This is a genomic window from Enterococcus rotai (assembly GCF_001465345.1).
Taxonomy (GTDB): Bacteria; Bacillota; Bacilli; order Lactobacillales; family Enterococcaceae; genus Enterococcus_L; species Enterococcus_L rotai.
The window spans coordinates 2,795,773-2,853,443 of record NZ_CP013655.1 but is presented as its reverse complement, the minus strand read 5'-3'; the positions used below and the strand labels follow the sequence as shown (position 1 = coordinate 2,853,443).

Here is a 57,671-nt window from a genome sequence, read left to right as displayed (position 1 = left end):
CCTCTTTTTTACTGCAATTAATGCATCAAAATAGTTTCTTAAACAAAAATTAGAGTCTAAAACAATGATGATTTTTTTAACTATTGAATCAAAAATAGACCAATACTCACGAAAATTTAATGACACATTTCGTGAATATTGGTTTAGTCAATTGCTGTTCAAACTATTACTCAAGAAAAAAAGTGAAATGATATCAGATTACTTTTTTCTTGCAACATGTACTTTTAATTGTTTGCCTTTGATTGTTCGGTTTTTCATCGCTTGAATCACAAGTTGACCTTTTCCGTTTAAAATATCGATGTAGGTCACATTCTCTTGAATCGTAATGATTCCAATATCTTCTGAATTAACGCCTTCTATTTTTGAAATAGTTCCAACAAAATCAAGTGCTCGTAATTTCTTTTTCTTTCCGCCATTAAAATAAACTTTGGTGATTTCTTCATTTACCCGTTTAGCTTTTTGATATCTTGGCTTCTGTTTTGTGGTTATTTTCATTTCAAAAACCGCTTTACTTCTTGCAACTAATTTGGCGTTTGGTAATGTGATTCGGTTCATTATCAATTCACCAAAAGATTCTATTTCTTTGATTAACGGTTCATCTTTTGACGTCACAAAGGACAAAGCAAACCCTTCTTTACCGGCACGACCTGTTCGACCGACACGGTGGATATAGCTTTCTTTTTCAAATGGAACATCTAAATTGATGACATGTGTGATATTTTCAATATCTATTCCCCTTGCTGCTACATCTGTTGCGACAAGATAACGAAATTTTGCTTTTCTAAAAGCATCCATCACATCAAAACGATCTTCTTGCATCATTCCCCCATGTAATTTTCCTACTGGATAACCAGCCTTCACCAAGAAGTCATACGTATCATTGACTTTCTCTTGTGTGTTGGCAAAAATAATACATGTATCTGGATTCTCAACGATTGTGACCGCTTCTAACGCAGCTAACTTATTTTCTTCCGTTACAGATAAATATGCGTGTTGAATTTTAGGCGTTGTTTTTTCCGTTGCTGCAATTTTAACAACCGTTGGGTCATGTAAATAAGCACTACTCAATTTTTCGATTGTCTGCGGCATTGTTGCAGAAAACAATAGCGTCTTTTTACTTTCCGGCAATGCTTTGATAATGTCTTTTACCTGATCAATAAACCCCATATTCAACATTTCATCTGCTTCATCAATAACTAAACAATTGATTTTTCCAAGTGGAAGGCTTCCCTTTTTAATATGGTCAAGGACTCGTCCTGGTGTTCCAACTACCATATGACTTTTCTGTTTTAATTCGGACTTTTGCTTCACATAAGAAGCTTTTCCATAAACTGCTGTTGCTTTGATTCGTTTATAACGACCAATGTTGATCAAATCTTCTTGCACTTGCTGGGCTAGTTCTCTCGTTGGCTCTAAAATAAGAACTTGAGGTTTATTTTCAACCCAGTCGACTTTTTCACACAGTGGAATACCAAAGCTAGCTGTCTTCCCACTACCTGTTTGAGATTGAACTAGAACATCTTTTCCTTCCAATACAGCTGGAATAACAGCTTGCTGAACAGGTGTAGGTGTTTCATAGCCTAAATCTGAAATTGCTTGTACGATTACATCACTTAGTAGATAGTTGTTGAAATTTATATTATTCATTGTTTCCCCATTCTTGTAGTTTATTGATTAAAAGATGCTGCCAACTTTAAAACTACTTTAATATGTGCTCTTATCAATACTCTTAGTTATCTAAACGTTTTTAGACCTAACTCCTTATTATCCATGAAATGTCGTCGAACTGCAAGTGGCTAGATGATGATTCTAATTTTTTTGAACCAAACAAAAAGTTCTTAGTATTGCGTTTTGCTTCATTGATTCAATTAGCCTGTTTGATGAAAATTAAATAGTATTCTAAAAAAAATGAAATTCCTTCTTTTATCTTTAAATTTATTTGGACAAAAAAATAGAGTGGACTAGGCCACTCTATTTTAAGGATGATAAAATTGTTTAGATATCTAGTGAAATAAATAGCATTTCTATTAAAGTTTTCGAGCTGAATTTATCGAACAAAGCGCATGTTACTTATTCTTCCGTAATTTTGCAATGAGAACTGTGCTTTAAATTGATCGTTGTCCGCATAATCTATAGTTGATCGAGCAATAGTCGAAGCCGTAGTAGACTGATTTAAAGTCAAGCTAATATTAGAAATAGGTCGCCATAGACTGGATGGTGCGGTAGTATCCATATTCCCTGTATTCTTCCATCCCTCTATAAATCCACTATCCATATTTATATTCATAAAACCGGTACTATAAACATTTCTCATTGAAATTGGTGTAAATCTAGAGTATGAATATTGAGTATTAAAATCAAATCCGCCATTATTAATATCAATAGCCCCATATTCACCTAAATTAATATTCATAACATGTTTATTTTTAGGAGAAGTAACCGTTAATTTCCCATTATATCCCGGCACTCCAGTCCCTTCCACTGAAATATTTTGTATAGCTAAAACACTGTACAAAGTATCAGAACGCATTTTACTTCCATAGGAAATATGTATGTCCTTCTAGCGTAGTCACCTTTTATTCTTCTCCTAATCTCATCGTTTCACTATTTTTCTCTTTCAAATTATCACATAATTTTATAACAATAATTGCTCAATTTTTGTTATAAAATACCAAAAAAATGATATTTTTATAAAATATTAAAGGATTATTCTTATAAAGAATGATTTAAAATGGGATTTAATTGATTTTTCAGTTTGTACTTAAAATGATAATTCGGTGTATAGATTTAAAGACTTCTAATCTTTCAATGTATAAATTTTGCTTTTTATTGAGTGGCTAGTTTGTTATGTATTTGATTTTATAGTAGAATCAGTTGGTGAAAATAAAAAGGGGGGCTATTTATATATTACTTAGATGAACTTTACGATAGTGTTCTTAAAACAAAAATTGATATTATGGATTGTTTGCTTCATTCAACTGAAGGAAGTACTACCATTGAGCTTAGCCAACATCTCGATTTATCTTCTACAACCGTTACAAAATACATTAAAGACATCAACTTTGATTTGATGTCTTCTGCTCAAGAAGTTTCTATTAAAACAAGTGTAAATAATACACTTCATTTAGAATATTCAGATATTTTGTATTACAAACAATTCAAAAGAAATCTTATTTTTGATAATTGGAGTATAAAACTATTCTTGCGATTATTGTTGGGGTATAAGGTAAATAGAATAAAGTTTGTTCAAGATAATTTTATTAGTGAGGCTACTTATAGAAGATCTATTACGACTATAACTAAACAGATTTCGGCATTCAAGTTAATAATAAAGTCGAATAAAGGATTCAATTATCTGATTGGTGATGAAAAAAACATACGATTATATGCGAATAAAGTCTTTTGGCAATTATTTCATGGTGAAGTATGGCCGTTTGATGAGATAGATGAAGACTTAATATCTGACATTATTAAATCAAAAAAAAATGAATCCTATATCAAAAATGTCAATAATATTAATATTAAACAAACTATGTATTCATTATCCATACAAATCATTAGGTATAGAAATGGCTATGAAGTAGATATCCCTTATTACTTAAGAGACGAGGCTGATTACATAAGCGCAAAGTTTCATTTAGATAAACTTAAATCTATGCTTTCAAAAGTAGAAATAGAATTTTTTTTCTTACGTTTATTTAGTTACCCCAGATTTATGAATACTATGCTGGGAAGGCAATTTATTAAACATGCTAAATTGAACAATACTTTTCTTTCCAGAATTTCTACAGAATTTTCCGATTATCTTTCAACTAACTATATTAGCCTTTTTCCCGAAGATCAAAAAAATATTGAATCTAGTATCTATTCCTCGCATGTGAACATCTTGCTATATCCTTCATGGAGCGGAACTGAGAATAATCATTATTTCGAAGAATTTCCAATGTTAAATAAGAATATGAACACTATAGCTTTTCATTTATCAGAAAAATTCGGCTTATCTAACATTGTTAGTAATAATTATGTTTTAAATCAATATATGTTAATTTTCAGTCAGTTAAAAGATTTAAGTTATTTTGAGCCTACTGTAGCTATACTTTTAAACACAGAATTTGGTATTTTCATTGAAAATATCATAAAGAAAACATTAGATGGCGGACTAAGATCTTATTTAAATATTTCTATTCATACCTCACTTGCTGGTTTTGTTGATTCAATTGCTGATCTTAAAATAGTAGTCACCACCAGTAAAACACCTGAATTAATCAGCCAGTTCAAGGCAGAAAATATCCTTTATATCAATGAAATCCCTACAGATGAAGACTATCACACAATCTATACTTCAATAAAACATCTCATAAACAAATTGTCTAGCTAGTTCTTGTCCAATACCGAACAATTTTTGGTGGCGTTAATAAAACGTATAGTATTGTATTAACGCCACCAAATCTTTAGAAGATCCTTCTCCATATCCCTATACTTTTTAGTGTCCAGTACGTTTTTTCTCAGATTCTGGATAACGATCTCCCACAATTCTAATTTTATTTAAAGCCTTCCTAAATATCGCTTTTTCATCTGGGCTAAATAGTATCTCAGTTGCTTTAATGTTCTCTATGATTCGTTCTTTTTTTGTTGTTCCTGGAATTGGAACAATCCACGGTTTCTGATCAAGTATCCAAGCAATTGCAAGTTGGGCAGTTGTGATATTTTTTGCTTCCGCAATTTCCTGCATAAAATCAAGCAATACTTGATTCGCTTCCATTGCTTCTTGGGTAAATCTCGGCAATTCTCCTCGATTATCATTTTCATTAAATCGAGTATTTTTATCCAACTTTCCTGTAAGATACCCTCTTCCTAATGGACTATATGAAACTAAACCGATTCCCAGTTCTTCCAAAACAGGAAAAACTTCTTCTTCAACTTCCCGCCACCAAATAGAATATTCACTTTCAACTGCTGTTAACGGTTCCACCTTGTGAGCTTTTCGAATCGTTTTGGCCCCAGCTTCAGATAACCCCCAATCTAAAATTTTCCCTTCCTGTTTGAGTTTTTGGATCGTTAGCGCGACTTCTTCGATTGGTATATTTGGATCGATTCGGTGGATATAGTACAAATCGATATAATCTGTTTTCAACCGTTTTAACGAGCCTTCTACAGCGGATATAATCGTTTTAGGGCTGCTATCTGGTTGATTTTTTAGTCCATCGATTTTAAATCCACCCTTGGTTGCAATTTGAACTTGATTTCTTTTTCCAGCCAACGCTTCTCCAACCAATTCTTCATTTGTATAAGGTCCATAAACCTCTGCAGTATCAAACATTTGGATTCCTGAATCAATTGCTGTATGAACGACTTCAATCATTTCGTTCTTATCTTTTGCAGGTCCTCGATGATAATTCAGTCCCATACAGCCAAACCCTATCGTAGATGTTTCTAACCCTTTTTTACCTAATGTTCTTTTTTCCATAAACCTTCATCCTTTCGAAATAATTTATGAGTAAAAAAATTCTTCTATAAGAGTTATTCTATCTGTTAGAGTGTACTATAAGTCAAGTAGTATCTTATTTAAATCTATCTATACAAAAAAACAAGGCAGCTTTATGTTTCTTGCCTTGTTTTTAAATAGTAAACAATTATTTCTATGAAAAATTATGTATTCATCCATTCTTTTCCTTATAATCAGTATTAACTTACACCCTGAACAAAAACGAATAAACAATTTTGCTCAGGGTACACCCTCTAAATATAGACAATAGAAGCAAATACACTTTTTTCTAGACTTAGCTCATGTCATAGTTATTCACCAATGATCATCAACTGACATTTCCTATTGCGTTTACGGTTTTGATCAAAATCAATAAAATAAATATAGCCAACAGATCCAATTTGAAGTATCGTTTCATTTACGATAAACGTTTCACTTGCCCCAAATAATGAAGCACGAATATGCGCATCACCATTTAAGATTGTCCCTGGATCGCAAGGATAATTCGGATCATCAAGTCCCATTAGAAATTCAAGATGTTTCGGTCCAGGATAGCGGTAATTTGTTTCTTCCGATAATTCTCTTGGTATGATGTTATCTAAAATCCGATTCAAATCAACCTGTAAAAACTCATCGCCATTAAAATCCAAATCATGAACATACTCTTCAAAAATCACCGAACAAGTCGTATGCGGGGACTGAACTACACATAGTCCATTGGTTATATTGCTTTCTTTCACAGCTTGTCTCACAGATTCTGTGATATTGTGATAGCTGACACGTTGTCCATTAGACGTTAATATTAGATCCTTCGTATAGGTTTTCATCGATCATAACTCCTTTAACTCTGCTCTGACTTTTACCACTTCTTCTACCATCTCTTCCAATGTTTTTAACGGGTCTTGTGCACAGACAATGCCGCTAGTGCCACCCGTTCCATCTGCCCCAGATTCAATTGCTTGGCGAACATCTGCTACTGTGCTAATTCCAGCCGCTTGAAGAACAAATGTACTTGGCGAGACAGATTTTACAGCCTGATTGGTTTGTTTCATATATGAAAGGTCGCTGACAGTACCTGTACCAATCAATTCAGTTGGTTCACAAACCATTACATCGGGTTTAAGCAGTGCGATTGCTTTTGCTTCTGCAATTGAGTCGGCACAAGCAATGACTAAAATGTCCTGTTCTTCAGCTCGTTTCATGATGTTTACCAACTGATTGACACCGACTGGATGTTCTGCATGGTTTAAAAATGTTGCTTGAACGCCAACTTCTACTAGTCCTTCTGGTAAAATATAGCCCATACCTGGACCCACCACTAATCCATCCATATGTTGGACAGTAATAATCAAATGGTTTGTTGCCTGCGCGATTCGATATGCATCAACATATTGGACAGTGAAAAAGATATCTAGATCATATTTGCCGGCAAGTTCATCTGCTTTTTCCGCTAGCTTTAAGGCTTCTTCTCCATACAAATAAGCTTTAGGATTTACACAGAAAAATGGTGCACGGATAGTTCGTTTAGCCAAAGTAATCACCTCTTTTATTTAGTTGCAAAAACAGTATAGTAATGCTCTAGTGTTTCTTCTATAGACTGATTTGTCAATTTTTTCAATTGAAAATAGTCTGTAGGCTTCTCTTGCTCGATAGTCTTCATCGCAGCAGTGATAAAGTCAGTAAAGATATTGATTTTACTGATTCCGTTGGTAGCACAGCGATGCAAGTTATCGTCTCCTGATGAAGAACCACCGTGTAACACGAGAGGTATTTTCACTGCCGCTTGAAGTTCCGTTAAACGATCAAAACTGATCTTAGGAACCCCTTTATAAAAGCCATGTGCTGTGCCAATTGAAACTGCCAAAGAATCGACCTGTGTCTGTTCTACAAAGCGGACTGCATCGTGAACCTCGGTATAAATTGAATCGCTATGATCATGATTTTCATAATTGACACCAGAGCCTACAAAACCAATTTCAGCTTCAACCACTACTCCTCTTGCATGAGCATACTCGGCAATTGCTTTGGAGCGTCGAACATTTTCTTCAAAAGGATCAAGAGAAGCATCGATCATAACTGACGTAAAGCCTAGTTCAATAGCTCGTTTTATGACTTTTTCATCTTGCCCATGATCTAAATGCAATACAACTGGCACTTCTGCTTTTTCCGCTAAATAATTTCCGATAAGCGCTGCTTCTTCAAGTGACATCATATCCATATGAGCTTGCGCAAATGCTAAAATCAAAGGTTTATTCAGTCGTTCAGCTACTGATACATAGGACCGAGCAGAATCTAAGTCAAAAAAATTAGTAGCTGGAATTGCAAATCTTTCTTTTGAGCATTGGAAAACAATTCTTTAGATGTAACTAACAACGAAATCCCCCCTATTCTTTAATTTTGGCTTCAATTTCTTGATACATTTCTTCTGTGCCCATTCCTGTAAGCAGCGGCAGCCCCATAATTATTTTGTCTTTGATTTTATCTGGTACAACTGTGGTGCTGACGATGATATCATAATCATCAATACGGTTCATTTCATCCGCTACTTTTGACTGATAGAGTTTAACCTCGTTTTCATATCCTTTGGTTTTTAACCATTCTTTGACTTTATTGGTTACGATTGTCGATGTTGCAACTCCTGTGCCACACATAATCAACATTTTTTTCATTCTGATTTCTTCCTTTCAGTTTATTTAGTTTGTGCTGCTTGTCTTTTTGGTAAAATTTTATTTACATAGATCATTCCAGTTAAGACCACAACGCCAATAATCGTTAAACCGCCCCAACTTAATATTTTGGTTAGACCAATATACATCCATGTCGTCCATAATCCACCTTCTGCTAGTGCTGTAATACTAGAATTTCCTTGTTTTGCCGCTTTAGCTGACATTGTTACTAGAGGTGCTACCCAAGAGGTGATATATAGGATACTGACCATATAAATCGAACCTGCAATAACTGTTCTTACAATATTTCCTGCAAAAACAGCTGCCATTAAGCACACTAAAAATGGAATCGTTGCAAGGTCTCCAAATGGTAAGGTTGTATTTCCTGGTAGTATCACTGCAAGTAAAATCGTAATTGGAACTAATAGCAAAGAAGATGACAAAACAGCTGGATGTCCTACTGATAAAGCTGCATCCATCCCAATGTATAATTCTCTTCCTGGAAAGCGTTTCTTTACAAACTCATTGGCAGCTTCTGAAATTGGCGTTAAGCCTTCCATCAACAATGCGACCATTTTCGGCATCAAGACCATTACCGCGCCTGTTTTAACAGCTAATTGCCCAACTCCTGCAACATCATATCCTGCAAAAAGACCAATCACTAAACCAATCAAAAAGCCCATCACAGTTGAATCTCCGAAAATACCAAAACGCTTTTGAATCGTTTCTGGATCAGCCTTCCAATGTTTAATACCGGGAATTCGGTCAAACAACCAATTCATCGGAATTGCAAAAATGAATCCAGGGGCAGCTGTTCCGTGCGGGAAGGTAATATTAGGAAAACCGTAAAACTTTTTAACGATTGGCCCTAAAATATCCCCAAACAGTAAGATCATCATCATATAGACAACAGTTGCTGCAATGCCCATTGCAAAATTTCCTGTTAAAGCATAAATTAGAGAGGCAATGAATGCCCCATGCCAAAAGTTCCATATATCCACGTTCAATGTTTTCGTCAACCCTAAAATAATCAGCACGACGTTTAATAAAACCCCAATCGGAATCGCTAAACTTCCTAAAACTGTTCCGTATGAAATTGCGGCAGCGGCTGGCCAACCAACATCGATCGTAGTTAAATTCAAACCAAAACGTTCCACCATGGCTTGAGCTGCCGGACCTAAACTTGTACTCAATAAATCAATCACCAGATTCAATCCAACAAAACCAACACCAACCGTTAAAGCAGATGTGAATGCTTTACTCGGTTTTGTACCAAGAATCATTCCAAAAACAAAAATCAAAATCGGTAAGACAACAATTGCTCCTAAATCAACAAACCACTGTAATGCATCTAACATATCATTTCCCCCATTTCTTTAGGCTAAGCCAACATGATGAATTATCTGAATAAATTCTGCTTTCGTTTGACACTGATATAAGCGCTCCATGATTGCTTGTTCTTGAATCATACTAATTAACTTTTGCAACATTTCTAATTGTTCATGAGGTTCTTTTAAAGCCAACATAAAAATCATATGAACGTCGACTGGCTTGTCATTGGTACCCATTTCAAAAAAAGTAACTGGTTCTTTTAAAGACATAAAGGCAATTTGGGATTTTTTTACATACTCACTATCTGTGTGGGGTATGGCAACACCGATCGTGTGAACAGGAAGACCCGTTGGAAATTTTTCTTCTCTTTCAATAATATGTTCAAGAAAATCATTTGTAATAAACCGTTTAGCCCCTAATTGCTCTGTCAATCGTTGCAAAGCGTCATTTCTATCTTTTACTTCCACCTGAAATTCAGCAATTTCACTATCAAAATACATCTTCAACATTCCCTCCTGCTCAAACAACGCATTAATTCTTCAATCTCTTGACTGTCAATAATTCTTTCCACTCTCTCTTTAGAGTCGATCATGTCATATAAAACGGAAACTAAGTCTTTGGCGATCGTCATATCTTTTTCAGCAATAGCAATCATGACAATCAACCGAACCTGATTGACGCCCCATTCAACAGCTTTGTTCGTCGTCATAAAAGCTAGTCGTGTTTCTTTAACCGTCTCTGGTGCTCCATGAGGAATTGCTACGCCACTGACAATACTAGTATTACCAAGCGCTTCTCTTTGTAAAATAGCTTCTTCAAATCCATCATTTACCAACCCTAAATCTTGGTATTGCTCAATTAAAAAGGTTAAAATATCCTCTTTTTTCTCAAACTCCTGATGTAAGAAGATTAAATTTCGATCAATAAACCGTCCTAAAGAAACTGTTTTTATTTCTTTTGAATACGTAAATGTTTTTTCATTCTCGCTGATTGTAGATAAATAGGTTGCGATCATTGAAACCTCTTCAGCTGTGGGTAACGCCGAAACATGAAGAATCGGGATCCCTGATACCTCGAGCGGAACCGCTGCTATGATCAAATCAACGTCATCGATTGGATTGCCCAATAATTGCTTTTCTGAAGCAATTTCTACAATAACACTTGCAGGTAAGTTCTGTTTGATCCGATTAAAAATCAATTCTGATGTCGCTAAACCATTACCACAAACAATCAATACATGTTTAGTTAACTGAATTTTCTCAAAGGCAATTTGAAAATGAATCGTCAAAAAGGAAACTTCATCTTCGTTTAAGAATAAATTGTCGTATTTTTCAAAGACAGCTGCTGCGTATTGCGTGAGTGTAAACATCGTTGTATACTGCTTTTTAATATTTTCTTTAAGTGGGTTTCGCACATAGATATCATTTTTCAATCTATGAATCATTGGCATGATATGAGCAAGCAACGAATGAAATAACTGTTCATCTTCATCCACTTTTACATCAAGTAAATGGGCCATCTCTTTGATCAACGCACTGGTCACTTGGTGAATTTTTTCATCGACCGGCAGATCGATCATCCCAGGGACAACACCATGTGCTAATAATAATGAGCATAAATATTGAATATCTGGTTTATAAAAAATGCAGTTCATTTCTTGATTCATTTCTTCAGAAAAATTTAGCGCAACCATATAAAGCTGCATTTTCTGTAAGTCTTTAAAAACAAATTCATTCTGCTCTTCTACATGATGTCCCGCTTTAAGCCGAGTCAAAAAGATCACTAAGGATAACTTTAACGAATAAACAAAATAATCATTCAGAGTTTTCCCCGTATGCAGCATTATTTTTTCAATAAAACCGAATACATGTTGCATAATCGTTGGCTCAAAGATTTCTGAGAAAAATGAAAAACGATCATTTTGTCTTCTCTCTGCTTGCGGGTGGTATTTCTTGCTATAACGAACCAAATACTTTTTATAAACTTTTTGAATGTGGGTTTCCTTTTCAAACGTGGGTACATTACGATTTTTTAATTTATTTAGTCCACTGCTATTTAAATAGTCTAGAACCTCGTCCATGTCTTTTTTGATTGATTGTTTACTAACTAAAAATCGTTTTGCATACACATCATAGGTCAATCTTTCATCAAAAAGTAAAATCTCGGATAGCATAATCAATTGTCGATACGCTGGTGAAAATACTTCATCTTCTAAAATAGTGATACTTTCTTGTAACAGATATCCTTTGAGCCGTTCTTTTGCTGCTCTAGATCCTACTAAATATAGCCCTTTTCTTGGAACTCGATCGACCGTTAAGTCATTTTCTGCAAGATACTCTTCAATATTTTGCAAGTCATTATAAATCGTCTTATTCGATACTGATAATTCCTTACTGAAAAAACTTGTTGCTTGATACTCCTGTTGAAACAAGAGTAAGCGAATCAACTCATTTTCTCTTTTTGTCAGTTTGTTCATTTGCCACACCTCCGGAAAGCGCTTTCCATAATTGAAGTATACGAATAATTTGTCCGATAGTAAATCATCTTCTGCTTCCACATTAATGTGGAAGTGAGTATTTAGAAGGTTATTTTTTTATTTAGAACTATATGTTAAAGGAGCTGAAACAAAAGTAAAGATCACTTTTATTTCAGCTCCTAAGTAGGAATATACAGTTATGTCATGTTATTTTAAAATAAGTCGTAAAATAAAGGACAAGCCAAACCAACCAATCAAACTAATCCCGATCGCAATCACCCAACCTAAAATATTATGTTCTAAAGGCAATGGCATATTCATCCCGAAAAAACCAGTGACGATTGTTGGTATCGTTAATAAAATAGAGAGAATCGTCAAAATTTTCATCGTATCATTTAGATTGTTATTCAAAATATTATTATAAGTACCTGATAATTGCTGTAAAACTTGGGAAGTTAACTGAGCCATTTCAACTAACTGTCTCGCTTCAATCTGTGTATCTTCCAATTGTTCCTTTTCAATATCATTTAGGTTTTGAAAAATCACATTCGTTTTTATTTGATCCAATAAAACAGCATTTTGCTTTGTCGCGGACATAAAGTACGCAACCCCTGTTTCAACATCTGATAAAGCCAGTAAATTTGTTTTAGTCGTTTTCTCTTTCAGCATAGTATTGATATGATTTCGCTCTCGATCCATTGCTTCGATTACAGGGAAAAATTTATCTGTAATAATAAATAAGCTAGAAAAAAGGAACTTAAAAATCGATACGTCTGTATTTTTTTCTAGATACTTCTCCATATACTGAATAATATACATATTTTCACTGTTGGTTATGGTCAACATTCGTTTATCTTTGATCAAAAAGGTCATTGGGATCGCTTCGTAATGATTGTTACTCTTCCCTTTTCTCGGAACATTATAAATTAAAATAAAGGTTTCTAATTCGCTATCATATTCAATACGAGCCCGTTCATTTTTATCTAATGCATACGAAATAATTTCAGTGTCAATCTCATATTGTTTATATAAATCAGAATCTGTTGCTACCTGATCTGAATTAATATTGATCCAAATATTTTCACCATTAGCGAATTTTTTCTCTGTTATCATAAAAAAACCTCCATCTTTTAAAGGCTAGATACGATACGTACCCAATGTACTTTGCCCTTTTTACCCAGAATTTCAAGGGAAACTCTGAACAAGCTCCTTTAATTTAATTTATAAAAAATAGTGTTTCATACTAGTCAAAGTTCTGCTTAGCCTTAGACAAGTTGACCTCTAGTTGCTCTTGTTCTTTTTCAGTCAACCCATTTCGAACTTTCTGATCCAACTGTTCAAAAATAAGATTCACTTGCTTCACTAGCTGCTCGCCTTCCGCTGTAAGAAAGATATTTTTCTGTCGCTCATTACTTTTAGGGATTTCACGATAAACCATTTTTCGCTCTTCTAACCCTTTTAAAATATTGGTAACCGTTGCTTGTTTTTTACCAAGATAATCTGCTAATTCCCGTTGGATCGTCCCAGGATGAATAGATATATAGCTAAGGCTACGGGCTTGTAAACTATTTAATTGCAATGCTTTTAATCTTGCAACAACGTATTTTTGTTGTAAAATCCCCAACGTATAAACTTTTTCCGCTAGGCCATCTCGATTTGTACTCATCCTTATCACCTCTACCACAATAGTTTAAACCAAAACACTTAACTTTACAACTGTTTAAAAATAATTAATAAAAAAATAGATGTGAACCAAAAGTCAACATCACTTTTGGCTCACACCCTAAAAACGACTAAACTGTTATCCTAATTTCGTCATCTCTCTATAAAAATATCGTTTTTTATTGCTCATTTTCAGGAAATGAAGAACCATCGATAAAACTAGTGTAGATATGGTCATCCTCTGTTTCTTCTCCTGTAATCAACTGAATGATCTTTTCTGCTGCTAACATGCCCCAACGGTGTTTAGAATAAGATATGGTCGCTAATCTCGGTTGAATAAAAGCGCTGATATCAATGTTATCAAAGCCAATCAAGCGGATCTCCTTACCAATTTCATACGGTGTTTCTTTAAAATATTTATAGACACCAATCGCCATTTCATCATTCAATGCGAAAATATCCAGTGGAAATGTTGGTTCTTTTACCATGATTTCTTTCGCTGCTCGGTAGCCTGAAGGTTCGGTAAAGTCACCTGAAATGATCTCGTGATCTATATTAAACCGTTCTAGTTCTTTGATACTAGCACTCAAACGTTCTTGACCGTCATAGCTCTTTTCTGGACCAGTAATCAAATATAATTTTTCTGTTTGACAAGCAACTGCTTTTTCAATCGCTAAAGTCGCGCCGCCTCGATTGTCAAGTAGCACCTTACGCACATTTTTATGCGTAATCAACCGATCTAAAATCACCAAAAAGTGACCTCGATCCGCATATTGCTCAATTTCCTTATTCTTAAAAGTCCAATCTAAAACGATTGCGCCATCTATCATTCGTTCAGGAATAAATAAATGTGATTTATTCCCGCTACAAACAATCATTTCAAAATTTTGAGCTTCTAAGCCCTTTTTGATACCATCTAACAGTTCGCCATAAAAACTACCGCCGTAATCAGCAAGATACACACCGATTATATTTGTTTGCTGTCTTTTTAACGTACGAGCAGCCATGTTAGGAACATAGTCCAATTCATCTGCAATCGCTTGGATTCTTGCTCGAGTTGCTTCAGTAACTTTTGGACTGCCATTTAATGCATAAGAAACAGTTGAAATCGACACCCCTGCTTTTTTTGCAATTTCTTTAATTCCTACCATGAATGCTCATCTCCTAACAAAAAATATCTATTTGATTTTCTTTCTCATCTAAACAAGCCGCAAGCTCTTCAAGGGACACAATATAACCGCCTTGACGATAAGGATTTTGTTCTCGTTCTATAGTCAGCTCTTGACCATTTGCAACTACTACTGATTTTTGACTAGCTAAATGAAACACAATCTGGACATCCTTATCAGCTATACGATAGACCATTTCTAATCCATCTAATGCTTTTGGTAAAATCGGATCAAAAATTACCTGTTGTTGCTCTTCTCGAATGCCTAATACATTACTCAACAATTGATTTATATAGATTCCCGGACCACTAGAGTAAATACGCCAACCACCTTTGACACCTACACGCCCCGTTTTTAGTTGATCAAAATGGGCTTGAGCATCATATCTCGTTTTAAAATCACCATCTGAGCTACTAAAGTAGACATTCGCTTGGCGAATTTCCGCATTTTCCACATGATCTTTTAGCTGAATGGGGTTAATAATTGTCAATGCTTGCCATGTTTCATCGCCTTTTCCAAGTTTTGCCATGGCTTCGGTAAAGCGAATATGTGCGTGAACATATTGTAACCCGATTTCCCGCCCAAAATTTGCTGATTGTTCAGCCCGTTTGAAGTTAGTGCTCACCCCACCTCGATAAGTAGCTGGTCGGTTCATCAGACGAACACCGTCGGGAAACTGTAAATGTTCTTTAATGATTGCAACATGCTTTTCGGCTTGCTCTGCCGTTAGTATTTCAGCAATCATACTACGAGTCATTGGCAGTAAACGATATTGGATCCCTGTTTTTTTATCCGTTGGATGAATCATCAATTCTACATGATCTGGATCTTCCATATAAACAAAACCTGGAATAGTTTCAGTCGATAACAGATACTTTTCAAAATCCTTTTTTATGTTTACAGCCAGTTCTTCTAAATGTTTTCCATAGGCACTATCGACTTCTATCAACAAATGGGCTAATTTTTTAATTACCTGATATGTTAAAGCTACGGTCCAACTACTTGCCATATATTTTTTTAATTTATTATCATAAGGTTGTAAAGTGTCATCCCAGTCACCATCACTATAGCAAGATAGATACGTTCCTTCTAGAAAGTTGGCTTCAATATAGTGAATTTCCTTTTTCACATGATCAAACAAGGAAACTGTCTCATCCGTTTTTAGGAATGTTTTTCGATCAGTGTATGGTATTTTTTCTTCTAGAATGTCAAAATTTTTGGTTTTAGCTAAATAATCCGCTACGATTTTCATCGGCCAAACAATTACATCACCATGGCTTTCATCGGCTTTTTGTTTTTCATAACGATCAAACATAAACCACTGAGGCCAATTTCCGTCATCATTAAATTGATTGGCATAGACATTTTTTATGATTGAACCCACAATCTCTGGTTTATTGACAGCTAAGAAAAATTCTGTTGGTCCTTGAGAGACATCTCTGGTTCCCCAAGCCGCCCCTCCGTATTGCTCTAAGCCATGAGGAGAAAGATAATGCACTAACATATTATGTGTATACCAACGAGCTAAAATATTCATTGATTCGACCGCTTCAGTGGCATGCGTTAATTTAAAATGATTCAACAAACCATTTATAAACCCTAAGAATTGCTCATTTTCCTTAGCATAAGTAGTCTTTATAACTTGAAATGGAGCTGCTGTCAGATTTGCTTGGATCTGCATCGAAAACGTTGCTTGCGCTTCTATGACAAAGATGGTCAAAACTTTTTCAGAATCCCCTGATAAAAAAAGACGCTCATCAGTCAACTCAAAAGGTTTATCCAGTGAAAAATAATAGGTTAGATCTGGGTATTCTTCGTGGATGACTGAATCTGTTGTTGCAGTCACTTTGAGCCGTTCATCCACTTTTGTTATGTTGACTGTCGGTTCCTCTTCATCCGCATTCATCACCAATTGATTCGTTACAGCAAAGGTATAGTGTAACCCATTTTGGCTAGTTACTTCCGTACGGATTTCTTTTGTATCACATAACGTGAACGTTCTCACAATAAGTATATCATTCTCTAATTTATAATACCACGTAGCAGAATTTAATCCCATCTCAAAAGCGGATGGCATCGTTAATATACGCCACTGTTTCCCTGATTTGAGGTAGATTCTTTGCCCTGATTGCTTCATAATATTTAATGAGTTGCGACTATTGCTCATCAATTTATTCATTGATGTATTCCCTAAAACAATTTGTGAATTGAATAAACCATACATGTAAACCGTTGTGCTTAATTCGGGATGCTCCACATCTAATTCTGTGCCGCTTAATAAAATATGACCATGCGCTCGTTCCATTGCGACTTCCTTTTCTTTTAACACAACGTGATGATAATCTTTCGTAAAGAAAGAGGCAATTTTTCCATCGATTGTTTCAATTTGCTCTTGTTTAAGAAATAGTTCATGCAGTTCTTGTTCCGTTAATGTTGCCCCGATGATTGGTTTCCCTAATGTTTTTACACTATTTTTCCCTTGTCCTGCATTGTTTTGACTATTCAAGGAATCATACTCTTTTTTTATATCAGCTTTCGAAACAAGCGGTTGTTCAATTACTGTCCGTTGATTCTTGATTGGAGCGCCATAAAAAACGATCGACGTTGCCTCACGGTTTATATCATAAGTTTCTGTCTGTAACGCAACATAAGCAAACTCGTATTGATACACTTCATTTGCCAAAAAATCTTGTTTTAAGGCTTTTGCTTGATTCGTCTCTTTATAGTCACGATCAAAAAATTGATACCCATCTGTTGAAAATGCTACTAACGAATTAAGACTTCCTTGTTCAATCACTGGAAAATTACCGTCTTGCGGTTGATTTTGGCGAGAAGAGATCGTAATCGTACCCGCTTCTTTTGAAACATGATGATCCACGTATTGTGACATATACGCTTCATTCGATCGAACAGCCCCTTTTGTGGCGTTCCCAATATCTTGTCCGTAAATAACATCTACTTTTTGACCAGAACCAGTTAAACTCACCTGCCAAAACCAAACACCAGATTTTGCAATTTGAAACTCTACTTGATACGCTACCCCTAAAAACTCTCCTTGCCAAGTAGCTTGTTTTTCATCGATATAAAAGGTACTTGTTGCGTTTGAACCGATCATTGGTGCTGTTTGAATACCATTTTGAGTATACACTCTTAAGTAGAGTTGGTTACAGCTACCATCAAGTCGATTACCATGGAGCTGATTGATCATAATCGTTCCATTTAAAATTTCGTATAAATCCCCTGTTTCTAAAAACGAGAAGGTTGTCCCGCCATTTTCAATCGTTCGTTTTTGATCTGTCATCTCACTCTTCCTATCTATTTCAGTAATTTGAATGTGGTTGTTTGGACATCTCTGCTATTTGCGCCAATCATGATATCAAATGTACCAGCATCACTAGTGAAGGCTTGATCACTATGAACATAGCGTAATAATTCTTCACTGATCGTAAATTGGACAGTCTTTTTCTCATGTGCTTTTATGTTTACTTTTTCAAAGCCTTTTAGTTCTTTTACCGGACGAACAACTTCGCCGACTTGATCACGAATATATAATTGGACGGTTTCTTGCCCAGTTCGTTCGGATTGGTTTTCTATCGTAACCGAAGCTGTGATCGTTTCATGTAGTTTCATTTCATTCTTACTTAGCTTGAGGTCCATGTAAACAAACTGACTATAACTCAATCCAAATCCAAAAGGATATTTAGCAAAATTTGATACATCTAGATATTTTGAGACATATTTTTCATCACCAGGTTTATATGGTCTACCTGTATTATCATAATTATAATAAACAGGGACTTGTCCCACCGTTTCTGGAAATGACATACTTAAACGGGCACTCGGATTGTATTCGCCATACAAAATATCTGCCAGTGCTGCACCACCTTCTGTCCCAGGAAACCAAGCTTCAACAATGGCTTTGGCTGAGTCGATACCTTGTAGATCTAATGGTCGGCCATTATAAAGGGTTACGATGATCTGATCGTTCACGGCTTGAATTGCTTTGAATAAATCGAGCTGAGCTTGCGGTAATCGAATATCGCTACGACTTGAGGCCTCCCCACTCATCCATTCTTCTTCTCCGAGAGCCAAGATAACCTTATCTGCTTCTTTTGCTAAAGCAATCGCTTCATCAATTGCAGCTTGAGTTGGTTTAAAGTAATCAAAAGCCTCCGTTCCGATTACATATTCTGCCGCAAGTTCGCTAACACCTTGCGCTAATGAAACTGCTTCTTCTTTTTTTCCTTGCCAAGACCAAACACCAATAACGTCATGAGAATCAGCTGCTGGTCCTACAATTGCAACTTTTTCTTGTTTTGATAATGGTAACATCGCTTCATTTTTTAATAATACGATCGATTTTTTTGCAACATCTCTGGCAATTTCCCGATGTTCTTTTGATAAAACAACTTCTTTTTCTAAGGCAATATCAGCCCCTCTATGGGGATTCTCAAATAAGCCTAAATCATTTTTCAACGTTAAAATGCGTAAAACTGCTTCGTCAAGAATTGCTTCATCAAGTGTCTTCTCTTCAATTAAGTTTTTTAAATTTTCTGTATAGCACGTTGTCATCATTTCAATGTCAACACCTGCTTTGATAGCTAATTCAGCTGCTTGTTTTTTATCTTGTGCAACACCATGAGGAATTAATTCAATTACGGCTCCCCAATCGGAAATCACTACCCCATCAAAACCAAATTCTTTTCTCAAGACATCCCGAAACAACCACTTATTCCCTGTAGCTGGAACACCATCAACTGTATTAAATGAAGTCATCACTAATTTTGCCCCCGCATCAAGCGCGGCTTTATACCCAGGTAAATAGCTATCTCGTAATTGCCTTTCAGACATATTGACTGTGTTATAGTCACGACCACCGATTGCAGCACCATAAGCTGCAAAATGTTTAACACAAGCTGCTACCCGGAAAAAGTCATTTTTTAAATCCTCCCCTTGATAGCCTTTAACGAATGCCTCAGCAAAGCGACTATTCAAAAAAGAATCTTCCCCAGTTGACTCCATAACACGCCCCCAACGAGGATCACGAACCAAATCAACCATCGGTGAAAACGTCACATGTAAACCAGAGACTGCAGCTTCTTTCGCTGAAACCTCTGCAACTTTTTTAGCTGCTTCAAGATCCCAGGAGCTTCCTAACCCAAGCGGTATTGGAAAAATCGTCCGAAACCCGTGGATAATATCCGCCATTAAAATTGTTGGAATGCCCAGACGATTATTTTCCATATAGGCTTTTTGTACACGGATCGCTTCTTTGGCTCCAGAAATGCCTAGGGTTGTTCCTGCATTATTGATGTCATCCTGTGTTAAACCAAGATCTGTCATCGGACCTGTTTTTTCTTCTGCTTTTTCAGAATAAAATTCAGCTGCCAATTGTAATAATTGACCCACTTTTTCATCTACTGTCATTTGCTTCAGCAACTCAATCAGTTCTTTTTGTTCCATTGTCCATTCACCTTTTTCTTTTTATTTTGGGTAAGTATTCTGTTCGCTTACTTAATTCCAGAAACATTAAATCCTTGTAAAATGTACTTTTGAAAAATTGAAAAAACAATCAAAATTGGAATGACCATAAAGGTCGCTCCTGCCATTTGTAACGCATAATTATTACCATGTTGTCCTTGAAGCAACTGCAACCCAACAGATAACGTGTAATATTTTTCATCATTGGCAATGATCAACGGCCATAAGAATGAGTTCCAACCACCTATAAAGGTTAAAATACCTTGGACAGCTAAGATTGGGCGACTAACAGGTAAAATGATTTTGAAGAAGATATACCATTCGCTAGCACCATCTAATCGAGCAGCTTCCAGCATTTCATTTGAAATAGTATTCATAAATTGTCGAAACAAAAAGATTCCAAACGCACCTGCTAAACCTGGTAAAACGATTCCAATCAACCTATTTGTCAACCCTACAGAGTTCAGTAATAAATACACAGGAATCATCGTTACTTGTCCAGGAATCATCATTGTCGCTAAAACCATGAGAAACAATCCGTTTTTCCCTTTAAAATCAAATTTAGCAAAACCGTAACCAGCCATTGCATTCAGTAACAATCCGACAAACGAACAGGCTGTAATGATCAAGGTGTTTTTTAGGTAGGTCCCAAAATTTAATCTAAAAAACAGCTCTTTGAAGTTGTCGAATGTTGCCTCTTTTGGAAATAAACTAGGAACGATTTGATTGATTTCCGCGTTTGTCTTAAAAGAAGAAAAAATCATCCATAGAAAAGGAAAAAAGGTCATAATTCCCAGAACACCTAAGAGGATACCGATAAAAAGCTTAAAACTCATTTGCGCATTTTTATGTGAATTCATCTCGTTCTCTCCTTTTACCCTTCATTTTCTTTTTGTTTTGTTTGAATTTTCATTTGAATACTCGTCACGATAATGATTGCAATAAATAAGATGACTGATCCTGCTGCTGCATAACCAAACTTATTGTATTGGAATCCTCTTTGGTAAATAAATAGCGCAACAGATAATGTGCTGTCTAAAGGACCTCCTTTGGTCATAACAAATGGTTCATCAAAGAATTGGAACCAGCCGATCAATGTTGTGACCGTCACAAAGAAAATTGAAAACTTTAGTAATGGAATCGTGATTTTTAAAATTTGTTGCCACTTATTGGCTCCGTCCATTTCAGCTGCTTCATAATATTCTTTCGGAATCCCTTGAATTGCCGCTAAGAAAATCAACATGTTTAATCCAATTGCCTTCCAAACTGCAATGATAATCAAAGATAATTTCGATGTACTGGGATCCGTCAGCCACATAATTGGGCCAATATTTAAGTAGGATAATAAATGATTCAATAACCCAATCGTAGGATTGTATAAATACATCCAAACAACAGATACAGCTACTGTATTTGTGATCGACGGGCTATAAAATACTAGACGCATAAACGAGAAAAATTTATTTTCTCCAAAATTGATCATAATGGCTAAAGCTAAAGAAGAAAGAATAACAAGCGGCACGCCAATTATGACGTAGTAAGCCGTATTAAACATTGCCTGACCAAAGACTTTATCATTAAATATGTTTAAATAATTTTCCAAACCAACAAAATTGATTCGAGAAAAATCAGCTAAGCCAGCTAAACTCATATCGGTAAAACTAATCGTTACCGCAATAAAAATCGGTATGATCGAAAAAACAAGTAATAAAGCAACGGCTGGCGCGATAAAAAAATAAGGCGATTTTGATTTTTTCATAATGCTTTCCTCCTTATAACTCAATAAAAGGCCATGTTCTTAGTATTCGACTAAGCGGTGGATACAGACGCAATTCCTTCTGTCCCACCCTTTAGTCGATTCTTTCCCTTTACTCCTTTTGCTCCTTACACTTATTTAATCAAGCTTTCCGTTTGTTCGTTTAGTTCATCCATTGCCTCTTGAAGATTTTTATCACTTACTACGACTTGCTCCCATTGTTTCATGAAGTTTTGCGAAATTTCATCCCATTGTTTTAATAATGGCATAGGTTGTGACTCATTTAATTGTTTTCCAAATACCGAAATCAGCGGATCGTTTTTGAACACATCAGAATTCCACGATTCTTTATTGGTTGGAAGTGAATTTGTACTTTCAAAGAACTTCGTTTGATTTTCAGGTTTTGAAAGATATTCGATCAATTTCATTGCATCTTCTTTTTTCTTAGAACTATTAAAGACTGCTAAATTTGCTCCCCCTGTTACGGACATATTGTTGACAGGTCCCTTCGGTAATTCGGCTACGCCCCATTTTCCATCGATATCAGGAGCTGAATCTTTAATACTGTTGATCATCCACGGACCACTGATAAACATTGGCACAACACCTTCTCCACCAAAACTTTGACCGATCTCTAATCCTAAGTCTGTTTTAGGAGCCGAACCATCCTGCACTAATTTATCTAAAAATTTTAAAGCGTCCACCATTTCTGGTTGATTAAATAGTGGTTTATCGTCTTTATCAAATAGTTTAGAACCGTTTTGGCGAGCAAACATAAAACCGAATGTTGGCTCTTTCAGTTCTACACCAAATCCATATTTATTATCGCCGCGGGCAGCTAATTTTTTGGCTGCATCAGCTAACTCATCCCAAGTTTTAGGGGCTTCTTTATAGCCAACACTTTCCAATAAATCTTTTCTATAGTAGAGTCCACGAGTTTCTGTATACCAAGGCACTGCATAAGTTTTTTCGCTAAATGTTGTTGTCGCCACAGAACCATCAAAGAAATTATCTGATTTCATGACGTCACTTTTTTGAACATCTTCTGTAATATCCATTAACGCTCCAGCATCAACAAATTCACTCATATATGTCGTACCCATTTGAACAACATCAGGACCTTCTTTAGAAGCCACTGCTGTGAGTAATTTATCTCTTGAAGTGGACCATGGAATACTTTGAATCTTGACTTTGATTCCTGATTCTTTTGTAAATTCGTCAACAATTGGCTTGATTCCTTGATCGCCATCACCCATATACCAAAATGTCAATTCATTTGAAGCGCTTTCTTTATTTCCCGAAGAACATGCTGCCATTACACCTACAGTTGCGAATAAAGTTGTTCCAAGTAAGCAAAGCTTTTTCCATGATTTCATACTTCCACTCCTCAATATTATTTAGTGAAACGTTTCTACAAAAATGATTATATTCCTTAATTATATCAAAAGCAAGCGTTTACTTTATTCGTATCAGGTTAAATAATACTAATAATAGTTATGCGAATTAGATATAAATAGAAACGTTTCACTAAAAATGGCTGGAATAGTCGCTTTTTACTCTGCATTTTTTCTACCTATTTATCCATAAAAAAACAAAAATATCCTCATACTAGATTTAATACCTAGTCAATGAGGATGTCATGGTTCCAATTATTTAGTTTAGGATAAACTCCTTGATATCTTCAACTGCACGTTCTTTATTTCCACCTAAAAATAGCTGATGTCTGCCGTTCTCGTATATTTTTAAAGCGACCTGTGCGTTAATATTTTTGGCTAAATAATAAGCACTCTTGTAGTGAGTCGTTTCATCTTGTCTATTTTGCAGAATAAGTACTTTTTTCTTTAATTCAGATGGGTGTTCTTTCTTTATTTTTTTCTTTGTTTTTTGAAGTAAGGATAAGAATTGAACACATGAGTGAATAGAAATCGATTTTGCCGAATCAAAATAATAATCTAATTTTTCCTGTTTTTTAAACACTAATCCCTTTATGAGATCTTGGCTAATGACGTTTGCGTTATAAAGATAAATCGGTGTGCTACACAAAACCAATTGATCGATCGATGCTCGTTCTGATGCCTGGATCGTCAGTAACCCTCCCATTGAAAATCCAACACAAGTAATCTGAGTATAAGTTTGCTCAAGTTCATCTAATTTCTGTTCAACATCTGCCAACCATTGATTTGAAGTTGCTTTTGAAAAATTTTCCTTATTTCCATCATGTCCGGTTAGTTGAATCCAAAATGAATCAAGATTATTTTGTTTTAAGTAATCGTGCAAATAGAGAATTTCTTTTTCATTACCGCCAAACCCGTGGATGATCAATATTGCTCTTTTTTTCATGGTCTCTCACTTTCTTTCAGCTAAATAACAGTAGTTCTTCACTTATCAGTTGTTTGCTCTTTCCTCTACTTTACTATTTTAACTGGATTGTATCTATTCATTCCGTTTTTTTTAAGTAAATTTAATAAAAAATTAGCAGTTACCGACCAAATGATGATAAAAAAAGTGGAATGCTTTTAGACACCAGCATCCCACTTCTTTTATTTTATTCTCCAAATATTTCTTTGGCCAACGAAAACGTTGACCAAGCTTTGGGCCAACCGGTATAAAAAGCTAGATGAGTGATTAACTCGACCATTTCATCTTTGGTCACACCATTTTGTTTCGCCATTTTCATGTGTGCTTCTAGTTGCGGCATACCTTGGGTTAATAAACTCGAACAAGTGATCAAACTACGGTCACGAGGTGAAAGTTGTTCTTCTCTAGACCAGATTTCACCAAATAGTATGTCGTCATTTAATTCAGCAAATTTTGGTGCAAACGCTCCAAGTTGATCCCTGCCTGCTGTTTGTTTTTTCATGAAATAGGACTCCCATCTTTTATTCATTTCTTCAATTGATGATAGCTTTCATCTGAAACTGGTTCTAACCATTCTGGGGTCCCAGCAGTAATTGCTAGATGTTCAAACCAACTATCGACTGCAGCGCCATGCCAGTGTTTAACACCATCATGGATAATAATAACATCACCAACTGTCAAAAATTGTGCTGGTTTTCCCTCTTCTTGATACCAGCCTTCACCACCTGTTACTAGCAACAATTGAAAGCCGTTATGATGAATATGCCAATTATTGCGACAACCAGGTTCAAATGTTACATTGCCCACCCCAACATTGATTTTTGGATCTGCTACTAAATTTTTCAAGTAGCTTTGGCCTATAAAGTAATTAGCAAAGGCTTCATTTTTTTCTCCTATTGGAAAAATCACACCCTCTTTAACTTCTTCGAACTTTGGCATTGCTTATCCCTCCTACTACTATTTTTTTAAACAATTATTGGTGGCCAACGACCTTGTGCGGAACATAAGGCTCTTCTAAAAATTCCACCTCAGCCTCTGTTAAAACTAAATCTAGGGCTGGAATCGCATTAGTCAAATGACTTTCTTTTGTTGCGCCAATAATAGGTGCAACAACGGCCTCTTTTTGAAGCAACCAAGCTAGAGCTACTTGCACGCGTTCTACACCACGTCTCTCAGCAATTTCGGCAACTCTTGCAACAATAATGTGATCTTGATCCGCTGTCGTGTCATATTTTGACATCGCCATTTTATCTAATTCAAAACGTTTTGTTTGAGCACTCCAATCTCGAGTTAAGCGACCAGAAGCTAATGGACTGTATGGCGTAACAGCAATTTTTTGATCCTCACACAATGGCAGCATTTCTCTTTCTTCTTCACGGTATAACAGGTTCAAATGATTTTGCATAGAAACAAATTTTGTCCAGCCATGTTTATCAGCTACGGCCTGTGCTTTCGCAAATTGCCAAGCGAACATCGCTGAAGCGCCAATATAGCGAACTTTTCCTGATTTCACTAGATCATGCAAAGCTTCCATTGTTTCTTCGATCGGTGTCTTGTAATCCCAGCGATGAATGATATATAAATCAACATAGTCCATGCCTAAACGTTCTAAGCTCGCATCGATTTGATGAAAAATTTCTTTTCTTGAAAGCCCTCCACTGTTTGGCACATTTTTTTTCATGGTTGTAAACAACTTGGTGGCAACAACAATTTCATCGCGATTTGCATATTGATTGAGTGCTTTTCCAAGAACACGCTCACTTGCACCATAAGAATAAACATTCGCTGTATCAAAAAAATTAATGCCCAAATCAAGCGCTTTTTTAATGACTTTCATACTCTCGGCTTCTTCTAAGACCCATTCATGAAATCCGCTATTAGGATCTCCAAAGCCCATCGCACCCAAACAAAGCCTTGAAACCTCCATTCCAGTGTTACCAAATTTTACATACTCCATTATATTTCCTCCTTAAAATAATTTTTTTCTTTAACCTGACCATAGTTTATCTCTTAAAGTGCACTCTAAGTCAAGCGTTTTCTTCATTAGCTAAAAAACTTCCAAATGCCGATCGACTCTAAAAGTTATTTTTAGAGATCATCAACATTCAGAAGTGATTGATTTTGTTCATTTATTCAGATTAAAAGCACGTAAAGAATTTTCTGCTGGAATCATGTGCTCATCATAATTGGCTAACTTAAACTCCAATCTATCGATCGCTGTATCTAATTCAGAAGCCTTTTCTTTTAACATTTTAATTTGCGCTGCAATAATTTCTTTACGTACTGGAACTGTTTCGTCTCCTACTTGGAATAGGTTTATATAGTTCACCATAGATTCAATAGACAAACCAGCATTCCTCATCTGCCGACTAAAAACAATCCAGCGTAGATCTTCTTCATCAAAATCCCGAATCCCATTAGCCGTACGTTTCACCGGTGGAATCAAACCAATTCGTTCATAATATCTGATTGTGTCCGCGGACACACCACTTAATTCACTAACTTTTTTATATTCATATTTGACTCTCCTTCCACGCCACCTAGTAAGTCCTGTTTATTGTGCTTACAATTAAGTACAGATTAAGAATAATTTGTCTTTTTAATCGCTAAATCACGCTTTTTAGCATGTGCTTTTCCAAGTTCACACAGTTGATGGAATAATGAGATGAATTGTTTTCCATAATCAGTTAAAGAATATTCGACTTTTACAGGAACTTCTTCTGGAAAAACAATTCGTACGATCAAACCACTTTTATTTAATTGCGTGGTTGCTCATTCATTACTTTTGTAGAAATTCCAACGATATGATAATTATAGCAAAGAAATAGTCTGTCACCAATTAGAACTAGCTAAAACACTTAGAATTTTCGACATTTCTTTGTAAAAATGTATACAAAAAAGCAGATGCTAAATATGAAAAAAGTTTAAATTCTTAATCCTGTTTTAAAAGCTGGCAACGCTTCTTTTGATACTGTTTTGAAATTGTAGACTTCCGGTAAAAATATCTTTTATCCCCATTTCCAACTGACACAATAGTCGCAATTAGTGGCTTATTTCATCCAAAAGTGTTGATTAAACTTGAAGCAATCACTATTAAGAATTGATCTCAGTTGATAACATTTCACCCATAACTTGTATTTCTATAAGAAAAGCACTAAAATGGCAGATAAACAGTTGATTTAATAACAAATAAACTGAAAAACAGCTATTAGAAAGGATTTCATCTAATGATTCAACATAATCAGGCTATTTTAGCTCTAGATATAGGCGGCTCCGCTGTCAAACATGGTATTTGGTACAACGAACAATTGCATCATCAAGCTAGCTTCCCAACACCTTTGACTCGCAAAAATTTCTATAGTTCTGTTCAAGAACTATGTGACAGTGCCTATCCAGAGTTTTCAATCAAAGGAATCGCTGTCAGCTGCCCTGGAGAGCCCGATGAACTATCTGGGTTTGTGCGTGGCTTAAGTTATGTTCCCTTTTTACATCTGGGTGAATTTCAAAATGAATTTTCGCAAACTTTGCACTTACCCGTCTCGTTGCAAAATGATGCAAACAGTGCAGCCCTCGCAGAAATGACACTAGGAATTGGAAAAGAGCATCAACACGCATTATTTACCATTATTGGCTCTGGTATCGGGCTCTCTGTTGTTGAAGACGGTAAGATTATTAAAAATACTACTGACAAAATTAACAATTTTGAAAAATTCATCGCTGATACAATTAAAACTATCAATAACGCAAAAGTTTCGCCTGTTCATATTGGCCGAACAGTTTCCTTAAAAAGTTTTAAGTTACCTCAAACTATTGAAGGAAAAGATGTTTTTGAATTAGCTAAACAAGGGAATGCCATTGCTATCCAAGAAATTGAGCGAATGTATACCGCTCTTGCTGAGATCTTGTTATTTTTAAACGAAGCTTTCAAACCTGAAATTATCGGTATTGGCGGTGGAATCAGTAATAACCCTGATCTTTTACCAATGTTGAACAAACAGATAGATGCATTAGCTACAAATCAAACGAGTAAACTCAACCTTTACAAAAGTCTTTATAAAACCTTCAATCAACCCTTGTCTTTGCCTAATATAAAAATTTGCCGTTTCAAAAACGATGCAAATCTTGTTGGAGCCGCTCTACATTTTGAAGAAAGCCATAGTTGAAAATCACAAATAATTTTGAAAGTGGTACACGTAATTTTATTCATTGCTTTGAACAGGTACGGATTCACTCTGTCCATTAGTTTTTCAATCGTTAATATGAATCTACAAGGTACTAACACTAGCAGCAAGCTCGCCCACTTTCCCAGTGAACAAGCAATCTCCTGTAACTAACTCCATATAATCTGCTGGTCTGATCAACTCTGCTGGCTTTGGTAACTCAAGTGCCTGACTTTTTTCTAAAATTTCAGCTACAAATTGAGAACAAAAGTAATACTTTTCTCGTTGATATGGAATTGCAAACTTACAACAGATTAATCCAATAATGCTATAACGATACTGTTGCTTTTCAGTTACCATGCGTTGCACTTCTTGCTTAGCTTGTTGATAGACTACTTTTGACACTTTTAGCTCATAGAGAGCGCATGGTGTGTCTTTATGATAATCAAAAAAGCAGTTGGTCAAACTTTCTTGAATAAGTCCTGCGGGTAAAGGAAAATGTGGCTGCTTACGTCCAAAACTATAGAATTGTGATAACATTTCATCAAATGCAATCGAAACATGAGTATAGTCATCTGATGTTGCTAGTTGAATTAATCTTGAGATATAGGTTTTAGAGCGCGTTAATAAAATGTAGATCGTTTTCATTTTAATCTCCTTTTAGTCGGTTTATTACTCAACTGCTGTGCCACTCGTCTGATACAGTAGTTGATGTTTATATTTTATTAAAAAATTTTCGGCAACGTTATACCATGGATATAATTAAAAAGCATTAGGTGTTAATCAACCTCTATCAATTGTTGTGGTTAGTTTTAAGTGAGCTTGGGTATATAAAATAGAAGACCGAAAATCGCAAAAAGGATTTTCAGTCTTCTATTTTGTAGAGTATCACGAGACTATTGCCTATTTTTAGGTCTATCAAATCGATATTTTCTCATTCATTACAACTCTCTCTGCTGCACTACTGTAATCTAGGGCCGTAACCTTTTACCTTCTTCCCATGAAACAATTAATCGATTCAATCTTCTTCGCCTAGTTTCTTCTTTTTTAGCACTCATCACCCACCATATAGAATCTCTTTTATAAGAAGGTGAAAGCTGATTAAAAAATTCCCAAGAAGTTGGATTTTTTCTGATTTCATCCTCGTATTCTTTCATTAGAGAAACATTCCTATGGACTAGAGAATAACCTGTTTGGTCCTTTCTTTGATTGAAAACAACTAATCCCTCAGGTCTCATTTGATTGAGCGCAATCAGTTTATGCACCTTTTTTACATTAACCTTACTCCAGACACTATTCGGCTTACGTGGTGTAAAGCGAATTTTATAGCGATTTTCATCAACTGTTTTACGCAGCCCATCAACCCAACCAAATGATAGTGCACAATCCACTGACTCGGGCCAAGTAAGACTTACTTTATTCGTTTTTTTCTTAAAAAAGACTACCCAAATTTCACTAACAGTTTGATGATTGATTGTTAACCAATCAATAAATTCTATTTGATTCCTAAAAAATAGGTCTTCATTCATTTTTCTAGCCATTCTAACATCATTTGATTGAGCTCTTCAGGTCTTTCTTCTTGAATCCAATGTCCAGTGTCCAAACTTTTAACGTCTATATTCGGTACAAAATCTTTTATATTTGGAAGTGGCGGAATACTATCTTTCTCACCATATACCATTAATGTTGGCTGATGAATGATTGGAGATACTTCACCTAATAAATCCCAATTACGATTTAGATTTCTGTACCAATTGATACTTGGAGTGAACCCTGTCTTATTGAAACCTGCGATATAAACAGCAAGATCTTTTTCGCTCATAACAGGCTCACCTAATGACTCAGTCGCTTCAGCTAGATTAATCATTTCCATGCCTGCTCCTGAAGCTTGTGCTGGCGTATTCTTACGATATAAGTTCTTCAGAAATTGTGCTGTATTGTCGTCTAATATAGTATCTGCAACACCTGGTTGCTTATTAAAGTGAACGAAATAGTAATCATCGCCAAAAAATTCTTCCATAAAATCAATCCAAGGTTTCTCGCCACGAATTTGGTAAGGCAAGCATAAGTTAATTATTTTACTCACACGTTCTGGATGCAACAAAGCCATGCTCCAAACAACACTTGCACCCCAATCATGCCCTATAAAAATGGCATCTTTATATTGATAGTGATCCAAAAGGGCAACAAGATCGCCCGTTAGATGTTCAATATCGTATTTTGTGACTTCATTTGGACAAGAAGATGCTCCGTAACCTCGTTGATTCGGAATAATAACGTGATAACCTGCCTCTACAAGAGGCGCCACTTGATGTCGCCAAGAATAGGCATGCTCTGGCCATCCATGACAAAGAACGATAGGTCGTCCCTCATTTTTTTGCCCTGCTTCAAAAACCTCTAGTTCCACATCGTTAACTGAGATAAGTGTTGGTGTTGGAAATTCATTATTGTTTGTCATTTAATATCCTCCTAAATTTAAAAGCGGAATGGGCTCGTTTAGCTTCGACTGAAAAATAGGAAAAATTGATTGAGACGCTTTTTGTCTCACTCCATTTTTATCTTTTTTCCGAGAAGCTAGCCCATGCAGCTAGATAATAATAAAAGCGCAGCGGGCTCGTCAAGTCTCGTAGAAAAATAGGAAAATAGGTTTGTGACGCTTTTTGTCACAGGCAGATTTTATCTTTTTTCCTAGAGACTAGTCCGCGTAGCTAAGTAATTACACTAAAACTGTCTTACAAAAACAATATTAGCACGGAGGTTTGACAACAGTCTGTCAACTTTGAAATCAGAAACACACTTAACAATATTTTTCAGTCATCAATTTGAGCTTGGACGCAATTGTTTGACGCAATTCTTTTGGCGCTAAGACTTCTATATGTTCTCCAAAACTAAATATGAGAGAGAACAACCATTCTTTTTCAGGGAACCTCGCTTCAATAAGAAATTCACCTGTTTCTAACACCGTAATATCTTCTTTATTAAAAACATCCTCCACACGTGATTTCATTATAGGGGAAATTTTCAAGACAATTGTCGTCATTGTTGTTTGTTCTTTTAATGATGCCGTAATTTCGTGATAGGATTTTTCTCGACGTTCAAAGGATTGATATTCAATGTGAGCATCGCTTATCCGAGAAACTCTAAATGTTCTGAAGTCTTCTTTCAACCGACAATAGGCAAATAAATACCAAGTATAATTTTTAAATATGAGCGACATCGGCTCAATTTGTCTTCTACTGACGATATTGTCATAATTTCTGTAGTCAATGGTTAACAAATTAGTCAGAGTTATAGCTTTCCTTAGTGTTTTAACTAATGCTTTTTGATTTGGGGTGTCTCCATAAGGATGTAAATCAACAATAATTTGTTCCATATGTAGCTTTAGGTGATTAGCTTTGTTTTTAGGAACGATGTTTTCTAGTTTTTCTATGGATGACTCTAACTCAATATCATCAATTGTGGCATTGACATCCTTAAGAGTAGAAAGAAGGGAAGACAGGTTATTAAGAGGTATTACTTGATGATTTAATTTATAACTCTCGTAAATGCTGAATCCACCATTGTTTCCAGAATGGGAAATGATAGGAATGCCAGCTAAGTTGATTGTTTCAATATCCCGGTAAATAGTCCGGATGGATACTTCAAATTTCTCAGCCAATTCATTGGCGGTTACACGATTTCTATTAAGTAACATCACAATAATCGTTAACATGCGTTCTATTTTCATCTTGTTCTCCTTAAACATCTATTTCTGCACTAATTTATCACTAGAATCAAAACAACAACTACTTAGCATTGTGTTAATGACTGGAGCCATTGCAATGATGCTAAGTCTTTTTACCTTCTTTATTAGATTTCTTGATGATTTCAGCTAATTCAAGGTAACAAAAAACCCCTTGATCATCAAGGGGCTCACTGTTAGTGAATAACAAGTTTTTAACGACGAATTTCTTTACTTCGTGCCAAAAGTACTGTATCTATTGATATCATTGAATTTTTTATTAAATTGACTACCACTCTGACTACAGCCATTAAAAAGTAAGTAATGATTCCAAGCTTTTCACTGTGGAATTATCCAAAACGTGTAGTCAGCTTTCCAAGATTTGAAAAGCTTCTAGTGGTTTTAATCTTTCTTCTGATGTTAAATGCCGATAAATTTCAGAGGTTGTTTTATCGGTATGACCTAAACGAGCCTTCAATACTTCCCAATCACAATGACCAGCGACTAAACTTGCCATTGTATGGCGAGCCAAGTGGGTGTGGAACGGTTTCTTTATTCCACATTGCTCAACACATCGTTTGATATGATGATTGACATACTCTCGTCTAAATGGAATGCCTCGCTTGTGTGGCTCTAGATAAACAAATAAATACTTTTCTTCCACTTTAAATTTAAACTGCTTCCGAACATCATCTAGCATTTCCATTAAAGCTTTTAACTTTTCCATCACTAATGGCGTTACAACCACTCGTCGTGCTGAACTTACACTTTTAGTCGTATCAATTTTAAAATTAACTTGCTTTCCTTTTACCGTTGTCTGCTTGTAAAAAAGAATCTCATTATTGTTAAAATCAATATCTTCTGGTTGTAAGGCTAAAGCTTCACTTACGCGACAGCCTGTATAAAACAAAACATGATACAAAGTTGAAAGTGGTAGCTCTTCATGAACAATACTGTAATTAAGCAATGATCTTAGCTCATCAAACGTCAAATACTTTTGATCCAATCTCTCTAATGAATCCTTTAATTGCTGAACCGTTTGTTGATACTTTGGACGTCTAACAGATTCCAAGGGATTGTCACTTAATACATTATTCTTTAGACAATAATTGAATATCATATTTAAGGTTTGACGAAAACTTTCTAATGAGTTTTTAGAATAACCTTTCGATAAACCGTCTATGCCCTTCTCTTTTAAAGTGAAGAATAGTTCTTCTAAAAAATCTGAACTAAGGCTGATCATTTTCTTATCGCCAATCCATCTAGAAAGAGTTTTTACAGATTCATGTCTTTTCTCATACGTACTCTCTTTTTGTTCCTTCAATGATTGATAATAAATCCAGCAGGCACACTTTTTTCCACTGCAACATATTTCCCTAAAAAGAGCTGGGGCATATTCTCAACAACACCATCATTATTGGTCGTTACAGTCGCAACAACCTCTCCCTTAACATATCGTTTTGTGCCACCCACCAAAATATCTTCCGCTGCTTTTAAATCAAAGACAACGTTCGCTAACGGTGCTTGATCGTACTCTAATTGCTGAATAAAGCCATATTCAGAATTTAATGAGGTTAACTCCACTGGTTGTTTGCCAAGCTTCGTTAGCTTCAATAGCCCCATTTGAGGTTGGTTATTCCATGTAATTTCAATTGTCTTATTCGGTTCAATCACGATTTCTTGAGACAGACCTTTATTGACAAAGCCATCAGCAGCTTGTATTTCTGTTATTTTAACCTTAGTTCCTGCTTTAATATCCCTCAATTCAGCTAAACCATTCTCCTTTGTAGTGACCTCTTTCGTTTGTCCAGCATATTCAAATTTTATCTTTGTATTTGCCAATGCTTTTCCTGTCGTTTCATCTACTTTCTTAAGTTTGACATGTCCGTTTAAATTCACTTTAATAGTCAAACCAAAGCTTCCCGCTGAATTTAGTTTAAATTTAGCTAATCTTTGTTGCCCTTTCTTATGATAAACAAAAGTTGTTCCTACATCGTTTTTATTGGCAATATCATACTGTAATGTCCCTGTTTCTTTAGAAGCTGCTTTAGCCATTAGCTTTAGTGTATTTCCTGATTTTTCAACGTTTAAATTTGCTGAATTACTGGCTAATACCTTATATTTGTTTAGCACACCATTTGAATCATTTAGGGTAATAGACTCACCAACATTTAGTTCAATCGTTTGATTATCAAAACTTGGCTTAATATTGTGAGCATTCACCTGATTCAATATTCGTTGCTTTTCTGCTTGATAGTTTGGAACCTGGGTTGTTAACAATTCATTTCCTAGTGTTTCCCAAATAATATGCTGTGTAATGGTATACGATAGTGCATTAGGATTGGTTTGATACCCATAATAAGCAATCAGGGCTAAACGATCCTTTTCTGGTATACTCAATTCGCTAGGTTCAAAGCCTGCTCCTGGCTCCGTCACAGGAATACCATGCTCAATACAAAATGCTGGATTCCCATCCACTGTCATCATATTCGAGCCTTGCTCTGTCCAATGTGTCCCATTGAGTAATTTAGAGTGCCATGTAGACACCCAATCCCCAATCTTATAAAATGACCCTTCCGCAGCGTATACGGATGATGCAGAAGTAATAAGGGGTAGTGTGATTAATACGAACAATAATAATCGATTGATTAGTTTATTTACTTTTTTCAAAATGTTTCCTCCTTTTTTCCATAAAAAAAGAGCCAGATTTTTTAGTTCAAAATCTGACTTTTTTCGCGACCTTATTAAATTTAAAAAAATTGGTTAAAAATTATATCATATCTAATTTTTAATCTTTATTAAAGGACATGATTCCCTCTGTTTTCCCTACAAAGAATCTTGTCACTGCGTTTTAACTAATTTACTAAAAATATAAATTAGCTTACTTATTGGAGCTAACAAAAAATATCACAACTAAAATTGAAATAAGTGTGAAGACTGTCATCATCCAGATTTCAGTATGAAACTCACTTGTAACAGAAACAATCAGTGATAAACCAATTGGTCCTCCAATCTGATGCATCGTATTCGTCACGCCACTCGCTATACCGGAGAGTTCAGTCGGCGCTTCATAGACTCCTGCCGATGTCACTGGTGCTAAAATCAACCCTTGTCCCACTCCAAGTATCAACATCGGGACAAAGATCGCACCCCAATAACCATTATTTAAGTTCGAAACTGCGAGAAGAATCAAACCAAGCGCTAATGTTACCTCTCCAGTAAGTAAAATCTTGCCATTGCCAAATTTAGAAGTTAACCTTGGCAATTGCATCGCTACAATAAAATTAACAATGGTTAGCGGTAAAAATGCCATGCCAGATTGTAATGCTGAAAATCCATATTGACTTTGCATCATTTGAGGTAAAAAGAACCAAAATGGTAACATAGCCATCATAAATAATAGACGAGCAACATATGCACCAGAACGGACTCTATTTTTAAAAAGAGACAATGGTAAAATAGGGGAAGGAATGTTCCGTTCCCAAAAAATAAACGACCCTAAAATAATAATGCCTACGCTAATAATAAGCCACTTTCCCTCAGTAAAACCGTAGATAATTCCTACTAATCCTATAATTGAAAGGAAACTTCCAAAATAATCAATTTTCTCTTTCTTGATTTCCGAGTTCTTTACAAATTTTAGCGTTAAGAAAATCAATATAACGGTTAATGGCACATTAATCAAAAAACCTGCACGCCATGAAATCAAACTAGTCAATCCACCACCGACTAATAGCCCCACACTTGATCCAATTCCAGCGGTTGCACCGTAATATGAAATAGCTTTTTGTCGCATGTCACCTTTATAAGCATCCATAATCAATGCCAGTGTCGTAGGTGCGATAATAGAACTGCCGATGCCTTGGACAGCACGCATGGCAATCATCATATTTGCTGTTTGGGATAACCCTATTAGTAGTGAGCTGATGCCAAAAATAAGCAATCCAACTAAAAAAATACGTTTTCTCCCTAACAAATCAGAGAGACGTCCACTTAAAAGTAAAAAGCCTCCAAACGTGAGCGTATAGGCACTCGACACCCACGAAAGAGCTGTAGCAGAGAGTCCTAAACTTTGTCCTATCTGAACTGAACTTGTAAAAATAATTGAGTTATCCATTAATATCAGAAAATAAGATAATAAGGTTATGGGTAATATAAACCCAAATTTCTGTTTATTCAAATTCTTTAACTTCCTTCTAGTTATTTAATTGTCCAATCTTTTCTAACCAGGTGTCTATTTCTCTTGATACCTCTACTTTTCTTTCTCCTTCAATTGCAAGTAAGGTTCCGTTGGTTTCTTCTCCACCTTTCACAGAATATCCATCAAGAACTTCCGCTCCTTGAACACCAAATTTTATCTGATTGAATGTTGAGCCTGTTCCATACCCTCCATTTGTATTAAAGGGGATCACTGTTTTCCCCGCAAACTCATAGCTATCCATAAACGTGAGAATTGCTTGTGGTAATGCCATATTCCAAGTTGGTGCTCCTATAAAAATCCGATCATATTGATTGAAATTAGAAATTTTTGATTTTAATTCAGGCAACACATTGCCCTCTTGTTCCTCTTCATTTTGTTCGACTTCTTTTCTATAATTTGAAGGTCTTTTTTCTTGGGTTTCAATTTGAAATAAGTCCCCGCCGAGCTTTTCTTGAATAAGCTCTGCAACCACCTTTGTATTTCCAGTTCGTGAATAATACACAATTAACGTTTTAGGATTTCCCATGATAGACACTTCCCTTTCATTAGTCTCATTGCTCAGTGCGTTTGATAGAGCAATAGCAATAATCACAACTAGTCCTATTACTGTTACTGGCAAGATAATAGCTTTCTTTTTCATTCTGTGTCTCTCCTTTCGAAACACCGTTTAATGTAGAAAAGGGCTTTAACACAGCTAGAAAATAAGCTGTGCCTCACCCCTAATTTATCTTTTATTATGAGTAGCATCGATTAATACGCTTCATAGATGAAAGAATTTATACTTGTTTTTACTGCATTAAACGATTCCCTTTGAATAAGGATAAGGACATTTTCATCAAATTTAATAGAAATCAGGTTTAGGCTTATTTTCTGAACCTGGTTCCCATAAACCGATACTCGCTTTTATGTCATTGCGTTTTCCTGTAATATTGTCCAGAACAAATTGAGCAATCGCACGTCTACTAATTTGAACACCTAAAAATGGTTCTCCTTTAGGGCTTGCCACATAGTCACTTCCCTTGCCATTATATAACCAAGTCATCCGCATATAGGTATAATCTAAATCACTTATCTCTAGTGCTTCAATGCCTCGGTTATGAGCGACAGTACCTCCCATCATTCGACTATTCCAAGTGGCAAAAGGTTCCGAAACTTCTCCGTAAACACTTAGAACACCAGCCTGAATAATACGTTTAACGCCTGTTTGACTCATTGCTCTAATCACCATTTCAGTAACTGATTTATTGTCAAAATTCATATAAACAATGTCTTGATTTTGCATGGCATTTATCAAATCTGACAAATTACTAGCATCACCAGAAATTTTGGCTATGTCTGTATAAGGTAAATGTGTTGCATTTCTTCCAAACAATGTTAATTTCAGATTCGCTTGTTCTTGTAAAAGTGGAATCAACACTTCTGGAATTTGACCACCTGCACCAATAATAAGAACGTTAACCATTATTTTTCCCCTTCTCTAAGTTTAATTTTTAATTCCTCAGTTAAAATGATTTCAGCCAATTTTCTACTTCTTTTCTTGAGTTGGGTATATCATCGCGCGAGATACTTAAGACATTACTAGTCTCAACTGAGGCATCTTTACTTAATTTTTCCACCGTTTCAACAGTTCCAGCTAAGCCACTTCCTCCATGGCTTGAGAATGGAATAATTGTTTTACCAGCTAAATCATTTTTCTCAAAAAAGCTATACATGGCCATTGGTAGATCTGACCACCAAATTGGATAACCGATATAAATCGTGTCATATTCAGTCAAATCAACATTAAGCGGCTTTAATTCAGGTCTAAAATCACTTGAACGCTCTGTTGTTGCTTGGTCTACCAAGACCTCATGATCATCTGGATAATTTTCTGTGGTTTCAATTTTAGCTAGTGGATACTTTGTGTCTTCAGCAATCCAAGTCGCAAGTTGTTCAACATTCCCTAAGATTTCCTCATTTTCTGTGACGACGCGACTTGCTCCAGCTACTGTATCAGAACCATTCATTTCTGGTTTAGAAAAATAAAGAATGACAGCTTTATCATTGGGATTAACCTTTGTACTACTTTCTTTTGTATTATCCGCTTGAAAACAACCAGATAATACAAATAGTAATGACGAAATTAAGACCAATATCTTTTTCATTATTTCTCTGTCTCTTTCATTCGATTCATAAACCATTCTACTTGTTGCGGTGCATCATGATCGAAAAATGCCGATTCTTTCATATCTAAACTTGCGATTTTTTTAATATCTTCTTTCGATAATTCAAAATCAAAGATATCAATATTTTCAGCCATTCGTTCTGGACGAACAGATTTTGCTAAAGCGATAATTCCACGTTGCATTAACCAACGAAGTACCACTTGACCAACCGTTTTACCATACTGTGCCCCAATTTCAGCCAAAACTGGATTTGTAAACAAATCATGTCGTCCCTCTGCAAACGGTGCCCAAGCTTCTACTTGTACATCATACTTCTCATGCCATTCTTGGTCTTCGATTCGTTGATTCCAAGGATTCACTTCAATTTGATTGATCTGCGGTTTCACTTCATTCAATCCTACAAATTCAATCATTTTGGCTGATTTGAAGTTTGAGATACCAATCGCTCGTAGTTTTCCTGCTTTTTGAGCTGCACACATGGCTCTCCATGCGCCATAAATATCTCCGTAAGGTTGATGAATCAGATAAAGATCTAGATAATCCAATCCCATAGTTGTAAGTGATTGCTCAATGGTTTCAGTAGCTTTAGCTTCCGGGGCTTGCAAAATAAAAAGTTTTGACGTAACAAACAGTTCTTCACGCGTCACAAGTTTTTCATCAATTGCACGTTTGATGCCTTCCCCTGTCTCTTTTTCATTTCCATAAATAGACGCCGTATCAATCAAACGATATCCTGCCTTGATTGCTTGGTAAACAGCCTCCGCTGTTTCATTTAATGGGATTTGATACACTCCGAATCCAAGTTGCGGCATTTCTACACCATTGTTTAATTTAACTGTTTTCATCTCAATTTCCTCCTCTAATTTTCTTTACATGATCTATCTTAAACCCTAAAGTGAACTCCATAGCAAGTAGAAACTTCTATTTTTTTCGTTCCCATAATTTTTCAACCTTATCAGGTCCCATTTCGCCTGCTTTAAATTTTGCAATATGCTCATCATACGTTTCGATTTTATAAACCAATAGTTCTCTAACTTCATGTAATTCGGCAATCTTTTTATCTAACTCTTCTAACTGATCTGATAAAATTTGCTTCTGAGCTTCTTCTACATTCTCTGTTTCTCGTAATTGGGCCAGTTGGGCAAATTCAATTAAAGATTCAACAGATAACCCAGCATGTCGTAAACTTTTGGCTAAGTAAATCCAATTCAAATCATTTGTTGTATAGTCACGATAACCGCTTGTATTCCGATGAACAGGCGGTATGACTCCTACTCGTTCATAATAACGTAGCGTATCAATGCTTAAATCAAACATTTCTGCAGCTTTCTTGATATTCATCATAAGTCCCTCCTTGTTTCTGTCACCTATACTAAACCATAGAGCTAACTCCATAGCAAGAATAAACTTTTTTATCTAAATAATATTTTACTTGTTTCAATAAACGTTCAGTTATACTGTCACTAGTGATTATTTTTTAAATTTTTCTTGATTTTCCCCATTTTAATCTCTCGATAATCATATCCAATTTCAGCCATCAACTGCTCCCATGTTTTGTTGGTTTTACGCATAATTGTATAAACAGAAGGCAACTCATTGCCATCATACAGCTCATTAAATTTGGTCATAGACAAATCAGATTCTAAATTTAATCGAATGATTTCTGATTTTAGCTTCGTTAATAATTCAAAGTTTGTTTCTTGTATTACTTGAGATTCCTTATTCTTAAAAAAGGCTCTAACTCTCTTTCCAAATCTCATTCGTAAAGTATAGAGACTAGGCATGTTATTTCTCCCACTAAGTTTTTCATATTGATGTTGGGATTTTATCTTTTTTTCAGAAATAAAAATTGTAACAAGAAGCTTTAATTCCTCATCAGAATACCGATACCATTGTTCCTTGTTGTAGGTTGGCTTGCCTAATTTATGAAGCAGTCCCTCCCAAGAACTAAATCGCTCCCGAATGAACCAGAGACTTGGAACTGCTTGAGAATGCTTTTTCTTATACTCTTGGTATTGTCTACTTGTAAAAATATTTTCCTTATCAAGAATACGACTAATAATTGACATCAATTCTAGATCGTTTTTTTCCTTCCAAACAATCCTCTTATCATTAGTTTTCAATATTTCCACTCCTAACTTTTTATTAAACCAGTAAAATGTATCCATTTTTGCAATGTGAAGGGTGCATTGGTAATATTCAGCGTTTTAGCAAACAAATTCTTCTATTTGCAAAATTCGGTTGAATAACTGGTATTTTACGAATCACTTTTGTAGTCAACAGTTTAGGCAGAAAACAGGATTTTTTGACGTCCTAAGTAGTCAAAACGAAAAAATTGAGAACAATCTCAGATTATTTTTTTCATTTCAGAACATTTAAGACAACAAAAAACCCCTTGATATCAAGGGGTTTCACACGTTAGACAATTCGTTACAATCTCATTTTCTCTTAGCGTCTAATTTCTTTAATACGAGCTGCTTTACCATGTAATGCACGTAAGTAATAAAGTTTCGCACGACGAACTTTACCATAACGAACTACTTCGATTTGAGCAACACGTGGTGTGTGTAATGGGAATGTACGTTCCACACCAACACCGTTAGAAATTTTACGTACTGTATAAGTTTCACTGATACCAGCGCCGCGGCGTCCGATAACAACTCCTTCAAATAATTGGATACGTTCGCGAGTTCCTTCGACTACTTTCGCATGAACGCGAACAGTGTCTCCAGGACGAAACGCAGGAATATCCGTACGTAATTGTTCTTGTGTTAATTCTTGAATTAATGGATTCATTCTTTTTTCTCCTCATTCCAAACATTCTTATGGCTACTGCCACAGCGGAATATCGTAATAGTTGAGCGCTTTGCACTCACTAAAATAGTTTAACACAGCTCTTGTAGGCTGTAAAGGGATTTTTCTTGCCATCTATTAAATAGTAGGTTGGTTCCCTAAGCTGTCTAAATAGGTTTGCAGCTGATTGATTAGCTTGCCTAAATGAAGGCCATCAACAAGACGATGATTCACTTGAACTGAATAAGGCAATAAAATCCGACTATTTTGCTTTACAAATTTTCCCCATGTTACTTTGGGAATCCCATCGTTTCGATCTAAACTCAGCTCATTCCCTAAATTAGTAAAGGAAAACCAAGGTAAGCAAGAAAATTGAATCATTGTATCTGATTGGTATTCTGTATTGGGAAAATAAGTTTTTTGAGCATAACTTACCCGCTTCGCCTCATCAGAAAATTGTTTCAGATCTCCTTCTAAATCAAGCGTCACAATATGAAATAACTCACTATCTGTTTTTAAGTCAGTAAAGCTGGGAATCAAACGCTCGATTAGAACTACATCTGCTCCACGTATCTTGTAACGAAAATTTTCAATACCATTCATTACTTTAGTTGTAGCATAAATCAAGGCATAATAAAAAGACAACTGGTTCTCTTTCACGTAATGATAAAAATGAGTCACATCAATTTGTGTCGTAATATCATACAGAGGTGAGCCCTCATCACTCGAGAAAAAATCAAAATGTTCTTTCCGATCCCAATTTGTTTGATTAATTACTTTAGCAGATATCACCATCCATGTTCCTCCTTTTTAAAAGATAAACTTAGTTACCTTCCTTTTTTTCGTTACGTAGCTCTTCCAACCACTTTTCTTGTTGCTCAGTTAATACTACTTTTCCAAGCATATCTGGGCGACGCTCTAAGGTTCTTCTCAATGATTCTTTTTGTTGCCATTCATCGATTAATTTATGGTTACCATTCGTTAAAACTGCTGGTACACTCATTCCATTAAATTCAGCAGGACGGGTATACTGTGGATGCTCTAGTAAGCCTGTTGAATGAGAATCCGTTTGAGCAGACAATTTATTGCCTAAAACATCTGGCAGTAAGCGTACCGTCGCGTCAATCATCACCATTGCACCTAATTCTCCACCAGTTAAAACATAGTCCCCTAACGAAACTTCATCTGTCACAAGTGAACGAATCCGTTCATCGTATCCTTCATAATGACCGCAGATAAACACCAAATGCTCTTCTTGCGAAAATTCTTCCGCCATTTTTTGGTCAAACTGCTTACCAGCTGGATCAAGCAAAATGACTCTCTTTTTTGTTTCTGGTGCGGCTTCTTCAATTCTGCGCAAGTTATCATAAATTGGCTGAACCTTTAACAACATACCTGCTCCGCCACCATAAGGATAATCATCTACGGACTGGTGTTTATTGTCTGCATGATCCCTAAAATTTGAGATATTGATTTCCAATAGATTTTTCTCTACAGCTTTTCCGATGATCGATTCTCCTAATGGTCCTTCGAACATTCTAGGAAATAACGTTAACACATCAATCTTCATCGTCGATCAAACCTTCTGGAATTTCTACGTGAACCACATTATTCTCTAAATCGATCGACTTAACAACTGATTCAATATAAGGAATCAAGGCATCTTTTTTCTTTGGTCGCTGAACGACCCAAACATCGTTTGCCCCTGGTGAAAGGATTTCTTTGATCTTGCCCAATTCTTTATCTTGCTCATCAACAACAGTCAACCCAATGATTTGATGATAGTAAAATTCATTTTCTGGTAAATCCGTTAATTTTTCTTTTGATACTTTCAAAATACCATCACGATATTTTTCAACATCGTTGATAGAAAAATGATTTTCAAACGTCACGATGTCAAAATTTTTATGTTTCCGATGGGATTGGATCGTTAGTTCGATCGGCGCTTTTTTCTCTTGAAATAACGTCAAGACTGTTCCTTTTTTATAACGTAATTCCGGAAAATCTGTTTGAGAAATCACACGAACTTCCCCTTTTAAGCCTTGGGTATTGACGATTTTCCCAACATTTAAATATTCAGTCACTTAAAGCCCTCATTTCAAAATTTTTGTCTTTTTCATTTTACCATTTCTATAGCTTGAATTCTATCAACTTCTATTATATCTTACGCAAAAAGAAAGCAATTCACAGATGAATTACTTTCTTTTTATTTTTTTAAGCATTCACACCAGTTAATGTTCCGTAAATCAAGAACAAATTCAAAGCAGTCAACACGATTGCAATGATCCAGGCCAACACTTTGACCCAGGTTGGATTGGCAAACCTGCCCATGATCTTTTTATCACTAGTGTACAAGGTCAAGGGAATGATTGATACTGGTAAGGCAATACTTAAAAATACTTGTGTGTATAACAATAAGTCTTCCACTGCTGACTCGCTACCACCATAAATAATTACACAGACGATAACCGGCACGATTGCAATCAAACGAGTCACAACGCGACGCATCCATAGAGGCATTCTTAAATGGATAAAACCTTCCATCACGATTTGTCCGGAAAGTGTTCCTGTAATTGTAGAATTTTGACCAGAAGCAAGCAACGCAATCGCAAATAAAATACTTAATACAGGACTGGCGATGTTTCCAACGATATCTGGATTCTTCAATGCATCAAATAAATCGACAAATTTCCCTAAATCACTATTTGTTCCATAAAATAATGCTCCACCTAAAATCAGCAATAAACAGTTTACAATAAATGCGATCGTCAATTGAATATTTGAATCCCAAATCGTAAACCGAATGGCTTTTGCTTTTTCTTTATCATCATTGCGATCGAATTTTCTAGCTTGAGCAATTGAGGAATGCAAATATAAGTTATGAGGCATTACAGTCGCCCCCACAATTCCTAACGCTAAAAACAACATCGATTTGTCAGTCGCAATTCTTGTATCCGGAATAAATCCTCGCATTACCTCACCAATATTGGGATCAGCAAGTGCTACTTCATAAGCAAATACAAAAAAGATAACAGCAATCAAACAAGCAACGATCGCTTCAATTTTTCTAAAGCCCATTTTTGTTAAAAGGAGTAATAATAACACATCAAAAGTTGTAATCAAAACCCCAATCAATAGTGGAAACCCAAACAATAATTGTAAGGCAACTGCTCCACCAATTACTTCGGCAATATCTGTGGCCATAATCGCAAGTTCTGTAATGATCCACAAAACGAAACCAGTTTTTTTACTAGTATGTTCTCTTGTTGCTTGAGCCAAATCTCGCCCTGTTACAATTCCTAATTTAGCCGCCATCCCTTGAAGCAGCATAGCAATCAAGCTTGATAACAAAATGACACTTAATAGTGCGTACTTATATTCTGCACCACCTGCAATCGAGGTGATCCAATTGCCGGGATCCATGTAACCAACGGCAACTAAGGCTCCAGGTCCACTATAAGCTAATAACGTCCGCCAAAAGCTGGCATTTTTCGGTACCTCAACTGTATTATTGATTTCTTCCAAGCTTGGACCATTTGCATAATCCAATAAATGTTCTTTCTCTTTGTTCTCTTCTACCATAATTATCCTTCTTCCATCTATAAAACATCAGGTTTATGTAATTTAATTTTTAGGCATACCATAACTCTTAAATTGATTATAGTCCTCTCATTCTTGCTTGTAAATAGAAAACGCTCAGTTATTTTATCTTTTAGGGCTAAAGTAGGATGTTTTTAGCTATTGTTTCTTTGTATAATGTTTATATCAAGTTGTTTCTTACAACTTTGTTCGTCAAAAATAATAAATAACAATGGTAAAATGATAAGAAGACTTTTATACTAGAGGTAGTTACTTTAAGGAGATGATAGACATGAGCATCGCGCTTTCAAGAAAAATTATTAATTGCATTTCAATCGTAGGGATTATTGCAACGATTGCTGTAACGATTTACTTTATACGATTAGGTGTTTTTAAAGACGTCGACGCATTGAGAGGATTAGTTGGTAACTCTGTGATCTTAGGTCCGATCTTGTTCATGTTGATTCAGATCATTCAAGTAGTGATTCCAATCATACCAGGCGGCATTAGCTGTGCTGCAGGTGTCCTGATTTTCGGTCCATTTGCTGGATTCATCTATAATTATGTTGGAATCGCAATTGGTTCTGTGATTATTTTCTTATTGGGACGGCAATACGGCAAACCTTTCATTTTAAGTTTAGTCAGTGATAAAACCTATAATAAATATATCGGTTGGTTAGATAACGAAAAACGCTTTGAAAGACTTTTCGCACTAGCGATTTTCCTCCCTATCGCACCAGATGATGCCCTTTGTTTAATGGCTGGTTTAACGAAAATGTCATTGAAGAAATTCACTTTGATCATTATTTTAGCAAAACCTGTTTCAATTTTCTTATACAGCTTGGCATTGATTTATGGCGGTACATTCTTAAACGGTTTACTAGGCTTTTAGAGCATTAAAATATATAATAGATACTAGTAGGATCGGATGCATTTGTATCCTATCCTCTTTTATTTTGTAAGGGTGGATAAAGAATGAAATATTTAAAAAATAGTTTTAAAAATATGCTAGACTTTTTTGCTGGTACATCCGCATATTTCCGCGATGTTTTATTGATGCATGGCTTTATGATTTTTATACTGCTCCCTCTTTTGGCCAGTTCGACCCGATTTATTTTAAAGCAGGGAAAAATTGACTATCTATCTTATGATACGATTCCAATTATTTTTTCAAAACATCCTGGGGTTCTCGTCGCATTGCTGCTCGTCTTATTGATGATCGTAGTAGCAGTCTTTTTTGAATTTACGTTTTTACTTTTAAGTATTTTCTTCATCAAGAAAAAACAACCGATTTCTTTAACCAATTTACTTAAAGGAACATTGCTTCAACTTAAAAAGATTCGATTTAGCACCCTTTTATTTTTCCTATTTTATTTTTTCTTGGTTCTACCACTAAGTGGCTTAGGCTTTAATTCAGATTTATTAGCAAAAATAAAAATCCCAGCCTTTATTATGGACTTCATCTTTGCTAACCGCGTCACGATCATTGCGTTGGTTGCATTAGGCTACTTGATCTTCTTTTATCTTTCGATCCGATTGATTTTTGCACTACCAGAAATGATTTTACGTGATGTTCCGTTTCGGCAATCGGTCAGAGAAAGTTGGCGCTCAACGAAAAATCATTTCTTTAGGATTTTAGGTCAATTTATTGTGATTGGCGGCAGTATTATTATTGTATTTGTACTTAGTTATACACTGATCCTAACTGTGCAAGCCATCATCGAAACTGCTTTGCCAAGTTACGCTTTAGTTAGCGCTGTTGTTGCGATGACTCTTTTACAAATTATTTTACTCCTTAATATTATCTTTACGACTGTGGGAATATTTTATATCACGATCGATTATATGGATGATGAGGGGTTTCTGCCAGAATTACCGCAATGGTTTTTCGATCAACCAAAACAAGTAAGAAAAGAATGGTCGTTTTTTAAAATTGGCCTATTTGCTTTCACAGCGGCTTTATTTGGAATCGGTGTTGGAACGTACAATACGAATTACTTGAGTAATCCTTCAGTCACTGAGCCATTGACAATCTCACATCGTGGTGTGGATGCTGCCAATGGTGTTCAAAATACCTTGCCGGCCCTTGAAAAAACGAGCTTAGAAAAACCAACCTATGTAGAGATGGATATCCAAGAAACCAAAGATAAACAGTTTGTTGTCATGCATGATTTCAACTTAAAAAAACTAACAGGCGTCGACAAAAGACCCAATCAATTAACCTTGGCCGAATTGACCAAACTAACGGCAAAAGAAAATGGGATGGAAGCAGCTGTTTGCTCCTTTGATGATTATCTTGAAAAAGCAAAAGAATTAAACCAAAAACTATTGATCGAAATCAAAACAACACCGCAAGATAGTTCCGATTTAGTCAAACGCTTTACGCAAAAATATCGCAAAACTATTTTATCAGAAAAACATATCCTGCATACGTTGACCTTTAATACTGCAACAGAACTGAAGGAACAAGAACCAGATTTCTACGTGGGCTATATTCTTCCCTTCAATATTGTAGGCCCACCAATCTCAAATGTTGATTTCTTTACGATGGAATATACCACTCTAAATCGCAATTTCATTAATGCAGCTCATAATGATGGAAAGAGCGTTTATGCTTGGACGGTCAATGACGAAGATACGATGACTCGGATGATGTTTTATGGTGTAGATGGTATTGTTACAGATGAATTAAAGCTACTCAATGAAACAATCAAAACGGATTTAGATGAGCTTACCTACTCAGATAAACTGTTACACTTTGTAATTGGGATTGGCTAAAATAAAAGAGTACCGTGAACACATAACAATGTTTACGGCACTCTTTTATTTTTTTATTTCGCACTCATCCGTGTCTTACCCTCTTGGCACATATAAAGAAGTGGGCAAATATCACATTTTGGATTTCGTGCCAGACAATGATAGCGACCGAAAAAAATCATCGTATGATGGGTTTTGACCCATAGTTCCTTCGGTATTTTTCGCATCAAGGTTTGTTCAACTTCCATGACATTAGCGTCTAATTTGCAGATACGTAAACGTTTTGATACTCGCTCAACATGTGTATCAACTGCGATAGCAGGTTCACCAAAAGCATCCCCCATTACCACATTAGCCGTCTTACGCCCAACACCAGGCAAGGTAACAAGCTCTTCACGAGTTTCAGGCACTTTCCCGTCAAACTGGTCCAATAATTGAACAGCACACGCCTTGATATTTTTCGCTTTATTACGATATAACCCAATCGTTTTGATTTTTTGAATAATGTCCTCTACTGGAGCTTGCGCTAACGCAGCAGGTGTTGGATAAGCTGCAAATAACGCAGGTGTTGCCTTATTTACAGATACATCTGTTGCTTGAGCACTTAAAATAACTGCAATCAATAGCTGAAACGGACTTTTATGTGTCAGTTCGCAGGCTGCGTCTGGGAACATGTCATACATGATTTCAATGGCTTCCATTGTTTTTTCTTTGGACAGCATTTACCTACCTCCTACTCACTATCTTCAGGATTGAGCCAATTATGGAGAGTGACTTTCGGTATTGGCTCATTTGCAGCGCCTTGTTGCTCGATTTCTTTTTGAATCAGCGCCTGTTTTCTACGCTTTTGATCTTCAGCGACTTGCTCTTTTGTTGTAATATTTTTACGTTCCCAAGCAAGTAAAATACGATCGATATACTTTAAGCTATAAGCTTGATTCAATACAGCCTCTCTTAGAGCTAATCGAATCAGTTCAGGTTGGTAATGATCTGTTTCTAGCCATTGACCAATCATTTCAAGTTCGATTGGCGATAACTGGCGGCCAAATTCTTTTTCAAACCCTTGATATAATTCTTTGATGGTTTCTTCTGAGGAACGTTCTTGCTGCTTTACCGTTTGCTTTTGTTTTAACAATGAAATTTTCTCAAAAATTGGCAGCAAATCATACGTATCCATCATTTGCCCTTGCTCATTTTGCTTTGTTTGAATAATTAAAAAACCACGTGAAACGAGCTGATTTAATAGCTTATAAATAACATCGAGCGGCTTTCCCATGATTTGACTGATCTCAGCTAGATCTGGAAATAAATCGCCTTTTGCTTGAGAATGAAACAATTGTAGCCAAAATAGAAACTCTTCATCAGTCAAGCCGATCTTTTGGTAATTCTCAATCACTAAGTTGGAGACAGTCGTTTCGCCGGCTTTTAGATATTCATTGATTGATAACATAACCGCTCCCTCATTTCTGTTCCTTTGAATCATTCTGTAATTTTATAGACGTCGTAGTAAATTGATTTCATATAGTCGATCAAATATTGCGGATTAAGTGCTTCACCTGTTGCATCCATTATCAGTTGGTTAGGTTTTCTTGATGCACCATATTGATGGATATGCTTTGTTAACCAGTTCTTGATCACTGAATAATCATTACTAGCTAAAATAGTATCTACATCGATCTCCTGCCCCATAGCATGACGAAGTTGCGCTGCATACATATAACCTAAAGCATAGGAAGGGAAATAACCAAAACTACCGCCTGACCAATGAACATCCTGTACAATACCTTCTAAATCGTTTTCTGGGCGAATCCCAAGGTATTCCTCATACTTATCATTCCAAATTTGTGGTAAATCAGCCACAGAAACATCCTCATTAAAAATCATCTTCTCAATTTCATAACGAATAATAATATGTAGAGGATATGTTAGACTATCTGCCTCGATTCGAACCAAACTCGCTTTCGTCTCTTTCAACGAATCGTAGAAAGTCTCGAAATCAATATCATCAAAGGTACCTTCTGTGCACTCTTTGAAAAATGGAAATTGTTTTTGCCAAAATTGCTTATTGCTCCCAATAATAATCTCATTAAATAACGATTGAGACTCATGGATTCCCATAGAAGCGCCAGTGGCTAGCGGTGTGTAATCATACTTCGAGTCAATGCTTTGTTCATAAATACCATGTCCAGCTTCATGAATCACACCAAAAGTCGCCATTGTAAAATCAGTTTCATCCCAACGTGTCGTAATTCGTGCATCTTTACGATTTAACGCTAACATAAACGGATGTACCGTATCATCTAAGCGTCCACGTGAAAAATCATAGCCCAACTGTTCTGCAACACCTGATACAAATGTTCTTTGTTGCGCTTTCGTCACTCGTCTAGATAAGAAATCAGTACGTGGAACAGTTCCTTTTTCAGCAACGGTTGCTCTAATTTCCATGATTCCAGCTTTTACTTGAGCAAAAATTTGATCTAATTTTTCAACTGTCAAACCTGGCTCATATTGATTTAGTAAGACATCATAGTTTGTAGCCTCATCTTTTTTCCAATAAGGGATAAATTCCTTTAGGAAATCAACGATTGTTTGAATTTCATTTTTCATTTCAGCAAAATCTTTTGCTTTTCGTGCTTTTAGCCAAGCTGCATGAGCGTTAGTCAAAGCGGTGTTATACGCTTGCATCCGTTCTGCGGGAATACTATGGTTCAGTTCATATTCTTCTTTGACTTTCTTATACACAGCTAAACCGACTTCTGATAATTCATCAGAATGATCCTCAAAATACGCTAATGCTTCTTGGACTTTTGGTCCCACACTACGCTCAAAGGCCATTCCAGAGATATAACCAACAGTTTCTCCACGGAAATCACTACTTGCTTCTGGCATTCCAGTTTGGCTATCCCATTCTAATAAACCGATTGCTTCCGTTAATAATTGAATCTCTTTGATTTCTTTTAAAAATTCTTGTTCTTTCATACCTGTTCACCTACTCTTCTCTTGGTTTTCTTGGAGGTCTTTCACCCCAATATTGGAATAAATCAGTCCGTAAAGCACCGTTATACAACTTTCTCTTCTTAGTGGCTCTTGCTCCGTAATATTGTTCAAAGGTTAAATCACTCGTCAAAATATATTTGCTCCACGTTTTAAGCGGACGAAAAACTTCTCCCATTTCTTTATATAGTTTCCGGACAGATTCTTCTTCCCCTAAACGTTCACCATAAGGCGGATTAGCAACCATTACGCCGTACTCTTTTTCAGTTGTAAAATCATGTAGCGCTAGTTGTTTGAAAGTAATAGAATCGCCTAACCCAATTTCTTCAGCATTGGCTTTTGCAATTTCAATCATTTTTCCATTGATGTCTGACCCCATGATATCTAATTCGATGTCATAATCCGCTTGTTCATCTGCTTCTTTCCGAACCTTTTCAAAAATTGCTGCATCAAACCAATCCCACGTTTCGCATACAAATTCACGGTTAAACCCAGGTGCGATGTTATGACCGATCAAAGCGGCTTCAATACAAATCGTGCCCGATCCACAAACAGGATCAAAGAATGGACGGTCTTTACGCCAGTTTGTCAGCATCACTAAAGCCGCAGCCATGTTCTCTTTCAAAGGAGCTCCACCCTTTTCAATCCGATAGCCTCGTTTAAATAAACTAGGACCTGTTGTATCGATAGTAACTGTCACATGATCTTTCAAAAGAGCTACCTCTAGTTGGAAAAATGCGCCCGTTTCTGCTAAAGGAACAGTTGCTGGACGATGATAGACTTCCCTTAAACGATTGACGATCGCTTTTTTAGTAATCGATTGACAGTCAGGTGTACTATATAGTTTAGATTTGATTGATTTACCAGCTACTGGAAATTCAGCATCCATTGGTAAATAATCTTCCCAAGGCAAGGCTTTGACTTTTTCAAATAACTCATCAAAACTAAATGCATCGAATTCACCAACAATAATCTTGATTCGATCCGCCGTGCGTAACCACAAGTTAGCTGTAGCAATCGTTTCCATTGTCCCTTCAAATAAGGCTTTCCCATTTTCGACTTCACAAGGAATCCCTAAATCACGTAGTTCTTTTCCTACTAATGCTTCTAAACCACTCGCTGCTGTTGCAACAAGCTTGAATGTTTTTTCTTTTGTCATCGTATCTCCCCTTGTTCTTATTTAAGAACGACTTGATTATCTATCTGAAATGATTTCTTACTTTAAAAAAAGCCTTCACAACAGAGTTGGAAGGTCATCCTGAATAATTGTAATTTTCTGTAAGCCATGTTCTGTATCGAATGCCTCTCAGGGAAAGACATACGACGGTCATCATCTATCTGCAGAAATAATTCTGCCTCTTCTACTCGTTCATTTCCTTTAGAAGAGCGCCCCTACCATTGTTTGGGTTGCTCGCTCGAGGGGTTTACCGCGTTCCACCAATTCCGTTTCCAAAATTGCTTCGTCACTGTGGCACTTTCAAGGGTACTTTGACATAGCCGAAACCTTAGTCATTTTTCCTGCCGTTACTCTAAATAGCAAAATCAGCTTGTTCGAAAACTTACCCATCTTACTATATCAAGTACCTTAGCTTATGATTTCGCTAAGCACGAACACTACAGACATCTCAGTCTGTGCGAGCATGGACTTTCCTCAGCCTGAATAAATTCAAACCGCGATCACCCGAAAATTACAAAAAGTTATTAAGAAAAATTAAAATTGACGTGTTTCAGAGTTATCAATTTCACGTTCATATGAGTTATGATGCAAATTACTTTCATATGGATTAGAATGGCTCATCCCTGAAATCGGGTTTGAAGCAGGAGTGTCATCTAATTTTTTGCCAAATACTTCACGCTCTAAATTAGACAAACGTTTTAGAATATCAAAGTTTGTGACAGCAGCACTTTTCGGCATTTCTTGTGTGCTACGTGATGGCATCGCTTGTTGTACTTTAGATGCTTGATCAATTTTAGCTAGTAAGCGATTGTTTTCTTCTTGCAATGTTAAAAGCTCTTTGTTGTACGCTTCATAATCTTTGATCACGTTATCTAAAAATTCATCAACTTCAACTGGATCATAACCGCGCATTTTTGTTTTAAATTCTTTTTGTAAAATATCTTTTGGACTGTATACTAAATTTGCCATACTTACACCTCATTAGTTTTCTTTGATTAGGATAAAAGTTCATAGTTCAACAGCATTATTGTATCGGAAAATCGTCAGAAAATCAAACAGATTCTCACGATTCCATCGAGTTTTGTAAATCATCCATTGTTATTAGGCGGATTTCATAGGGAAATTTCTCAGAAAAAAGTTCTGCATCCTTTAAAAAATACTCCGTCTTACCAGGATATTCCTTATCATAAACAAGCAAACTAGCGCCGGAATGATCTAATAAAAACCGAGTATGCATTTTTAATTGCGCTGGAGATTTATACGGCTGATGACTGACAGACTCCACAAAATCTGCTAAAAGTTCAATTTTTTCTAAATTTGCCCGATTTTTTTCATTCCAGTTACTTCCAAATTCTTTAAATGGATAAATCAGTCCTAATTTTAATTCTGGGTAATCATTTTTCAATTCTGCCACAACTTCTGCTGCCCAAATCTCTGTTCCAAGGTTGCCAGAAACTAAAACCCACTCTAATCCAGTGTCCAAATAGCCTATAATTTCTTTTTTTAATACATTTTTAATAACTGTAATTTTAGGGTCATTGTCTTGAAAAGCCCCGATTTCAAAGCTTTTATAACCAGTCACATAAAGTGTTTTTACGTTTTCCATAGACATTCCTTTTCTTTCATAAAGATTTTTTGTTATAATGTTGGCTAGGAGTGTGATAGAAATGGCTTTTCATTATCCTAATGGTACTCCCTATAATAATCATGAGGCACCACAATCAAAAAAACAAGTAAAAAAGCGCAAATCAATTCAATTTGGTAAACGAGGGATGGATTTCGAAGAAGAAATCAATAAAAGTAATGCTTTTTATTTATCGCGCAATACTGCGGTCATTCATAAAAAGCCAACTCCCGTTCAAATTGTCAAAGTTGATTATCCAAGCCGCAGTGCTGCCGTAATCAAGGAAGCTTACTTTAGACAAGCCTCCACGACCGATTATAACGGCGTCTACAATGGCTATTATCTGGATTTTGAAGCGAAAGAAACGAAGAATAAAACGTCTTTCCCTTTAAAAAACTTTCACCAACACCAGATCGACCATATTCAGCAATGTTTGGCACAAAAAGGAATTTGCTTTGTACTAATGTGGTTTTCTTCATTGAATAGATGTTTCTTTTTTAGCGGGGAAGATTTAGTAACCTATTGGTCAGAACAAGAAAGTACTGGAAAAAAATCGTTGCCTTTATCTATTATTGAAAAAAATGGGATAGAAATCCAAATTGGCATTGCACCTCGAGTACCATACTTGGATGCAGTCCGGCAACATATTCAATCAAACAAAGGAGTTGCGATTAATGACAACTGATGAAATAGGCTCACGTGCAGCCAGGCACGGACATACTTCTGGAACGAACAATACTGAAAATACACCACCTACTAATGGTGGTAAAAAACCTAAGAAGAAACGAATTCTCTTAAAACTATTTCTAGGATTGGTTTTACTTGGTGTCTTAGGTTTGCTAGCGGGAATAGGCCTTTTCTGGTCATATGCAAAAGACGCCCCTAAATTAGAAGATGATAAGCTAAGCGCCACTGTGTCTTCAAAACTCTATGATGCAAATAATGAGGTTTTTGAAGAATTAGGTGCGGAAAAACGTGAGATGATCAAACCAACTGATGTTCCACAATTGTTGAAAGACGCAGTTGTATCGGTCGAAGATAAGCGTTTTTACAAGCATAGCGGTGTTGATCCGATTCGAATTCTCGGCTCTGCTTTTTCGAATTTTAAAACAGGCGGTTTACAAGGTGGTAGTACGCTGACACAGCAATTGATCAAACTTTCTTACTTCTCTACAAAAGAGAAAGATCAAAACCTTAAACGAAAAGCACAAGAAGCTTGGCTTGCGATTGAATTAGAAAAAGAAAAATCAAAAGAAGAAATTTTAACGTATTACATCAATAAGGTATACATGGCTAATGGCTTATATGGCATGGAGACAGCTGCACAATCCTATTTTGGAAAACCCTTAGCTGAACTTAATCTTCCACAAACGGCTTTGCTTGCCGGTATGCCACAAGCACCAAATGACTATGATCCATATGTAAAACCAGATGTTGCGAAAGAACGTCGTGATGTCGTTTTATATACTATGAAAGAAAACGATAAAATCACGCAAAAAGAATACGAAGATGCAAAAGCAACACCGATCGACGATGGTCTACAACCGTTGAAACAGTCAAATGAAAATCGCAAGATCGTTGATAACTATATTAGAGAAGTCATTGCTGAAGTAGAAAGCATGGGCAAAAACCCTTACACAGATGGTTTAGATATCCATACCAATCTTGATATGAATGCACAAAAGCGTCTTTATGATATTATCAATAGTGATACTTATGTAGAATATCCTGACCAAGATCTCCAAGTAGCTTCAACTGTAATCGATGTAAAAACAGGTCAAGTCAAAGCCCAAATTGGCGGACGAAATATTCCTGATGATGTTCAGTTAGGCAGTAATAAAGCGATCGAAACTGACCGTGATGTCGGCTCAACAATGAAACCGATAGCCGATTATGGCCCAGCTATCGAAAACTTAAATTATTCAACTGGTCGTATCATGATGGATAAACCAACTACCTATGAAGGGACGAACATTCCTGTTACAAATGCAGATATGCAATATTATGGTGCACTTACAATGCGTAAAGCAATCATGTATTCTCGTAACACGACAGCAATTCAAACCTTCGATGCTGTTGGTAGTGACAAATCTGCAGCCTTTCTTAAAGATTTAGGGATCGAGTTTAAAGAAATAGTTGCCGCTAATGCGATTTCTAGTAATACCAGTGATTTAGGCGGTAATAAATATGGTGTTTCTTCCTTAAAATTAGCTGCTGCCTACGCTGCTTTTGCAAATATGGGTGTCTACAACAAACCACATTACGTCAACAAAGTCGTCTATCAAGATGGCTCTGAAGATGTCATTGAAACAGAAAGTAAACGTGCGATGAAAGATTCTACGGCTTACATGATGACAGACATGCTGAAAGATGTTATTTCTGGTGGGACAGCCTTCAATGCAGGTGTACCTGGATTGATCCAAGCCGGAAAAACTGGGACAGCTAATTATACGGATGCCGATCTTGCCAATATTGGCGTCTCTGAATCATCCAGTATTGCACCTGACAGCACGTTTGTCGGTTATACGCCTCATTATGCAGTTTCTGTCTGGACAGGCTACAAGCAGCGTTTAACGCCTATTCCTTATGAATACTGGGGCACTGCTTCTGATGTTTACAGAGAAATGATGACTTATCTATCAGAAGGTGTTGCTAATGATGATTGGACTATGCCAGATACCGTGATTCGCTCTGGTAGTGAACTCTATGTTAAAGGTGCTTATGAAGAGCAACTATTGCCTTCAAGTACGACAGGCTATGATACGTCTTCCTCTTGGGAAACGCCTATCAGTTCTGAACCTGCAACTACAAGCAGTTCTACTGTTCCATCACAAACAGAACCACCAACATCTCAATCTAGTGAACCGCCAGCTTCATCTACACCACCAACAGAACCACCAGCGTCAAGTACGCCAAGTGAAGAGCCGGCAAACAGTGAACCACCACAATCATCTTCAGGACCACCCGTTATACAAAATAATTCATTCAGGCGACGATCATCTCCTGAATGACATTTAAACAAAAAAGGTACGATATCCTCATAATGAGAGACATCGTACCTTTTTTGTTTATTGGTTCTTTAATGCGGCCTCAACAAATCCTTTGATCAAATGTTGTGGTCTATTCGGTCTAGAAATCAATTCTGGATGGAATTGACATGCTACAAAGAATTTTTTCTCTGGTAATTCGACAATTTCAACCAAACGATTATCTGGTGAAACACCTGAGAAAACTAAGCCTTTTTCTTCAAATAATTGACGGTATTTGTTATTGAACTCATAACGATGACGATGACGTTCTTGAACCACTTCTTGTCCTTCATAAGCAGCGGCTGTTACACTCCCCTTTTTAAGTTTACATGGGTATAAGCCTAAACGTAACGTTCCGCCTAGATTTTCAACATTTTCTTGGTCTGCCATCAAATCAATAATATTGTTAAGAATATCTGGATTGTTTTCTGCTGAACCAGCATCTTCTAGTTTGACAACATTACGGGCAAATTCGACACAAGCCATTTGCATCCCTAAACAAATTCCTAAGAACGGCACATCGTTTTCACGAGCAAAACGGATTGCTTCGATCTTCCCTTCTACTCCACGATCCCCAAATCCACCTGGAACTAAGATCCCATCAGCCTCTTTCAAAACATCCGCAACATTTGCTTTTGTTAATTCTTGTGAATCGATCCAGTCGATCGCAATGTCAGAATCAAATGCAAAACCGGCATGTTTCAACGCTTCAACGACTGAAAGATACGCATCAGGAAGTTCTACATATTTTCCAACTAAGGCAATTTTAGTTGTTTTCTTCAAGCCTAATACTTTTGCTTCTAAAGCACGCCACTCTGTCATATCTGCAACAGGTACGTCTAGTTTCAAGTGATCACAGACGATCTGATCCATATTTTGAGCTTGTAACGCCAAAGGAATTGAATAAAGCGTTTCTACATCACGTGACTCAATTACAGCTTCTGGTGCTACATCACAAAATTGCGCTAATTTATTTTTCGTTCCTTGTGAAACTGGTAATTCTGTACGAATCACTAAAATATTTGGTTGAATCCCTAAACTACGTAGTTCTTTTACACTGTGTTGTGTGGGTTTAGTTTTCATTTC

The 57,671-nt window shown here is 36.1% G+C and carries 50 protein-coding genes, 1 other RNA gene and 5 pseudogenes (1 of these 56 running past the window's edge); 6 read left to right on the top strand and 50 right to left on the bottom strand.

From position 1 onward, the window contains the following. Positions 1 to 198: 198 nt before the first annotated feature. Together ATZ35_RS12615 and ATZ35_RS12610 are read right to left on the bottom strand one after the other, a co-directional pair. The gene (locus ATZ35_RS12615; RefSeq protein ID WP_208927543.1) at positions 199 to 1,647 is read right to left on the bottom strand and encodes a DEAD/DEAH box helicase; all 1,449 of its coding nucleotides are present in this window, start codon (positions 1,645 to 1,647) and stop codon (positions 199 to 201) included. Positions 1,648 to 2,047: 400 nt separating this feature from the next. Then, positions 2,048 to 2,530 (bottom strand): hypothetical protein, encoded by a 483-nt coding sequence (locus ATZ35_RS12610; RefSeq protein WP_208927542.1) that lies wholly within the window; start codon positions 2,528 to 2,530, stop codon positions 2,048 to 2,050. Positions 2,531 to 2,956: 426 nt separating this feature from the next. On the opposite strand from ATZ35_RS12610, the gene ATZ35_RS12605 reads away from it, so the two are divergent. Beyond that, positions 2,957 to 4,378: a helix-turn-helix domain-containing protein gene (locus ATZ35_RS12605; RefSeq protein ID WP_208927541.1), complete on the top strand. Its 1,422-nt coding sequence runs from the start codon at positions 2,957 to 2,959 to the stop codon at positions 4,376 to 4,378. 105 nt (positions 4,379 to 4,483) lie between these two features. On the opposite strand, the gene ATZ35_RS12600 is transcribed toward ATZ35_RS12605, so the two are convergent. From ATZ35_RS12600 to ATZ35_RS16950, 22 genes and pseudogenes are all read right to left on the bottom strand, one after another. Next, on the bottom strand, positions 4,484 to 5,467 hold the full coding sequence (locus ATZ35_RS12600; RefSeq protein ID WP_208927540.1) for an aldo/keto reductase: 984 nt from the start codon (positions 5,465 to 5,467) through the stop codon (positions 4,484 to 4,486). 329 nt (positions 5,468 to 5,796) lie between these two features. Then, entirely contained in the window at positions 5,797 to 6,312 is a 516-nt protein-coding gene (locus ATZ35_RS12595) for a YjbQ family protein (RefSeq protein ID WP_208927539.1), read from the bottom strand. Between the two features lie 3 nt (positions 6,313 to 6,315). Next, positions 6,316 to 7,017 carry a triose-phosphate isomerase gene (locus ATZ35_RS12590; RefSeq protein WP_208927538.1) on the bottom strand — a complete coding sequence of 234 codons (702 nt, stop codon included), beginning with the start codon at positions 7,015 to 7,017 and terminating at the stop codon, positions 6,316 to 6,318. Positions 7,018 to 7,031: 14 nt separating this feature from the next. After that, positions 7,032 to 7,858, bottom strand: a pseudogene (locus tag ATZ35_RS12585) (class II fructose-bisphosphate aldolase). Between the two features lie 11 nt (positions 7,859 to 7,869). Beyond that, a complete protein-coding gene (locus ATZ35_RS12580) occupies positions 7,870 to 8,154 on the bottom strand; it encodes a PTS sugar transporter subunit IIB (RefSeq protein ID WP_086279579.1) in 285 nt (94 codons plus the stop codon). A gap of 20 nt (positions 8,155 to 8,174) precedes the next feature. Then, positions 8,175 to 9,509, bottom strand: a complete 1,335-nt coding sequence (locus ATZ35_RS12575) for a PTS galactitol transporter subunit IIC (RefSeq protein WP_208927537.1) — start codon at positions 9,507 to 9,509, stop codon at positions 8,175 to 8,177. Between the two features lie 18 nt (positions 9,510 to 9,527). Beyond that, entirely contained in the window at positions 9,528 to 9,983 is a 456-nt protein-coding gene (locus tag ATZ35_RS12570; protein WP_208927536.1) for a PTS sugar transporter subunit IIA, read from the bottom strand. 2 nt (positions 9,984 to 9,985) lie between these two features. Then, complete coding sequence (locus ATZ35_RS12565) at positions 9,986 to 11,959, bottom strand: BglG family transcription antiterminator (protein ID WP_208927535.1); 1,974 nt, start codon at positions 11,957 to 11,959, stop codon at positions 9,986 to 9,988. Positions 11,960 to 12,166: 207 nt separating this feature from the next. Then, the gene (locus ATZ35_RS12560) at positions 12,167 to 13,072 is read right to left on the bottom strand and encodes a magnesium transporter CorA family protein (protein WP_208927534.1); all 906 of its coding nucleotides are present in this window, start codon (positions 13,070 to 13,072) and stop codon (positions 12,167 to 12,169) included. Between the two features lie 130 nt (positions 13,073 to 13,202). Beyond that, the gene (locus ATZ35_RS12555) at positions 13,203 to 13,625 is read right to left on the bottom strand and encodes a MarR family winged helix-turn-helix transcriptional regulator (protein WP_208927533.1); all 423 of its coding nucleotides are present in this window, start codon (positions 13,623 to 13,625) and stop codon (positions 13,203 to 13,205) included. Between the two features lie 175 nt (positions 13,626 to 13,800). Next, positions 13,801 to 14,772, bottom strand: a complete 972-nt coding sequence (locus ATZ35_RS12550; protein WP_208927532.1) for a LacI family DNA-binding transcriptional regulator — start codon at positions 14,770 to 14,772, stop codon at positions 13,801 to 13,803. A 13-nt stretch (positions 14,773 to 14,785) separates the two neighbouring features. Then, entirely contained in the window at positions 14,786 to 18,091 is a 3,306-nt protein-coding gene (locus ATZ35_RS12545) for a GH36-type glycosyl hydrolase domain-containing protein (RefSeq protein ID WP_208927531.1), read from the bottom strand. A gap of 14 nt (positions 18,092 to 18,105) precedes the next feature. Beyond that, a complete protein-coding gene (locus ATZ35_RS12540) occupies positions 18,106 to 20,253 on the bottom strand; it encodes a glycoside hydrolase family 3 N-terminal domain-containing protein (protein ID WP_208927530.1) in 2,148 nt (715 codons plus the stop codon). Between the two features lie 47 nt (positions 20,254 to 20,300). Then, positions 20,301 to 21,131 carry a carbohydrate ABC transporter permease gene (locus ATZ35_RS12535; protein WP_208927529.1) on the bottom strand — a complete coding sequence of 277 codons (831 nt, stop codon included), beginning with the start codon at positions 21,129 to 21,131 and terminating at the stop codon, positions 20,301 to 20,303. A gap of 14 nt (positions 21,132 to 21,145) precedes the next feature. After that, on the bottom strand, positions 21,146 to 22,030 hold the full coding sequence (locus tag ATZ35_RS12530) for a carbohydrate ABC transporter permease (protein WP_208927528.1): 885 nt from the start codon (positions 22,028 to 22,030) through the stop codon (positions 21,146 to 21,148). A 131-nt stretch (positions 22,031 to 22,161) separates the two neighbouring features. Then, on the bottom strand, positions 22,162 to 23,403 hold the full coding sequence (locus ATZ35_RS12525; RefSeq protein ID WP_208927527.1) for a sugar ABC transporter substrate-binding protein: 1,242 nt from the start codon (positions 23,401 to 23,403) through the stop codon (positions 22,162 to 22,164). 277 nt (positions 23,404 to 23,680) lie between these two features. Next, positions 23,681 to 24,367: an alpha/beta hydrolase gene (locus tag ATZ35_RS12520; RefSeq protein ID WP_208927526.1), complete on the bottom strand. Its 687-nt coding sequence runs from the start codon at positions 24,365 to 24,367 to the stop codon at positions 23,681 to 23,683. 205 nt (positions 24,368 to 24,572) lie between these two features. Beyond that, the gene (locus ATZ35_RS12515; RefSeq protein ID WP_208927525.1) at positions 24,573 to 24,887 is read right to left on the bottom strand and encodes a carboxymuconolactone decarboxylase family protein; all 315 of its coding nucleotides are present in this window, start codon (positions 24,885 to 24,887) and stop codon (positions 24,573 to 24,575) included. Positions 24,888 to 24,910: 23 nt separating this feature from the next. Next, entirely contained in the window at positions 24,911 to 25,324 is a 414-nt protein-coding gene (locus ATZ35_RS12510; RefSeq protein WP_208927524.1) for a cupin domain-containing protein, read from the bottom strand. A 34-nt stretch (positions 25,325 to 25,358) separates the two neighbouring features. Next, a complete protein-coding gene (locus ATZ35_RS12505; protein ID WP_208927523.1) occupies positions 25,359 to 26,342 on the bottom strand; it encodes an aldo/keto reductase in 984 nt (327 codons plus the stop codon). Positions 26,343 to 26,510: 168 nt separating this feature from the next. Continuing rightward, positions 26,511 to 26,894: pseudogene (locus ATZ35_RS12500) on the bottom strand (MerR family transcriptional regulator); the annotation flags it as partial. Between the two features lie 71 nt (positions 26,895 to 26,965). Next, positions 26,966 to 27,136, bottom strand: a pseudogene (locus ATZ35_RS16950) (winged helix-turn-helix transcriptional regulator); the annotation flags it as partial. A gap of 476 nt (positions 27,137 to 27,612) precedes the next feature. On the opposite strand from ATZ35_RS16950, the gene ATZ35_RS12490 reads away from it, so the two are divergent. Continuing rightward, positions 27,613 to 28,548 carry an ROK family protein gene (locus tag ATZ35_RS12490; protein ID WP_208927520.1) on the top strand — a complete coding sequence of 312 codons (936 nt, stop codon included), beginning with the start codon at positions 27,613 to 27,615 and terminating at the stop codon, positions 28,546 to 28,548. Positions 28,549 to 28,650: 102 nt separating this feature from the next. On the opposite strand, the gene ATZ35_RS12485 is transcribed toward ATZ35_RS12490, so the two are convergent. From ATZ35_RS12485 to ATZ35_RS12400, 18 genes and pseudogenes are all read right to left on the bottom strand, one after another. Beyond that, a complete protein-coding gene (locus tag ATZ35_RS12485) occupies positions 28,651 to 29,193 on the bottom strand; it encodes a hypothetical protein (protein ID WP_208927519.1) in 543 nt (180 codons plus the stop codon). 323 nt (positions 29,194 to 29,516) lie between these two features. Continuing rightward, positions 29,517 to 30,086, bottom strand: coding sequence for a YdeI/OmpD-associated family protein (locus tag ATZ35_RS12480; protein WP_244148164.1), 570 nt, complete (start codon positions 30,084 to 30,086; stop codon positions 29,517 to 29,519). Beyond that, complete coding sequence (locus ATZ35_RS12475) at positions 30,071 to 31,003, bottom strand: alpha/beta fold hydrolase (protein WP_208927518.1); 933 nt, start codon at positions 31,001 to 31,003, stop codon at positions 30,071 to 30,073. Before ATZ35_RS12475 ends, ATZ35_RS12480 begins: the two co-directional genes overlap by 16 nt. A gap of 339 nt (positions 31,004 to 31,342) precedes the next feature. Beyond that, entirely contained in the window at positions 31,343 to 32,272 is a 930-nt protein-coding gene (locus ATZ35_RS12470) for a helix-turn-helix transcriptional regulator (protein ID WP_208927517.1), read from the bottom strand. A gap of 361 nt (positions 32,273 to 32,633) precedes the next feature. After that, positions 32,634 to 33,602, bottom strand: a pseudogene (locus ATZ35_RS12465) (tyrosine-type recombinase/integrase); the annotation flags it as partial. Then, positions 33,587 to 34,750, bottom strand: a complete 1,164-nt coding sequence (locus ATZ35_RS12460) for a SpaA isopeptide-forming pilin-related protein (RefSeq protein ID WP_244148245.1) — start codon at positions 34,748 to 34,750, stop codon at positions 33,587 to 33,589. The pseudogene ATZ35_RS12465 and the gene ATZ35_RS12460, both read right to left, overlap by 16 nt. 397 nt (positions 34,751 to 35,147) lie before the next feature. After that, complete coding sequence (locus tag ATZ35_RS12455) at positions 35,148 to 36,446, bottom strand: MFS transporter (RefSeq protein ID WP_208927515.1); 1,299 nt, start codon at positions 36,444 to 36,446, stop codon at positions 35,148 to 35,150. A 16-nt stretch (positions 36,447 to 36,462) separates the two neighbouring features. After that, entirely contained in the window at positions 36,463 to 37,107 is a 645-nt protein-coding gene (locus ATZ35_RS12450) for a flavodoxin (protein WP_341843826.1), read from the bottom strand. A gap of 201 nt (positions 37,108 to 37,308) precedes the next feature. Then, on the bottom strand, positions 37,309 to 37,929 hold the full coding sequence (locus ATZ35_RS12445; RefSeq protein WP_242551054.1) for an NAD(P)H-binding protein: 621 nt from the start codon (positions 37,927 to 37,929) through the stop codon (positions 37,309 to 37,311). A gap of 40 nt (positions 37,930 to 37,969) precedes the next feature. Beyond that, positions 37,970 to 38,611 carry a flavodoxin gene (locus ATZ35_RS12440; protein ID WP_208927514.1) on the bottom strand — a complete coding sequence of 214 codons (642 nt, stop codon included), beginning with the start codon at positions 38,609 to 38,611 and terminating at the stop codon, positions 37,970 to 37,972. After that, on the bottom strand, positions 38,611 to 39,477 hold the full coding sequence (locus tag ATZ35_RS12435; RefSeq protein ID WP_208927513.1) for an aldo/keto reductase: 867 nt from the start codon (positions 39,475 to 39,477) through the stop codon (positions 38,611 to 38,613). The genes ATZ35_RS12440 and ATZ35_RS12435 overlap by 1 nt, the downstream gene beginning before the upstream one ends. Positions 39,478 to 39,553: 76 nt before the next feature. Continuing rightward, positions 39,554 to 39,973, bottom strand: coding sequence for a MerR family transcriptional regulator (locus ATZ35_RS12430; RefSeq protein WP_208930485.1), 420 nt, complete (start codon positions 39,971 to 39,973; stop codon positions 39,554 to 39,556). Between the two features lie 122 nt (positions 39,974 to 40,095). Continuing rightward, positions 40,096 to 40,755, bottom strand: coding sequence for a hypothetical protein (locus tag ATZ35_RS12425; protein ID WP_244148163.1), 660 nt, complete (start codon positions 40,753 to 40,755; stop codon positions 40,096 to 40,098). A 325-nt stretch (positions 40,756 to 41,080) separates the two neighbouring features. Then, positions 41,081 to 41,428, bottom strand: a complete 348-nt coding sequence (gene rplS, locus ATZ35_RS12420; protein WP_010761540.1) for a 50S ribosomal protein L19 — start codon at positions 41,426 to 41,428, stop codon at positions 41,081 to 41,083. 135 nt (positions 41,429 to 41,563) lie between these two features. Next, entirely contained in the window at positions 41,564 to 42,220 is a 657-nt protein-coding gene (locus ATZ35_RS12415; protein ID WP_208927512.1) for a chloramphenicol acetyltransferase, read from the bottom strand. A 28-nt stretch (positions 42,221 to 42,248) separates the two neighbouring features. Beyond that, positions 42,249 to 42,995, bottom strand: coding sequence for a tRNA (guanosine(37)-N1)-methyltransferase TrmD (gene trmD / locus ATZ35_RS12410; RefSeq protein WP_208927511.1), 747 nt, complete (start codon positions 42,993 to 42,995; stop codon positions 42,249 to 42,251). Beyond that, positions 42,985 to 43,509 carry a ribosome maturation factor RimM gene (gene rimM / locus ATZ35_RS12405; protein ID WP_208927510.1) on the bottom strand — a complete coding sequence of 175 codons (525 nt, stop codon included), beginning with the start codon at positions 43,507 to 43,509 and terminating at the stop codon, positions 42,985 to 42,987. The genes trmD and rimM overlap by 11 nt, the downstream gene beginning before the upstream one ends. Positions 43,510 to 43,639: 130 nt before the next feature. Next, positions 43,640 to 45,007 (bottom strand): Nramp family divalent metal transporter, encoded by a 1,368-nt coding sequence (locus ATZ35_RS12400; RefSeq protein WP_208927509.1) that lies wholly within the window; start codon positions 45,005 to 45,007, stop codon positions 43,640 to 43,642. A 499-nt stretch (positions 45,008 to 45,506) separates the two neighbouring features. Between ATZ35_RS12400 and ATZ35_RS12395 the strand changes: the two are divergent. Together ATZ35_RS12395 and ATZ35_RS12390 are read left to right on the top strand one after the other, a co-directional pair. Continuing rightward, positions 45,507 to 45,896 (top strand): annotated as a pseudogene (locus tag ATZ35_RS12395) (TVP38/TMEM64 family protein); the annotation flags it as partial. An 83-nt stretch (positions 45,897 to 45,979) separates the two neighbouring features. Continuing rightward, positions 45,980 to 47,782: a glycerophosphoryl diester phosphodiesterase membrane domain-containing protein gene (locus tag ATZ35_RS12390; protein ID WP_208927507.1), complete on the top strand. Its 1,803-nt coding sequence runs from the start codon at positions 45,980 to 45,982 to the stop codon at positions 47,780 to 47,782. A gap of 53 nt (positions 47,783 to 47,835) precedes the next feature. Here the strand turns inward: ATZ35_RS12390 and nth are convergent, their stop codons facing one another. The 7 genes from nth to ATZ35_RS12355 all read right to left on the bottom strand — a co-directional run bounded on the left by nth (position 47,836) and on the right by ATZ35_RS12355 (position 53,538). Next, positions 47,836 to 48,483 carry an endonuclease III gene (gene nth, locus ATZ35_RS12385; RefSeq protein ID WP_208927506.1) on the bottom strand — a complete coding sequence of 216 codons (648 nt, stop codon included), beginning with the start codon at positions 48,481 to 48,483 and terminating at the stop codon, positions 47,836 to 47,838. Between the two features lie 11 nt (positions 48,484 to 48,494). After that, positions 48,495 to 49,211 carry a DnaD domain protein gene (locus ATZ35_RS12380; RefSeq protein WP_208927505.1) on the bottom strand — a complete coding sequence of 239 codons (717 nt, stop codon included), beginning with the start codon at positions 49,209 to 49,211 and terminating at the stop codon, positions 48,495 to 48,497. A 29-nt stretch (positions 49,212 to 49,240) separates the two neighbouring features. Continuing rightward, the gene (locus ATZ35_RS12375; RefSeq protein ID WP_208927504.1) at positions 49,241 to 50,740 is read right to left on the bottom strand and encodes a carboxypeptidase M32; all 1,500 of its coding nucleotides are present in this window, start codon (positions 50,738 to 50,740) and stop codon (positions 49,241 to 49,243) included. Between the two features lie 10 nt (positions 50,741 to 50,750). Continuing rightward, positions 50,751 to 51,914 (bottom strand): THUMP domain-containing class I SAM-dependent RNA methyltransferase, encoded by a 1,164-nt coding sequence (locus tag ATZ35_RS12370; RefSeq protein WP_086281881.1) that lies wholly within the window; start codon positions 51,912 to 51,914, stop codon positions 50,751 to 50,753. A gap of 115 nt (positions 51,915 to 52,029) precedes the next feature. Beyond that, an RNA gene (gene rnpB, locus ATZ35_RS12365) (RNase P RNA component class B) lies at positions 52,030 to 52,444 on the bottom strand. Positions 52,445 to 52,466: 22 nt separating this feature from the next. After that, on the bottom strand, positions 52,467 to 52,901 hold the full coding sequence (gene gpsB, locus ATZ35_RS12360; RefSeq protein ID WP_208927503.1) for a cell division regulator GpsB: 435 nt from the start codon (positions 52,899 to 52,901) through the stop codon (positions 52,467 to 52,469). 94 nt (positions 52,902 to 52,995) lie between these two features. Continuing rightward, a complete protein-coding gene (locus tag ATZ35_RS12355) occupies positions 52,996 to 53,538 on the bottom strand; it encodes an SLOG family protein (RefSeq protein ID WP_208927502.1) in 543 nt (180 codons plus the stop codon). A gap of 61 nt (positions 53,539 to 53,599) precedes the next feature. Here ATZ35_RS12355 and recU point away from each other — a divergent pair, with 61 nt between their 5' ends. Next, positions 53,600 to 54,241 carry a Holliday junction resolvase RecU gene (gene recU, locus ATZ35_RS12350; RefSeq protein WP_208927501.1) on the top strand — a complete coding sequence of 214 codons (642 nt, stop codon included), beginning with the start codon at positions 53,600 to 53,602 and terminating at the stop codon, positions 54,239 to 54,241. After that, entirely contained in the window at positions 54,231 to 56,567 is a 2,337-nt protein-coding gene (locus ATZ35_RS12345) for a PBP1A family penicillin-binding protein (RefSeq protein WP_208927500.1), read from the top strand. Before recU ends, ATZ35_RS12345 begins: the two co-directional genes overlap by 11 nt. Positions 56,568 to 56,624: 57 nt before the next feature. Here ATZ35_RS12345 and pyrG read toward each other — a convergent pair whose 3' ends face one another. Next, positions 56,625 to 57,671, bottom strand: partial view of a CTP synthase gene (gene pyrG / locus ATZ35_RS12340; RefSeq protein ID WP_208930483.1) — the 3' portion only. It continues 555 nt past the right edge of the window; only the last 1,047 of its 1,602 coding nucleotides appear in the window; the start codon falls outside the window, past its right edge — the gene reads right to left on this strand; the stop codon is at positions 56,625 to 56,627.

Bases quoted from the DNA above. Each gene is read 5' to 3' on its own strand.
- ATZ35_RS12615 (WP_208927543.1), bottom strand. From the start codon at position 1,647: ATGAATAATATAAATTTCAACAACTATCTACTAAGTGATGTAATCGTA.
- ATZ35_RS12610 (WP_208927542.1), bottom strand. From the start codon at position 2,530: ATGCGTTCTGATACTTTGTACAGTGTTTTAGCTATACAAAATATTTCA.
- ATZ35_RS12605 (WP_208927541.1), top strand. From the start codon at position 2,957: ATGGATTGTTTGCTTCATTCAACTGAAGGAAGTACTACCATTGAGCTT.
- ATZ35_RS12600 (WP_208927540.1), bottom strand. From the start codon at position 5,467: ATGGAAAAAAGAACATTAGGTAAAAAAGGGTTAGAAACATCTACGATA.
- ATZ35_RS12595 (WP_208927539.1), bottom strand. From the start codon at position 6,312: ATGAAAACCTATACGAAGGATCTAATATTAACGTCTAATGGACAACGT.
- ATZ35_RS12580 (WP_086279579.1), bottom strand. From the start codon at position 8,154: ATGAAAAAAATGTTGATTATGTGTGGCACAGGAGTTGCAACATCGACA.
- ATZ35_RS12575 (WP_208927537.1), bottom strand. From the start codon at position 9,509: ATGTTAGATGCATTACAGTGGTTTGTTGATTTAGGAGCAATTGTTGTC.
- ATZ35_RS12570 (WP_208927536.1), bottom strand. From the start codon at position 9,983: ATGTATTTTGATAGTGAAATTGCTGAATTTCAGGTGGAAGTAAAAGAT.
- ATZ35_RS12565 (WP_208927535.1), bottom strand. From the start codon at position 11,959: ATGAACAAACTGACAAAAAGAGAAAATGAGTTGATTCGCTTACTCTTG.
- ATZ35_RS12560 (WP_208927534.1), bottom strand. From the start codon at position 13,072: ATGATAACAGAGAAAAAATTCGCTAATGGTGAAAATATTTGGATCAAT.
- ATZ35_RS12555 (WP_208927533.1), bottom strand. From the start codon at position 13,625: ATGAGTACAAATCGAGATGGCCTAGCGGAAAAAGTTTATACGTTGGGG.
- ATZ35_RS12550 (WP_208927532.1), bottom strand. From the start codon at position 14,772: ATGGTAGGAATTAAAGAAATTGCAAAAAAAGCAGGGGTGTCGATTTCA.
- ATZ35_RS12545 (WP_208927531.1), bottom strand. From the start codon at position 18,091: ATGACAGATCAAAAACGAACGATTGAAAATGGCGGGACAACCTTCTCG.
- ATZ35_RS12540 (WP_208927530.1), bottom strand. From the start codon at position 20,253: ATGGAACAAAAAGAACTGATTGAGTTGCTGAAGCAAATGACAGTAGAT.
- ATZ35_RS12535 (WP_208927529.1), bottom strand. From the start codon at position 21,131: ATGAATTCACATAAAAATGCGCAAATGAGTTTTAAGCTTTTTATCGGT.
- ATZ35_RS12530 (WP_208927528.1), bottom strand. From the start codon at position 22,030: ATGAAAAAATCAAAATCGCCTTATTTTTTTATCGCGCCAGCCGTTGCT.
- ATZ35_RS12525 (WP_208927527.1), bottom strand. From the start codon at position 23,403: ATGAAATCATGGAAAAAGCTTTGCTTACTTGGAACAACTTTATTCGCA.
- ATZ35_RS12520 (WP_208927526.1), bottom strand. From the start codon at position 24,367: ATGAAAAAAAGAGCAATATTGATCATCCACGGGTTTGGCGGTAATGAA.
- ATZ35_RS12515 (WP_208927525.1), bottom strand. From the start codon at position 24,887: ATGAAAAAACAAACAGCAGGCAGGGATCAACTTGGAGCGTTTGCACCA.
- ATZ35_RS12510 (WP_208927524.1), bottom strand. From the start codon at position 25,324: ATGCCAAAGTTCGAAGAAGTTAAAGAGGGTGTGATTTTTCCAATAGGA.
- ATZ35_RS12505 (WP_208927523.1), bottom strand. From the start codon at position 26,342: ATGGAGTATGTAAAATTTGGTAACACTGGAATGGAGGTTTCAAGGCTT.
- ATZ35_RS12490 (WP_208927520.1), top strand. From the start codon at position 27,613: ATGATTCAACATAATCAGGCTATTTTAGCTCTAGATATAGGCGGCTCC.
- ATZ35_RS12485 (WP_208927519.1), bottom strand. From the start codon at position 29,193: ATGAAAACGATCTACATTTTATTAACGCGCTCTAAAACCTATATCTCA.
- ATZ35_RS12480 (WP_244148164.1), bottom strand. From the start codon at position 30,086: ATGGCTAGAAAAATGAATGAAGACCTATTTTTTAGGAATCAAATAGAA.
- ATZ35_RS12475 (WP_208927518.1), bottom strand. From the start codon at position 31,003: ATGACAAACAATAATGAATTTCCAACACCAACACTTATCTCAGTTAAC.
- ATZ35_RS12470 (WP_208927517.1), bottom strand. From the start codon at position 32,272: ATGAAAATAGAACGCATGTTAACGATTATTGTGATGTTACTTAATAGA.
- ATZ35_RS12460 (WP_244148245.1), bottom strand. From the start codon at position 34,750: ATGACAGTGGATGGGAATCCAGCATTTTGTATTGAGCATGGTATTCCT.
- ATZ35_RS12450 (WP_341843826.1), bottom strand. From the start codon at position 37,107: ATGAAAAAGAAAGCTATTATCTTGCCAGTAACAGTAATAGGACTAGTT.
- ATZ35_RS12445 (WP_242551054.1), bottom strand. From the start codon at position 37,929: ATGGTTAACGTTCTTATTATTGGTGCAGGTGGTCAAATTCCAGAAGTG.
- ATZ35_RS12440 (WP_208927514.1), bottom strand. From the start codon at position 38,611: ATGAAAAAGATATTGGTCTTAATTTCGTCATTACTATTTGTATTATCT.
- ATZ35_RS12435 (WP_208927513.1), bottom strand. From the start codon at position 39,477: ATGAAAACAGTTAAATTAAACAATGGTGTAGAAATGCCGCAACTTGGA.
- ATZ35_RS12430 (WP_208930485.1), bottom strand. From the start codon at position 39,973: ATGAATATCAAGAAAGCTGCAGAAATGTTTGATTTAAGCATTGATACG.
- rplS (WP_010761540.1), bottom strand. From the start codon at position 41,428: ATGAATCCATTAATTCAAGAATTAACACAAGAACAATTACGTACGGAT.
- ATZ35_RS12415 (WP_208927512.1), bottom strand. From the start codon at position 42,220: ATGGTGATATCTGCTAAAGTAATTAATCAAACAAATTGGGATCGGAAA.
- trmD (WP_208927511.1), bottom strand. From the start codon at position 42,995: ATGAAGATTGATGTGTTAACGTTATTTCCTAGAATGTTCGAAGGACCA.
- ATZ35_RS12400 (WP_208927509.1), bottom strand. From the start codon at position 45,007: ATGGTAGAAGAGAACAAAGAGAAAGAACATTTATTGGATTATGCAAAT.
- ATZ35_RS12390 (WP_208927507.1), top strand. From the start codon at position 45,980: ATGAAATATTTAAAAAATAGTTTTAAAAATATGCTAGACTTTTTTGCT.
- nth (WP_208927506.1), bottom strand. From the start codon at position 48,483: ATGCTGTCCAAAGAAAAAACAATGGAAGCCATTGAAATCATGTATGAC.
- ATZ35_RS12380 (WP_208927505.1), bottom strand. From the start codon at position 49,211: ATGTTATCAATCAATGAATATCTAAAAGCCGGCGAAACGACTGTCTCC.
- ATZ35_RS12375 (WP_208927504.1), bottom strand. From the start codon at position 50,740: ATGAAAGAACAAGAATTTTTAAAAGAAATCAAAGAGATTCAATTATTA.
- ATZ35_RS12370 (WP_086281881.1), bottom strand. From the start codon at position 51,914: ATGACAAAAGAAAAAACATTCAAGCTTGTTGCAACAGCAGCGAGTGGT.
- gpsB (WP_208927503.1), bottom strand. From the start codon at position 52,901: ATGGCAAATTTAGTATACAGTCCAAAAGATATTTTACAAAAAGAATTT.
- ATZ35_RS12355 (WP_208927502.1), bottom strand. From the start codon at position 53,538: ATGGAAAACGTAAAAACACTTTATGTGACTGGTTATAAAAGCTTTGAA.
- recU (WP_208927501.1), top strand. From the start codon at position 53,600: ATGGCTTTTCATTATCCTAATGGTACTCCCTATAATAATCATGAGGCA.
- ATZ35_RS12345 (WP_208927500.1), top strand. From the start codon at position 54,231: ATGACAACTGATGAAATAGGCTCACGTGCAGCCAGGCACGGACATACT.